We start from the raw sequence: 56730 nt of genomic DNA, 5'->3' as shown, positions 1-56730 counted from the left end.
ATTTCAATGCGCCAGCCCTGGTCATCGGTCAGGTGCCAGTGAAAGGTATTGAGCTTGTAGGCGGCCAGGAAGTCAATGTACTTCTTCACGAATTCAACCGGGAAGAAGTGTCGGCTCACGTCGAGCATGGCCCCGCGCCAGCGGAAGGCGGGCTCATCGTTGATGCGCACGTAGGGCACGCTGGCGGTGGCGGCCGGGCGGGCGGGCAGCAGCTGCAGAAAGGTCTGGGTGCCGTAGAACAGCCCCGGGCCACCGGCGGCCGTAATGCGCACACCGGTTTTATCTACATTCAGCTGGTAGCCCTCGGGCACGGGTCCGGGAGCCGTCGTGAGGACAATGTGCGCCCCTGCTCGGGTGGTGGTTAGCGTAACGGTTTTGCCCGTGGCGGTGAGCATATCTTTCAGCAAACCCGCCACGTTCAGCGCATCCTTGCCCGTTGCGTAGATGCTTACTTTCTGGGGCAGGCTGTAAGTGGCGGCGTAGGCTTTCACCTCGCGGGGCAAAGGCACCAGCCCCAGGCTTTGGGCCGGAACTTCCGCCAGCTGAGCCTGAACCGGGGCACCCAGGAAGATCTGAAGGGCCAGGATGCCGCCGAGCCAGCTGGTACAGGAAACGTTGAAGCGCATAAACGGTGGGTTGGATGTAAGAGGAAGCAAGTAAAGAAAAGTACGTGCGGTAAGTTATCATGCCGAGCACAGCCGGGTAGCGTTTCCTACGCCAGCCTCCGCAAAATCCCCATTTTGCGGAATGAGTACCCCTTACCTTACTGCCAGCCAGGAAACCCCGACTGCGCCCAGCATGAAAATCTTTGTTCTGCGCAGGAAGCTACGGTCACTCAGCCGCAGCGCCAAGCAGCGCCCCTGTTGCAGCAGGAACGCTGCTTGCCTGCATAGCTCAGAAAGCAGAACGGTTACTTATCCCACCACACGCGGCCGATCAGGTTGTCGCCCCCCGTCACGGCATCATGAGCAGCTTTGTAGTTATCGGGGTTGCTCGAAATTTCAGTAGTTGGGTACGGGAAGCGGCGCGGAATCTGGCCGTTGGTAGCGTTGTTGGGGTACACCACCGGCGTCAGCTCGGGGTAGCCGCTGCGGCGCCAGTTGGCCCACGACTCGTAGAAGTCGAGCATGGTATTCGTGTGCACCCAGTACTGCGTGTTAATCATTTCGAGCCCTTTGCCGGCCTCGTAGGGATGAGCCGTGAGGAAGGCGGCAGCATCAGCCGGAGCTACGGTCAGGGACGCGTCGTACTGCGAGAGGTAGGTAATGGCGGCCGTCACACCGGCGTTGTAGTGCTCTGCGGCACTACCCAGACCCCAGCGCTGGGCCGCTTCGGCCAACAGCAACTCCGACTCGGCATAGGTCAGCACAAACGTCGGGCCGTCGCGCTTGATCATGCCGGGGCTGGGCGAGGAGTAGTCCGTAAACTTGGTGAAGGTAGGGTCGGCCGATACGTCGTAGGCAGCCCGCCCGCTCAGGTCCTTGCCGTTGGGCATCCCCTTCTGCGCCGACGCGGTAGAAACGGCATCCGGGTTCTGGGCCTTGGTTACGTCGGTGAGGTAGAGCTGCGTCACAGCTATTTTGGATAGGCGTGGGTCGTTGGTGCTCTGCAGCTGGTCGATAAAGGTTTTCGACCATTTCACGTAGTAGTTTTCCTGGCCACCGTCGCCGAGCAGCACTTGGCTGTTGCGGTTTTGGGTTACGCGGGCACCACCCACATCATGCACCACGTAGGCATTGTCGGCGTTGCTCTGGAAGGTTTTGCCCTGCACCTTGGTGGCGTAGGCTTTGGCTTTCTCTGGGTCTACTTTGGTCAGGCGCATGGCTATGCGCAGCAACAGCGTATTGCCCAGGCGCTGCCACTGCGAAATATTGCCTTTGTAGAACACGTCGCCCGAGGGCACGTCGGCGCCGGGGTCCAGGGCAGCGGTGGCTTCCTCTACTTCCTTCAGCAGGTCATTATAAATATCCTGCTGCTTGTCGTATTTGGGCGTGATGATGTTTTTGTAGTAGCCCATGCCGGCCTCGGTGTAGGGCACGTCGCCGTAGAGGTCAGTGATGCGCTCCATAATGAGGGCGCGCATGATGCGGCCTATTTGGTGCAGGTTCTTGTACTTGTCCTTGCCGCGGGTCGACTCTACCAAGTCGGTAATGGGCTTCACCTGCTCTACGTAGGCCCCTACCGTGGTGCCGCCCCAATAGGCAGCCGTGTAGCCCTCATTGAGCAGGTACTTGTCGCCGGCCCAGTAGCTGACCACCGTGGAGAGGCCCTGCACCAGCGTAGAGGAGTAAATCAGGTTGGCCCGCCAGGTGTCGTAGGCAAAGTCGGCGCTGCCGGTATAGCCCAGCTGCGAGGTCGTGAGCAGGTAGTTGGGGTTGAAGTTGGCCTGGCTGTAGGTGGAAGGGTTGGTGTTGATGTCTGCGAAGTCGTCGGTACAGCTGGTAGCCAGCAGCAGAGCGAGGAAGCTTAAGCCAGAATATTTAGCGAGGGTGCTTTTCATGACGGACAGGTTGAAATAAACCAGGGGGAAATCCTTAGAATTTGGCGTTCAGGTTCAGGCCGAACGTCCGGACCGGCGGAATACCACCCAGCTCCAGCCCTTGGGTAAAGGCATTGTAGCTGCTTTCGGGGTCGATGTTGTCGGTTTTGCGCATCAGGATGGCCAGGTTGCGGGCCACCAGGCTCAACGTCAGGCGCTGCACTTTGCTGCCCAGCAGCTTGGTAGGGAAAGAATACCCTAGCGTCACTTGGCGCAGCTTGATAAAGCTGGCATCCTGCACAAACTCCTTGGACACGTTGTCGGCCAGGGTGCTGTAGTAGGTAGCCGCGTCGATGTTGTCGGAGCCGAAGGTGCCTTCGCGGTTTACCAGGGTTTCTTTGCGTAGCCCGAAGATGGTGCCGTAGTAGTCGGTGGCCGAGAAGATTTTGCCGCCGAACTTGCCGTCAACCAACACTCCTAGGTTGAAACCGCCGAAGGTGAAGTCGTTGCTCCAACCACCTGTCCAGGGATGGAAAGCAGTACCGTAGGCTTTCAGGTCGCCGCGGGCGGGTACGCCGTTGGGCGTCAGCTCAATGGTACCGTCGGCTTTATACTTGTTGTCGTAGGCCATTACCTGCCCGAAGGGCTTGTCTACGATCTGCCCCAGGAAGCCCACGCCGGCCCGGGAGGTGGCATACACCGACTGCTCCTGGCCGGCAGCCAGGGAAATTACCGTGTTTTTGTTGTAGGCCGCGTTGAAGGAAGACGTCCAGGAGAAGGCGGCCGTTTTCACCGGCTGCACTGTCAGCAACATTTCCACACCCTTGTTTTCCATCTTACCGGCGTTCAGCACAGCACCCTGGTAACCCGAGGTAATGGAAGCCGGGGTAAACACAATTTCCTTATCAGAATTCTTCTTGTAGAACGTCAGATCTAACCGTACACGGTTCTGGGCTACAGCCAGTTCGGTTCCGATTTCAAATTCTGTCGCATTAGAAGCTCTCAAATTGCTGTTCGGGATATTGACGTTTTCAATTGTACCCAACGGATTACCATTGAGGACTACGGGCATAAACGCGTAGTTCAATTGTGTCTGGTAAGGTAAAGTAGCTTGGCCCACACGCGAGTAGCCCGCCCGTAGCTTACCAAAGGTCAAGAAGTCAGGGCGCCACAGCTCCGAGAATACAAAGGATCCACTTACGCCTGGATAGGTAATACCCAATTCCTGGTCGGCCGTTGAGTTGGGGCCAGCTAGCGTCGAGAACCAGTCGCGACGCAACGTACCGGTCAGGAACAGATACTCCTTATAAGAAAGGTCCGCCGAACCGTACACGGACTGAATTTCCTGATCGGTCGGAAACATCTGGCTGGACTTGTTTTTAGCGTTGTTGAGGTTGTTAAGCCCAAATACAGCCAAGTCATTGCCTATATTCTGGAATGCTTCCGTTTTAATGCGGCGGTAGCTGGCCCCTAGATTGGGAGCAAACGTGAAGTCGGACCCGAACTCAAAGCTTTTTCCTACTAAGCCATCGGTATTCAAATCTGAGAACCGCGTGGTTACCTCCGTGACCCGTCCATTGGGCAGGTAAGCCGTACCCGAGGGTGTTACACTAGTGAAGCGGTTTGTATAACCATCGCGCCCAACACGACCTTGCAGAAATAGGCCGTTATCGAACGTGTAACGCGCATTCACTGATGAGAGCAGACGGTCCCGTTCCGTATCGTTCACGAAATTATTGGCAGCGAAGTAAGGGTTCGTGTTATAAGGATTGCCGGTGTTGTACATCAGCTCCGAGCCGTCGGGGTTGGTGCCGGCCGAGAGGGAGCGTACGTCCAGGCTGGTCGGCAGGAACAGCACGTTGAAGTTGGCGTTGCCAGCTCCGTCGGCCAGGATGGCGCGGTTTTTTGCCTGCTCTAGGATGTAGTTGGCGCGGGCATCAATCGTCAGCCGCTTGAAGGGCTCAAATGTGCCGACCAGGTTGAAGGTCTGCCGGTCGAGGCCGGAGTTGGGCACCACGCCTTTGTTGGTCAGGTTGCTGGCCGAAAGGCGCACCGAACCGCCCGTAAAGCTTTTGTTGAAAGCCAGGGTGTTGGTCCAGCTGCTGCCTGAGCGGTAAAAGTTCTTCACGTTGTCTTTCTGCGCCACGTAGGGCCGCGAGGTGCCATCGAACTGCACCACGCTGGAGCCATCGAGCTTTCCGCCCCAGCTGGAGTTGCCCACCTGCGCCGCACCCGTAGCCGTCGTAGGTTTCAGGTTGTTAGCACCCTGGCCGTACACGTACTGCCAGTCGGTGAGGGTGTACACTCTTTCGCTAACGAAGTTGCTGTTGAACTCCACCCCATCGTTGCCTTTGGCGCTTTTGGTGGTGATGAGAATAACCCCGGCTTTGGCGCGGTAGCCGTACAGGGCCGAAGCCGCGGCGCCTTTCAATACCGAAATGGATTCGATATCGTCGGGGTTGATGTTGGAAATGGCGTCGCCCAGGTCGGGGGAGTTGTCCCACCGGCTGCCGGTGTTGGCCGAGCTGGGCTGGCTTTCCACGGGTATGCCATTGATAACGTACAGGGGCTGGTTGGTCTGGCTCAGACTGGATACGCCCCGGATGACGACGTTGCTCGAAGAGCCCGCCCCGCCAGAGGTGGAGTTGACGTTCAGGCCGGCCACTTTACCTACCAGCGAGTTGGTTACGTTGGTTTCCCGGGCCTGCGTCAGCGAGTTACCCTGAATTTCCGTGACGGAGTAGCCGAGGGTTTTCCGTTCCCGGGCCACGTTTAGCGCCGTTACTACTACCTCGCCCAGGGCCTGCACGTTTTCGCTCAGGGTCACATCAATGGTAGTCCGGCCACGTACCGCAACGGTTTGCGGGTCGTAGCCAATAGAGGAGAATACCAGCGAGGTGGTATCGGGCACGGTCAGGAAATAGCCGCCGGATGCATTAGTACTGGTGCCCTGGCCCGTACCACGGGCTAGTACCGTTACGCCGGGCAGGGCGCTGCCCTTTGCGTCGGTTACCTTGCCGGTCACCGAAGTGGTTTGCGCGTATCCCAAGCCATGCAAGCTCAGTAGCAGCAAAAAAGTAAGCCAAGTAAATTTTTGCATAGCCTTCAATGGGGTTTGGTGAGGGAAAAAGTGAGAGAACAATGATGATTCTGCATTTCAGACACACGCCCAACCAGCATCAGCTACTGGCCAGCCCATTCTACCAGGTTCCGGATATACTCATCGGCAACCGCTGCCATACGCTTACAGCACATCTGGACAATGCCTGCTTTAGCTTTGCAACCGGCTTCTCTACCCGAGAAATATCCCAACTAAAGCCTAGATTATACCACGAACGATGCACCAGAAAATGGCACCCGCAACCTGGAAGGGAAGTATGAAATGGGAAATTTATAGTAGGGCCTAGGTGTTCAGGACTCTACTTAAAGGTGGCGCGACAACTGGAAGATCTACTATCCGAAGAGCCTGGGAAGGCCATTTCGTGCTCAAGTACTTTTATAGGATATGCCAAAGGATAAGCACAGTAATAAAAACCTGACTCAAATAATAAATAAGACTTTTTAAACAGACAATAATTCTATTAATCCAAACTTAACGCTCTATATCACACAAAGCAAGTGATGATGAAAAAAAATGTGTGCGCACACGCATTTTTTTTAAAGCTACGTGCCCGCACACGCAAAAATTTATTTCACAAATAGTACCACTTGAGCCAAAACCAACATTCTTCGGCTAACTCCTCTACTTCTTCCAGCCTCATCCTCCGGAGAATAGCAATTTCTCAGGATTGAATCTTGCGCTTCGCTAGCATTTCCCCGAGGCAACTGTCTAGCTTACCGCGTAAGCCACGCGTTTCGAACTTCTGGGCTGGTAGCTGTGGCCTTTCAGCCCAAAGAACAAGATGTAGCAGTAGCACGGAATCAGGATGAGGTAGGCATGCTGCAGCCCCAGCACCTCGCTGAGCTTGCCGTAGCAGTATGGCAGCACTGCTCCTCCCCCAATGCCCATGATCAGCAGCGCCGAGCCGCGCTCCGTCAGCGCCCCCAGCCCTTTGATGCCTAGGGGGAAAATAGCCGGCCACATAAGCGAGTTGGCCAGGCCCAGCAGGGCTACCAGCAGCACTGAGGTATAGCCGTGGGTAAACACGACACCCAGCGTGAATGCCACGCCCAGCAGGGCACAGAGGCTAAGGGCCGCCTGCTGGTTAAGCCAGCGCGGAATAAGCGCTACGCCAATGAAATACCCTACCAGCATGGCTATCAGGGTGAGCGAAGTAAAGTTGCGGGCCACATCCAGGCTGATGCCCTGGGCGCGGCCATACTGCGTAATGGTGTCGCCGGCAATAACTTCCACCCCCACGCAGCAGAAGATGGCCAGCACCCCCAGCAGCAGGTGCGGAAATTGCCAGATGCTTTGCCCTGGCTCTTCGGAGCTGACAGGGGTTTCCTCGGGCTGCAAATTGATTTCGGGCAGGCGGGACAGCCGGATCAGCACGGCCAGGACGACCAACGCGGCTGCCATGCTCAGGTACGGCACAATCACCCGGTTAGCCAGTTGCTGAAGCAGGACCTCTTTGGCGGCGGCCGAGGTGGTAGCAGCCAGCTGGTTTTCCAGCGCCGTAGCTCCTTTCAGCACCACGGCACCAATCACCACCGGGCTCAGAGCGCCGGCAATCTTGCTGCAGATACCCATGATGCTGATGCGCCGGGCCGCACTTTCCAGGGGCCCCAGGATGCTGGCGTAGGGATTGGAGGCAGTTTGCAGCAACGCCAGACCAGCGCCCTGCACGAATAGCCCGAGCAGAAAAAGGTTAAAGGAGCGGGCCTGCGCCGCCGGCACAAATACCAGTGCCCCGGCGGCCATCACTACCAGCCCCAGCGCCATACCGTTCCGGAAACCGGTTTTTTGCAGAATCAGCGCCGAGGGAAGGGCCAGAAAGACGTAGGCAATGTAAAAGGCAAAGGTCACCAGCAGGGCCTGCGCGTAGGTCAGCTCACAAGCCAGCTTCAGAAACGGAATAAGCGTGCCGTTGAGCCAGGTGATAAAGCCGAAAATAAAGAACAGCGCCCCTATAATGGCTAGCGGCGGCACTACGCTTCGTTGATTGTGTTGCATGAGAATCGGGAACTGAAGGGTGCGGCTGGGCAATACAAACCGGCGGCCGCTACCAGAGCAGCGACTAAGTATTTTTATCGAATTTATTTTCAGCTTGTTACCAGCTGCGTGGCAAGCCTAAAAGCAGGCGCGGAAGGGTTAAAACCGGTACCGCACGAAGGCTTCCATGGCTTCGTACTCGGCCAGGCCCAATTGGTCGTAGAGTTGGGCGGTGGTGTGGTTGCGGTCCTCGGAGCGCTGCCAGAACTCACGCTTGTCGTTGCCGGGAAACACGGCGCTGTCTTTCTGCGACTGGTGCTTGAAGATGGCTTTGCGCTTGCGCATCAGCTCCTCCGGGCTGATGGGCACGGCCATTTCAATTTCCTCCACGTCCCACTCCTGCCAGGCGCCGCGGTACAGCCAGAGGTGGCAGTCGTCTACCCAGGCTTCCTGGCCTTTCAGGCGGGCCAGGGCCGCAAAAATGGCATCCAGGCACACGCGGTGCGTGCCGTGCGGGTCGCGCAGGTCGCCGGCCGCGAAAATCTGGTGGGGCTGAATTTCCTGCAGAATATCTACTACGGCCTGAATATCGGCCTCGCCCAGGGGCTTCTTTTTCACCTGGCCGGTTTCGTAGAAGGGCATATTCATGAAGTGCACGTTCTGCTCCTTCACGCCGCAAAACCGGCAGGCCGCCGCAGCTTCCCCCTTGCGAATCAGCGCCTTGATGTCCTGCACCAGCGGGCTGTCTTCTTCGCCCAGCTTTTTGTGTCGGAGAAACTCCACTACCTCCGCGTGTTCCCGCCGGGTTTCAGCCACGCCTACGTTCATCTTCTCGGCAAAGTCCAGCGCGAAATCGGCAAAGCGGCGGGCGTCGTCGTCGAACACGGCAATGTTGCCGGAGGTCTGGTAAGCCACGTGCACATCGTGCCCCTGGTCAACCAGGCGCAGCAGGGTGCCGCCCATCGAAATAACATCATCGTCGGGGTGCGGGCTGAAAATCAGGGCGCGCTTAATAGCTGGCAGGGCGCGCTCGGGCCGCTGGGTGTCATTGGAGTTGGGTTTGCCACCCGGCCAGCCCGTGATAGTGCGCTGGATTGTGTTGAACACGCGCAGGTTCAGGTTATAGGCGCTGCCGGCTTCCACGAGCAGGTCGCTCAGGCTCCCATCTTTGTAGTCTTCGTCGGTCAGCTTCAGGATGGGCTTGCGCATACGCAAGCTCAGCCAGATAACGGCCCGACGAATCAGGCTTTCATCCCAGGCGCACATGCCTACGAGCCAGGGCGTTTTCACGCGCGTCAGCTCCATAGCCGCCCACTGGTCTACCACTACCGCTACCTGCGGGTGCAGCTGCAGAAAGGAGGCCGGCACCTCGTCCGAAACCCGCCCCTCCACCATTTCCTTCAGGATTTTGGCCTTGCCCTCACCCCAGGCCAGCAAAATAATTTTGCGGGCCTTCATAATGGTGCCCACGCCCATGGTAAGGGCCCGCAGCGGTACAAATTCTTCTTTGATAAAGTCCTTGGCCGCATCTGTAATTGTCAGCGGGTCGAGCTTTACCAACCGGGTAATAGAGTTGATAGACGAGCCGGGCTCGTTGAAGCCGATGTGGCCGGTGCGACCGATACCCAGCAGCTGCATATCCAGCCCGCCGCACTCCTCAATCTGCTTTTCGTAGTGCTGGCAGTACTCCTTCACCTTATCAATAGGCAGCGTGCCATCCGGGATATGGACGTTTTCGGGCAGGATGTCGATATGATTGAACAGCTGCTCGTGCATGAAGTAGACGTAGCTCTGCAGCTCGTCGGGCTCCATGGGATAGTATTCGTCGAGGTTGAACGTCACGACGTTGCGGAAGCTCAGGCCCTCTTCGCGGTGCAGGCGAATCAGCTCCTGGTACACGCCGATGGGCGATGAGCCAGTGGCCAGTCCAAGCACGGCCCGCTCGCCCTGCAGCTGCTTGCCGCGAATGAGCTCCGCAATTTCGCGGGCCACGCGAACTGCTCCTTCGCCAGCAGCTTCAAAGATGGTTACGGGCAGTTTTTCGAAGGCGGTTTCGGGGTAATCCAGGACTTCCATAGCTGGCTTTTCGAGGTTGAAGGTTAACAGGGCCTTTGGAACGCAACAAGTAGGTACGCTTAACCAGAAACTAGAAATTTCACATATACAGTTGAGCTAAAGGCGTACTTTCTATAAGCGGGAGGGCATAATTCTTCCCGGTCACCCTGCTACGACTAGCCGAATTGGCCAGAACAGAGTTAATATGATTTTAACCAGTAAGATTAGTTGGATTGTCTCAAACGTAAACAAGATAAATCATCAATGCAAACGTTTTAAGAAAAAAATGTGTGCGCACACGCACCTAAATTTATCATGTGTTTGCGCACACGCATTATAAATACAATAACATACCGTAACTTGTCTTTACAAAGGAACAATATGATGAAATCATCATCACAAAATCCTTCGCTAGCACCGTGGGGAAGGCGAGGATCCGGATTTACTGCTCTGCAGCCGATTGCTAGGCCGGTTCTGCCGTATTGTAGCTAAGACACTTTCGTTTCCCCGGTCTTGGCGGGGATGCTTGCCCCGCGCGTCAACCTTCCGTTTCGCCAACGGTGCAGTACGGGTACACCCTACCTAGTATCTTTGAAAAGTTTAAGAACGAGTAAAGTTGGGTTATGAAGAAAAACGTGGTGCGCATCAAGGACATAGCTGCCAGAGCCAATGTCTCGGTGGGAACCGTAGACCGGGTCCTGCACAATCGGGGCCGGGTAGCGGAGGAAGTGCGGCAGAAAGTGCTGTTGATGATGGAGGAGCTGGAGTATGAGCCCAACCTGATTGCGCGCACCCTGGGATCCAACAATACGTACCAGCTGGCCGTGCTGCAGCCCGATCATACGCTGGATCCTTACTGGGACGCGCCCTGGAATGGCATCCGCAAGGCCGGCAAGGAGCTCAAGCAATACGGGCTGGATATCACGGTGTATCCCTATAGCCTCACTGAGGTCGACTCCTTTCGGGAGCAGGCAGAGGCCGCTACCGAGGCCCGGCCCGATGGAATCCTCATTGCCCCGCTGTTTTACCGCGAGTCGCTGACGTTTTTTACGCAGTGGCACGAGCAGGGCATTCCCTACGTGCTGTTCAACACCTACATTGCCGAGCTGCAGTCGCTCAGCTACATCGGCCAGGATTCTTACCAGAGCGGATTTCTGGCCGGCAAGCTGGCTCAGTTTGGGCAAACCCAACCGGGCACGTTTCTTATTGCCCACATTGCCGAGGACATTGCCAACTCCGTGCACATCACGCAGAAAGAGCGGGGGTTCCGGGACTACTTCGCGCAGCTGCCCCCGGAGCCGGACAGCCTGAATCATGAGCGGCCCAAAAACGCCTACAAGATTCTCAGCATCGACTTGCCCCAGCCGGCCGACCCCTCGTTTGCCCGGCAGCTGAACCGGTTGCTGGATGAGGAGCAAAGCCAGCTTAAAGGTATTTTCGTGAGTACGTCCAAGGCCTTTGAAATTGCCCCGTATCTGCAGGCCAACCAACGCGAAGACGTCCGCCTGATTGGGTATGACCTGCTGGAGAGGAACATTCACTTCCTCAACGAAGGCATCATCGATTTTCTCATCAACCAGAACCCCAAGGAACAGGGCTACCGGGGCGTGTACGCGCTGGCCGATCTGCTCATCTTCAAGAAAGACGTGAAGCCGGTGAAGTACCTGCCCCTCGATATTATTACCAAGGAAAACCTGCAGTACTACCTGTAGAGTTGCGCGGAAGTAAAGCCGGAATCCGGGGTTCAAATCTTTCCGCACAAACTGGCTGCGCTAAGGCAGATTTTCGGCAAGTTAAAAGTGCCGCTTCCTGAGGTTGGAAGCGGCACTTTTCGTTTTCTTCGTAGCTATATGCTTCTTCTGTTTCCTTGCCGCCCTTGGTTGCGCGCCCTGCTGTTGGTGCTGGCTGTGCTGATGGGCACCAGCCCCATTCTGGCCCAGTCCCCTACGCCTTCCCTCCTGCTGCTTCGCCCAGCAGCCGTCTTCGATGGTGAAACCCTGCACCCGGGTTGGGCCGTTCTGATTGAGCACGAACATATAAAAGCCGTAGGCCCGGCTGCCCAGATAACCGCTCCGGCTGGCGCCCGCACCCTGGAGCTGCCGGGCATGACGCTGCTGCCCGGCCTTATCGAAGGCCACGCCCATCTGCTGCTGCACTCCTACAACGAAACTTCCTGGAACGACCAGGTCCTGACCGAATCGGTGGCGCTGCGGGTGGCCCGTGCCACGGTGCACGCCCGCCGCACACTCGAAGCCGGTTTTACCACGGTACGGGACCTGGGCTCAGAGGGCGCCGGCTACGCCGATGTGGGCCTCAGGCAAGCCATCGACCAGGGCATCATTCCCGGCCCGCGCCTGCTCATTGCTACCCGGGCGCTGGTGGCCAGCGGCTCCTACGGCCCCAAGCTCAACCCTGATCTTGATCTGCCCCAGGGTGCGCAGGAAGCGGATGGCTCAGAGGGCCTTGTGCGGGCCGTGCGCGAGCAAATCGGTAAGGGAGCCGACCTTATAAAGGTGTATGCCGATTACCGCTGGGGCCAGAATGAACCCGCCCGACCCACCTTCTCGCAGGAGGAGCTTACCCTGGCTGTGCAGACGGCTCGTGCCGCTGGCCGCCCAGTGGTAGCCCATGCCAGCACGCCCGAAGGCATGCGCCGCGCTACCCTGGCCGGGGTGCAGACCATTGAGCACGGCGACGGCGGCACCCTCGAAATCTTCAAGCTGATGAAGCAGCGTGGCGTGGCGCTTTGCCCTACCGTAGCCGCTGGTGATGCCGTTTCCCGGTACCGGGGCTGGCAAAAAGGCCAGCAGCCCGAGCCGGAGCGCCTGCGGCTAAAGCGCCTGAGCATGCAAGCGGCGCTTCAAAGCGGCGTCACGCTGGCTTTTGGCGGCGACGTAGGCGTATTCGCGCACGGCGACAACGTGCGCGAAGCCGAGCTGCTGGTGCAGGAATACGGACTCACGCCGCTGGCCGTAGTGCGGGGCTTCACCAGCCAGAACGCCCAGGTTTTTCAGCTCCCCGACCGAGGCCGCATCCAGCCCGGCCTGCTGGCCGACCTCGTGGCCGTAACCGGCGACCCTACCCAGGACGTTTCGGCCCTGCGCCGGGTACAGCTGGTCGTAAAAGGCGGGAAAATAGTCAAGGAATGAACCACGGATTCCGGCGAATTAATCGGGTTTCGCAGATTTTGTAGTTGGCACAGTCTTCAGCCAGGCCCACGTACAAAACAAAAGGCCTCTTTTTCACGAGGCCTTTTGTTTTGTTTTAATCGTCCACAAAATCCGCGAAATCCGATAAATCAGCCGGAATCCGTGGTTTCTACGGCCGCTCAATGCCCAGCTCCTGCAGCTGCCCGGCGTACTTATCGTAAATCATCTGCAAGTCGGCGCCGTGCTTGGCGGCATCCACCCCGATGCTCACGTTGGCCCGGTGAAAGCGGTGTAGGTGGCTGATGTGGGGACAGATGACCGGTAGGTGCCCGGCCAGCAGAAAGCGCACGTACAGATCCAGGTCTTCGGCCATGCGCAGCTCCTCGTCGTAGCCGCCTACTTCATCAAACAGCTGGCGCGAGTAGCACACGTTGCCCTGAATGAAGTGCTCGGCCCGGAAAATAGCGCGCAGCATATCGGTAGGCGAATCAAACTGCCAGGCGTAGTAGTCTTCGGAGGGCAGGTAGCGCCGCGCCTCATCTACGCGCAGGAAATCGGCTACCAGCCAGGGGCGGCCGGGGTTGGCCTGAATCTGGGCGGCATAGTGGTAGATGGCGCGCTGCAGCAGCAGGTCGTCGTCGTCGAGGGGCACCAACCAGGTTTCAGGCGCGGTAGCCCGGATCAGCAGGTTGCGGGCCGGACCGGGCAGCAGCTTGGTGGCGCTGCTCTGGTAATTCAGGCGGTCCTGCGGATGAGCCGCCAGCCAGGCCTGGGTGCCGTCGGTGCAGGCATTTTCGCAGATGAGGTGGTCGAAGGTGATGTCGAGCGGAGCCGTGACGGTGGCCTGCACGCTGGCAACGGCTTCTGGCAGGAACTGCTCGCGGTTGTGCGTAGGAGTAATAACGGTAAAATGCATGGCTTCTCTTTCGCAAAAAGCTTAAAAAAGTTGCTACCTCTGCCGCTAGCGCCTAACCTTCCGTTTCTTTCCGGCGTTACCGGGCCATAGCAGTCCGCTTTTCTATGGCCAGATTCGTCGTAACCGTGCGCCTTCCCGAGTATTTCGATGAAGCGTTTATGGCACTCATTCCTGCTCACCGTTCCTTTGTCAACCAGCTGATGGAGGAAGGCGCCGTGGAAGTGTACGCCATCAGCGCCGACCGCTCCCGCGGCTGGATTACCATGAATGGTGCTTCTAGTGAGGCCGTGCGGCTGGTGGTGGAGCAGTTGCCACTGTACCGTTTTTTCCGGGGCGTGGAAATCGACGAATTGTTTTTATTTGACAGCACGGCCTCGCGCTTTCCGCGCATCAGCCTGAACTAACCGGCTACGCACGTACCTTAGTCCGGCCCGATTTATGCAAGCCCGCGCCGTCGTATGTTGCCTACCTTCTTTATGAGTTCTTCTTTGCTTCGATTTACGGCGGGTTTCGCCTTGCTAGGTATTGCGCTGGGCGCCGCCCCTGCCGAGAAAATGACGACTGCCGTGCTGGTTTCCCGGCTCAGCTACTCCATCGACCACCTCAAAACCCTGCGATGCACGGTGAAGGCCCAGGAGCGCATCGACGGGACGTATCAGCAGGCCCGCACCCAGATGAAAATAGCCTACAGCCCGTTGCGGCTGTATTTGCGCAACCAAAAAGGCGTGGAAGTGCTGTACGTGGCGGGTCAGAACGACAACGAGGCCTACGTGTACCCCAACAGCTTCCCCTACGTCACCGTCAGCCTCGACCCCAACGGCACGCTGATGCGCCGCAACCAGCACCACAGCGTATTCCAAGCCGGCTTTGGCACCATTGCTGATTTGCTCCACGGCTCAGCCCAGCGCACCGACCACAGCTTTGAGCGGAGCTTCCGCTACGCCGGCGACACCACCGTGGCCGGCCGTCCCGGCTACATCCTCCGCTCCGATTTTCCGCAGTTCCGCTACGTCACCTACAAGCCCACCAAGGCCGAAACCGTAGCCCAGATTGCTGACAAGTTTGGCTGCGGCGAATACCGTATTCTGGAGCGCAACAGCCTCTCGCACGGGGCCACCGTACCAGCTGGCAAGGCCGTGCAGGTACCCAACTCCTACGGCCGCCGCACCATTGTGTGCGTGGACCAAGCCACGTTCCTGCCCACCTTGGTGCAGGTCCACGACGACAAAGGCCTGTTCGAGAAGTTCGAGTTTTCGGACGTCGTCGCCAACCAGCCCATTGCCCCCGCCGAGTTCCAGAAAGGCTACAAAGGGTATAAGATCTAAACCACGGATTGGCTACGCCGAACTTCGTTTCGCGCGGATTCCACGGATTCCACGGATTTTGTGGTCGATTAAAAAGGGCTTGCCAGAAGGCAAGCCCTTTTTGCTTTTCAAGCCAGGCGGATTTGCGCCAGCTGCAAAATCCGTGGAATCCGTGGAATCCGTGCGAAACGAAGTTCGGCGTAGCCAATCCGTGGTTATCGGCGCATGGTTTTTTCGATATGGTCCCACATATCGGAAGTGAGAAGCTCGAGCTTATTGAATTCGCCGGCACCGTTCAGCCACTCGCCCCCGTCCAGGGTTACTACTTCGCCGTTCATGTAAGCGGCAAAGTCCGAGACCATGTAGGCGGCCAGGTTGGCCAGCTCCTGGTGGTTGCCCACCCGCTTGAGCGGCACGTTGGCAGCAGGGTCGAGCTTGGAAGCCAGCGGCTCGGGAAACAGCCGGCTCCAGGCGCCTTCCGTCGGGAACGGGCCGGGGGCAATAGCATTGGAGCGGATGCCGTACTTGGCCCACTCCACGGCCAAGGACCGCGTCATGGCCAGCACGCCGGCTTTGGCAGCGGCCGAGGGCACCACAAAGGCAGAGCCCACGGAGGCGTAGGTGGTAACAATGTTGAGAATGGTGCCGGGCTTTTTCTCCGCAATCCAGCGCTTACCGAAAGCCAACGTGCAGTTGTAGGAGCCTTTCAGCACAATGTCCACAATCACATCAAACGCCTTATGGCTGAGGCGCTCGGTAGGGCTGATGAAGTTGCCGGCGGCATTATTGAGCAGCACATCCACGCCCCCGAACTGGTCGATGGTACGCTGGAGCATGGCCTCCACTTCATCGTACTTGCGCACGTCGCACTGCACGGCTAGCACGTTGGCATTGCCGGTCTGCTCGCGTAGCTCGGCGGCCGTTTTTTCCAGCACATCCAGCTTGCGCGAGCTGATGGTGACATTGGCACCCAACTGCAGGAAGTAGGTGGTCATGGCGCGGCCGAGGCCGGTGCCGCCGCCGGTTACCACAATGGTTTTACCCTGCAGGGCGTTGTCGCGCAGCATGGGCTGGGCGTAGGGCTGAGTAGCAGACATAGGGTGAGAAGGTTGAAGTGGGAAATGTAATGTCGATGATTAAGGCTTTGGCCGGGGCTCAAGCAAACCCGTCAGGCGGGTAACAGTGCCTTCGGCTACAATCCGGCTGCCCTCACAGTAGTAAAAGCTGGTACCGGAGCGAATCCTGGACTGGTGAAAGGCCCGCGCAGACTCGGAGAATACGCTAACCCGTGCGTGCAGCCACGCATCCACCGGCAAGGGTATTTCCCGCCATGAGTCGCCCGTAATTGGGTCGTAGAAGTCGGGGTACAGCATCATATGCAGCACCCCCGAGGTAACCGGAGCGTAGCTGAAGTCCCAGCGGATACCATTGTAGGGTGGCAGTTGCCGCCCGCCTTCATCCGGCCGCAGCACCCGCACGCGGGCCTCAAAGTCGATGGGAAAGTCAGGGTAAAGGCGGTAGGGAGAAGCCATAGGTAGTATGCTTGCATACTTGTTAGGTGCAAGGTAATGGTTTGCCAATTCTCGGCGGCTTGCCTTGCCCCGGAAAGATTTATGAACACCTTTGCCCTTCATGACCGATTCTGTTTCTTCCGCTACCATTGCCGTGCTGGGCTGCGGCTGGCTGGGTCTCCCGCTCGCCCGGGCCCTAGTGGCCGCCGGCTACGCAGTGTGTGGCTCCACTACCTCACCCGACAAGCTATCCACGCTGGCGGCGGCGGGCATTCAACCTACCCTCCTGCGCCTCACACCCGAGCTTTCCGCCGACGACCCGGCTCTTACCGCGCTGCTTCGCGGTGCCAAAACGCTGGTCCTGAACGTACCTCCGCGAGCTAGTTCTGGCATTCCTTATTTAGACTTGTTGCGGCCCCTAGCTGCGGCCGTGCAGCAGTATGGAGTGCGCCAGGTGCTATTCGTGAGTTCTACCGGTGTATATCCTGATATAAACCAGCCACAGACGGAAGCGGCTGCGCTGGCTACGGCCGATGCGGCTTCTCCCCTGCTTCAGGCAGAATATCTGTTTATGCAACTGCCCGGCATACGCACTACCGTAGTTCGGATGGCGGGCCTGATTGGTCCGGGCCGCGCGCCGGGCCGCTTTTTGGCAGGGCGCCAGGCGGTGGCCCAGGGCAGCGCGCCCGTCAACCTCATTCACCTCACCGACTGCGTAGGCGCATTGCTGTCCATTCTGCAGCAGCAGCTTTGGGACTACACCCTGAACGCTAGCGCCGCTCAGCACCCGTTGCGGCGCGAGTTTTACCCGGCCGCCGCACGTTCTTTGGGTCTGGAGCCACCTACGTTTCTGCCCGAAGAAGCCGGTGGCAAAACTATCGACAGCACTCAACTGCGGCAGCTCACGGGCTACTCCTTTCAGCACGACGACCTGCTGGCGGCTCTACCCTTTTGCTGAGCTGCCCGCGTTCAGTTGCCCGTTTCCAGTTGCCCAGCTGATAGATGAACTCGCCCGGCAACTGTCAACAGGTAACTGAACCCGCGCGGCGTATCTTTGCGGCGTGAATGATTTTTCTTCGACGGTGGCGGTGCTGGGTGGGGGCGCGGCGGGCTTTTTCGGGGCTATTGCCTGCGCCGAGGCCAATCCTAGCCTGACCGTTTACCTGCTCGAAAAAACGGGCAAGCTGCTGAGCAAAGTGCGCATTTCGGGAGGCGGCCGCTGCAACGTGACGCACGCCGCCGACACGCCCGCCCAGCTCGTGCAGCACTACCCACGCGGGGCTCGGCAGCTGAAGGAGCCGTTCAAGCAATTCGGGGCCGTAGATACGGTGCGCTGGTTTGAGCGGCGGGGCGTACGCCTCAAGACGGAAGCCGACGGCCGCATGTTCCCGACTACCGATTCGTCGGAAACTATTGCGCAGTGTTTGCTGGAGGCCGCCCGCAAAGCCGGCGTGCAGGTTCTCACGCACACGGCGGCCGAGCAGATTGCGCCGCTGCCCGAAGGTGGTTTCCAACTTATGCTTTCCAACCCGCAGTTACCCGAGCTGCAGGTAGCACGGCTCCTGATAGCCACCGGCGGTGCCCCAAAAAGCGCGCAGTACGACTGGCTGCGGCAGTTGGGGCACACCATTCAGGAGCCCGTGCCTAGCTTGTTCACCTTCAACGTACCCGACTCGCCCCTGCGGGAACTGCCGGGCGTGAGCGTGCCTCGCGCCCGGGTGCGCATTGCGGGCGAAAAGCTGGAATATGAAGGCCCGGTACTGGTCACGCACTGGGGCGTTAGCGGCCCCGCGGTGCTCAAGCTCTCAGCCTGGGGCGCCCGCCGCCTCCACGACCTCAAATACCAAAGCACGGCCCTCATCAACTGGATTCCGGATTTTACGGAAGAAACTCTACGCCAGCATCTGCAGGACTACCGGAACCTGCACGGCAAGAAAACGGTATTGACCAATCCGCTTTTTGGGCTGCCCCAGCGGCTGTGGCGTACCCTGGCGGAGCAGGCCGGCATTGGCGCAGATACGCGCTGGAACGAGCTACCTGCCAAGCTGCAGAACCGGCTCATCGAAAGCCTGTTGCGCACTTCACTCCCCATGCAAGGCAAAACCACCTACAAAGAGGAGTTTGTGACCTGCGGAGGTATCACCCTTAGCGAGGTGAACATGCAAACCATGGAAAGCCGCGTGGTGCCAGGCCTGCACTTCGCCGGCGAAGTGCTGGATATCGACGGCATCACCGGGGGCTTCAACTTCCAGGCCGCCTGGACGACCGGCTACCTGGCTGGCCGGGCTATGGGTGAGCGGGTGAAATAGGGAGATAGTGCGTTTACGAGGTGGATAAACACTGGCATGGCGAGCAACGCGAAGCCATCCGTCCTGTACAGCACCAGACTCGTTCTTCTACCACACAGTTCCTGAGGTCAGTACTAGCATCAGGGGTTTCACATGTCAGGGCTTTTTGCGTTACTCAGCCCGGATTGCTTCGCGTTGCTCGCAATGGTAACTCACTATCTCCCTATTTCACCAGCTCACCGCTCGCGCAACCCTGCGTAAGTTTTGGCAGTAAAGGAAGCTATAGTTTCTCTTTCCCACATCCAAAACTATTCTCAGATCATGGAAGCCAAAGTCACCCAAGCCCTCGTAAACGAACTGATTGAAACCCTGAAAGATGGGCAGAAAGGCTACGCCGAAGCTATGACCGACGTAGAAGATACCCAGCTGAAGGAAACCTTCAAAAAATACGCCGCGCAACGCTCCGAATTCATCACCGAGTTGGAAGACCAGATGTTCAAGCTCAACCTGAAGCCCGACGAAGAATCTTCGGTGACGGGTACAGTACACCGCGCCTGGATCAACCTAAAAGGGGCCCTCACCAGCAAAGACAACAAGAGCATTCTGAACGAGTGTGAGCGGGGCGAAGACTACGCCAAAGCGGCCTACAATAAAGCCGCCGAAGCCCAGGACCTGCCTGCCGACCTGAAATCGGTTATTCAGAAGCAGGCCAGCGGTATCCGCGAAGCCCACGACACTATCAAGGCACTGCGCGACTCGGCTAAGTAAGAACCACGGATTCGCCCGGATTTTTCGGATTCCACGGATTTTGTGGAAAACACATTCGGTAAACAAAAAGGCCTCGCATAGTGCGCGGCCTTTTTGTTTCTTGCTTACGCCCTTTCACTATCATCCTGGGCGTAGAGCCTTACCGTATCCTGTTCTCTGCTTAACAAGTTGTTGTAACGTAATCAGGTCCTTCGCGGCGCTCAGGTTGACATGTGCAACAAAACAAAAAAGCCTCGCAGTGTGCGAGGCTTTTTTGTTTAGAAGAATCGTCCACGAAATTCGTGGAATTCGAAAAATCCGGGCGAATCCGTGGTTCCGTCGTTCTACTCGTCGAAGTTGTTGTCTTCGCGCTTGCCTTTATAACCACCACTGTAGCTGCCGCCTCCGCGGTTGCCACCATAGGAGCTACCACCCTCCCGACGGTCACCGCCGTAAGAGCTGCCGCTGCGGTTGCCGCTATAAGAGCCACCTCCACGGTTGCCGCCAAAGGAGCTGCCGCCTTCGCGACGCTCACCGTAGGAGCCACCTCCGCGGTTGCCGCCGTAGCTTCCGCCTCCGCGGTTGCCACCGAAGCCGCCTTCACGACGCTCGCCACCGCCAAAGCCACCCGGGCCCCGACGAGGACGCTCACCGCCACCGAAGCCGCCGCGGTTGCCACCTTCCTGCTGCGCATCACCTTCCTGGCGGGGCGTAGCAATGTTGAAGGCTACCGGCCGGCCCTGAATGGTGCTACGGCCCAGCTGGCTGATAATTTCCTCTACGAATTCATTGGGCACTTCCACGAAGCTGAACTTGTCGTAGAGGGCAATGTCACCGACTTTACCGGCCGTGAGGCTGGTGTTTTCGGCAATCAGGTCCACGATGTCGCGGGGATGCAGGCGGTCTTTCTTGCCCATCGTGACGAAGAGGCGCGTGAAGCCTGGGCGGGCAGCACCCTGGGTGCGGCTGGCGTCGAGGCTCTCCTGGGCGCGCTTGTCTTCCTTCATCGTCATTTTCAGCAGGGCAGCAGCTACGTCCAAGGACGTAACACCGTCTTCCTGGTCCTGATCGATGAGGCGCTGCACGCGGGCTATGTATTTGTCCAGGTTACCCTTTTCAATTACCTCCTTGATGGAGTTGAGCATGAGCGTGGTTTTCACCTCCGACACATCTTCGAAGCTGGGCACGCGCTCCTGCTTGATGGTGGCCTTGGTGAAGCGCATGATGTCGCGCAACTTGTAGATGTCGCGGCCGCTCACGAAGGTGAAGGCCTTGCCGGTTTTGCCGGCGCGGCCCGTGCGGCCGATGCGGTGCACGTAGTATTCCTCGTCGGCGGGCAGGTCGTAGTTTACGACTACTTCCACGTTCTCCACGTCGATGCCGCGGGCGGCTACGTCGGTGGCTACGAGAATTTCCAGGGTGCCTTTGCGGAATTTGTCGAGGGTGTTCTGGCGCTGCTGCTGGCCCATGTCGCCGTGCAGCCCTTCGGCGAAGTAGCCTTTGGCTTGCAGGTCGCCCACAATCTCATCCACCATGCGCTTGGTGTTGGCGAAGACGATGCCCGACTTGATGTTATACATGTCGATGAGGCGCGTTAGCACGTCTTTCTTCTGGGGACCACGCACCTCGAAGTAGCTCTGCTCGATGTTGGTCACCGTCATTTCCTGATGGTTGACCTTCACGATCTGCGGATCCTTCTGGTAGCGCTTGGTCATCTCCATGATCGGCTTGCTCATGGTAGCCGAGAAGAACACCGTCTGGCGCTGCTCGGGCATTTTCTTGAGCACCGTCTCGATGTCGTCGCGGAATCCCATGTCGAGCATTTCGTCGGCTTCGTCGAGGATGATCATCTTACAGGCATCCAGCTTGAGGGTACCCCGCTCGATGTGGTCCATCACGCGGCCGGGCGTACCAATCACGATCTGCACACCGCGCTCCAGGGCGCGGAACTGCCGGTCGTAGGAGCTACCGCCGTAAATCGGCACTACGGCCAGGCCACGCTTGTATTTGCCCAGCTTCTGAATTTCGCCGGAAACCTGCACGGCCAGCTCGCGGGTGGGGCAGAGCACAATGGCCTGCACCTCGCGGGAGTCGGTGTCGACCAGCTCGATGGCGGGGATGGAGAAAGCGGCGGTTTTGCCGGTGCCCGTCTGGGCCTGCCCGATGACGTCGCGGCCCTGCAGCATCACGGGAATGGCGGCCTCCTGAATGGGGGAAGCTTCTTCGTACCCAACTTCAGCAATGGCGCGCTGCATTTCTTCAGAGAGGGTCAGCTCGCTGAATTTCATTTTTACCTTTTCTTGTTCCATGTCGGTGATAATGGAGTGGAGACTATAGCTCTGAAAACAGCGGATTCAGCGACGCTCTTCTCCCACTCTACACAACGACAAGTGACGGAAGCAACGGACGGAAGACAAAGCCGGCCCAACAGGTTTTTACGAGGCAGCTCACAAGCTGCGCGGAACGTGGCCGTTCTCAAATGCGGCTGCAAAGGTACGGATTATTTATGGCAATGGCTATCTAAGCCTGTATTTAATCTGGTTAGTTGTTGATTCCCTGAATATTGCACCGCTGGATGCAACCAACCACCTGAAGGATTGGCTACAGAGCCTAACGAAACCTGTTAGCTTTGGTCGCTCATCCTACTGCCTATGACTACCGCTCCCGAACCTTTCCGCTTTACGCACTTTATCACGGTACAGCCCGAGGATATCGACGCGCTGAACCACGCCAACAACGTGCGCTACGTGCAGTGGGTGCAGGACACGGCCGGGGCGCACTGGCTGACTGCTACGCCCGCCGAGGAGCAGCCCAACTACGTGTGGGTGGTGCGTGAACATCATATCCGCTACCTCGCCCCCGCCCTGCTCGGCGACGAGCTGCGCTGCACCACCTGGGTCTCAAAAATGGAAGGCGTGACCTCGCAACGGCACGTGCGCATTGAGCGGGCTGCGGATGGCAAGCTGCTCTGCGAGGCCGAAACCCAGTGGGTGCTCCTGGACCCGAAGACCATGCGGCCCATGCGCATCATGCCGGAGGTGGCGGCGCGGGTGTGGGAAGCGGTTTAGTATCAGTTAGTCCCGCAGGTTGAGATAGAAAAGTGCGCGAAAGGCTTTTGTTAGTAGCATATAACCAAGAATTGTGCAGGCATACCACAGGAAATCAGCTAACAGCAAAGTTTGACGTGAGGCATATTCTAAGTCATCAGGTGTATAATCACCAGTCAATATATTAAGTCCATATAGCAGTATATCGCCAAATATCATCCCGGTAAAAAAGGCAAAGGGTGCTAACACTATCGGTAGAACAAGCTTCTCAGCCAACGTAATGTGCTTAGCCTGACCCGGCAGCAAATAGCAGGCGAGGACAACCCCTGTAACTAAAATGTACTTGTTGTTCTCTTCCATCCCGCCCTTCTCAAACTGCGAATCCAGGGTGCAGGCTAACAGAAGCATGAATAGAAGAATCAGTAAGTAATTCCAATGCGGCTTGGCCGTGTGAATATAGCGTAGCATGAGGTGGAAGTAGCTTTTATCGTTTCAATTAACGCAATCCTGCGACCTTTACCAAGCCGCCCACCCGATTCCCAATGTCCGCTACCTTCCGCATCTATTCCGCTTCTGCCGGCTCCGGCAAAACCTACCAGCTTACCAAGGAATACCTGCGGCTGGCCCTGGGTGCCAACGAAGCGGGCTACTACAAAAGCATTCTGGCCATTACCTTCACCAACGCCGCCGCGGCCGAAATGAAGGAGCGCATTATTGGGGCCCTGCGCGGGTTTTCCAACCCCGGCGTTGACACCAAAGCCGACGCCTTGCTGGCCGAGTTGGCCGAGGAACTGTACGCCGACGGCCTGCTGCCCCGCACACTAGACACGCCCGAGCAGCGCCAGCAGCAGCTGCGCCGCCGGGCCCAGCAAACGTTCAAGCTGGTGCTCTACCACTACGCCGACTTCGCCGTGAGTACCATTGACTCGTTTGTGCAGCGGGTGGTGCAGGCTTTCACGCGGGAGCTGGGCTTGCCGGCTGCCTTCGAGGTGGAGCTGGACGACGAATCGGTGCTGCACGCGGCGGTGGCTTTGCTGCTGGATAAGGTAAACCGCGGGGAGGAGCACGCCCTGCTCACGCGCACCCTGCAGGAGTATGCCCTGAGCAAGGCCGAGGAAGGCCGCAGCTGGAACCAGCTGCCCGACGAGATGATGCGCTTCGGCAAGTTTCTGCTGAATGAGTCGGTGCACGAGGCCGTGGGCCAGCTGCAGCAGATGGAGCTGAAGGAGTTCCGCACCCTGCACAAAACGCTCAAGCAGCGCCGGGAGCAAATCCAGGCCGACATGCAGGCCCTTGGCGACCGGGCCGTGGCCACCCTGGCCCAGCACGGCTTGGTGCCCGATCAGCTGGCCGGCGGCAGCCGGGGCATCCATTCCCACTTCACCAAGCCCCTGCGCTGGCTCGAAGACCCCGCTGGGACACCCACCAGCACGGCCCGCAAGGCGGCGGAGACAGGCAAGTGGGGCAGCGCCGAGGCTATGAAAGGGCCCCTGAAACCCGCGCTGGAAGCCGTAGCCGGGGAGCTAACCGAGGTATTTCAGGAGCTGGAGCAGCGCCGCGACCAGTACCTGAGCCAGTACCTGCTGATTGAGGGCATGCTGCCACAGCTGTTTCATATTTCGCTGCTGAGTGAGTTGAGCAAGGCCGTGCAGCAGGTAAGCCAGGACCGCAACGTGGTGCTCATTGGCGAGTTCAACCGTCGGCTGGCCCAGATAGTGCTGCGCGAGCCAGTGCCGTTTCTATACGAGCGGCTGGGCGAGAAATACCAGCACCTGCTCATCGACGAGTTTCAGGACACCTCGGAGCTGCAGTGGAACAACCTGTTACCGCTGGTGGAAAACGCCGTGGCCGGTGGCAACCTGAGTCTGGCCGTGGGCGACGCCAAGCAGGCCATTTACCGCTGGCGCGGGGGCGAGATGGAGCAGATCCTGCGCCTTTACCAGGGTCACACGCTGCCGCTCATCAACCGTGCCCAGGACGAGGAAACCCGCGACATTCTGGAAGCGCGCTACTTCGGGCTGGAAGGTGCGCTGGAACCAGCCTCTCTGCAAACCAACTACCGCTCGGGCCCGCAGATCATCCAGTTCAACAACGACTTTTTCACCCACGTCTCGCAGAGCCACCCCCAGCTGGAGCTGGTGCAGCAGATCTACGACGAGCATTTCGGCCAGCAGGCCCCCGAATCTGCCAGCTCTACCTCGCCGGCCCACGTCGAAATCCTGCTTACGCAGCCCGATGCGCCCGCCCGCCTGTACCGCCCTGCCGAAGGCCGCTACACCGACGAGCCGCTGCCCGGTCACACCGGCGCTGAATCCCTTGACTACGACGAAAGCACGCTCTACCTCACCCTGGCCCTGGTAGAGCAGGCCCTGGCCGACGGCTTTCGGCTGGAAGACGTGGCCGTGCTGTGCCGCCGCCGCGACCAAAGCCGGCGGGTGGCCAAGTTCCTGAAGGAGCGCGGCTACGACATCATCTCGGCCGATTCGCTTTCCCTGGAGTTTGCCGAGGTGGTGAATTTGCTGGTGGCTATTCTGCGGGTGTTGCACCAGCCTGCCAACTCCCTAGCCCGGGTGGAAGCCCTGCTGCTGGTCGACAAAGTGGTGCGCGGTGTGCCACCCACTCCTACCCGCGCCCGGCGCATCGGCGAAATTGCCAAGGAGGAGCGCAGCAAGCCATTTTTCGATGAACTGCGCCGCCTGGGCTACGACGTGCAGGAAAAGCAAACCGGCAACCTGGACCTCTACGAGCTGAGTGAGAAGCTGATGGGCTTGTTTGGTCTGCTGCACCGGCGCGAGGAAAGCGAGTACCTGTTCCGCTTTCTGGATCTGACCCTGGAATACTCCCTGCGCTTCGGCAACAACCTGGGCAACTTCCTGGCTTACTGGGACCAGCGCAAAAGCAACCTGAGCATCAACGCCCCGGCCGGGCGCGGTGGGGCCGTCACCATCACCACGGTGCACAAGGCCAAGGGCCTGGCCTACGGCGTGGTCATCGTGCCCTGGGCCGATTGGAGCCTGGAGCCCAGCTCGGCTTTCGGGGGCTCCTACCTCTGGGGCCGGCTGGAAGCCGAGGACAAGCCCGTGGCCGAAATGCCGCCGGTGGCCGTAGTCAAGCAGCGTAAGGAGCTGGCCCAGACCGTGCTGGCGGACCAGTACGCTGAGGAGCGCGAAAAAACCTTCGTGGAGGCTTTGAACCTGCTCTACGTAGCCTTCACCCGCCCCCGCCACCGCTTGTACATCATCACTCGTAGACCTGACGCCGGTAAATCGGCGAAGGACGAAACCGCCCCGGCTACCAACATCGCCCAGCTGCTGCTCCGCTACCTCCAGAACCTGGGCCAGTGGAACGAGGAACAGCTTACCTACGTGCTCAGCCACGGCAGCCCGGCACCAGCCCAAACGAACAACGAACAACGAACTACTAACAACCAATTCGCCCTGACCAACCTGAGCACGGCCGACTGGGAGCAGCGCCTGCGGCTGCGGCGGCACGCCAGCACCGTGTTCGACTTCTCGGAGCAGCAACAGCAGCGCGAGTGGAGCCGCAAGCTGCACTTTGCCCTGCGCCGCGTCATCATGACCCCGGATGTGGAGCGGGTGGCGGGGCAGCTCACGGCCGAGGGGCTGGTAAGCCGCCGCGAGCAGCCCGAGTTGCTCCAGCGTCTGCGCCAGGTGGTGCAGCACCCGCAGCTGGCCCCGTATTTCCAGCCCGGGGTTATTGCCGAGACGGAGCGGGAAATTCTGGTGGGCGGCGCGCCCCGCGAAGACTATAAGCCCGACCGGGTGGTGTTTGAGCCCGGGCTGGGCCAGGGCCGGGGGCGCGTCACGCTCCTCGACTTCCGGGTGCCGCCGCCCGACGACCAGCACCAGCAGCTGGTGCGCCAGTACGGGCAGCTGTTCAAGCGCCTGGGCTTTACCGACGTACGCGGACTGCTGTACTACTTCGAGACGGAGGAAGTGGTGGAGTTTGGGTGCTGATTACTGTACGATTAGCCTGACATTACCTCATGGGAAGTTTGATGCCAAAACTACGCCTGATATTCCTGCCTTTTTTAGGGCTTTTGCTGGGGTTCCCTTTACTATATAGTGGCATAAGCTGGTGGGTAGTGTACCAACTGAAACTACTGGAGCCGCCGCAGGAGATTATGACTATCTGGGCGCCGGTGGCCCTGGGTGGGCTGCTGACCTTCTTTTTTCTGCGCCCCCGCTTCAAACTACTCATTCCAAACAAAAACGACAGTTGGGGCACGCTGTTTGGCATGATTGCCACCTTCGGCCTGGTAGCGCCCTGCCTCAACCTGCTGGAATATTTGGTAGCCAGTACCGGCCGCCTGGAGGCATTGTCGTCCGTTGAGCAGCTTCCCCGGCAGCCGGCGGCCCGCTATTATACCCTGGCCAGGTACCACATCAGCAAGCAGGGGGCCTGGGCTCACCCTTCAATAACGGTTTCGGGCAAGCATAACGAGCATCTGGACCTGGCCTTCTACGTGAGTTGCCCGATTCTGTCCTCGGTGGCCGATACGGCACAGGCGCGCCCTGTGGCCTGGCTAGGCACCGCCTTTCACCAACAAATCAGTAACCGCCTTAGCGCCGAAGAGAAAGAGCGGGAGTATCAGCGTTTTATTGAGCGTACCACGGCTGAATTTGACCGCCGGAACTTGCATGATTTCACCTATTTGCAGCAAACCGACAACGATGAGGCCCGCCGCGGCTATCGGGCAGCCATTGCGGAAAACCCACGCCGCCGCGGTGGACCGGAGCCGGTGGTGCTGCTGGCGGTACACGAGCCTTTTGCAAACCGCAGTGCGGACTCGTTGCGCTGGTATTGGATTTCTACCAGCATAGCGGCGGCCCTGTTTGGTTTCCTGCTCCTTTTTCCTTCTTTGAATACTGATGCAATACTGAGTTTCCGGGCGGGCGAGCGGGCTCCCGACGAAACCTGGCAACTATTGGCTGGCGGGTTGCTCCCGAGAAAGAGTTTTTGGGTAACCCCACTTCTGCTTGACAGCAATCTGCTTTTATATAGCATTATGGCGCTGAGCGGGCTGGGCGTGGTTTCTTTTCAGGGCTCGGACCTGCTGGCCTGGGGTGCCAGCTATGGGCCTGCCATACGCGCCGGGGAAAGCTGGCGCCTGCTCACGGGCGCCTTCCTGCACGGTGGCCTGATGCACCTTGCCAATAACGTGGTGGCGCTGGGCTTTGCCGGCTGGGTGCTGGAAAAAGCTATTGGCTCGGGTTGGCTGCTGGTTCTTTACCTACTGAGTGCGCTGGGCGCTAGCCTGGCCGGTGTGTGGTGGCACGAGGCAACCATTAGCATAGGGGCTTCGGGAGCTATTTTTGGACTGTACGGGTTTGGCTTGTGGCTCCTGCTCCGGCGCAGCGTGGCGGTAGAATTGCGCACGCTGCTCGTCGTTAATCTGTTTTTTATGCTTACCAGCCTGGTGTTGGGCTTCATTCTGCCGGGCGTCGATAATGCTGGCCACCTAGGCGGTTTGCTTACCGGGTTTCTCCTGGGCGTGGTGCTCTTTCCACTGTTGCGCCAGCGGCTCAGCACCTACCAGGAATAGCCGCCAGCAACCTGCGCAAACCCCTGTCGGCACCGGCAACGTGTGGTGCTTGGGCCACACGTTGCCAGTGTGCCCCGCGGTGGTGCTTTTGCCTAGTTACAGGATTGGTCTGTTTTGATTTTCATCCTGCAGCTGTACTGTCAGCGTGTCACCGTTTATTCGCCAGCCCTGCACCTGATTCGTGAGTGGCGGATTGACTTCTTGTAACGTGTACAGGCCGATTTCCCGCAGCTTGCGCCATGAAAGCGTGCGACCATCCACGTAGATCAGCCAGGACGTTACGCCCGCTTCGGAGCCGGGCGCGGCTTCCAGCAGCTGGAGCAACACACCATCAGCCCAGGAATGCACGAATTTTGTCCATACACCCCCGTACAAACCCATCAAAGCAGGTTGGATAGTTAGTTTCTGGTAGAAACAGTATTCGTGAGCAACTTCTGCATCCCAGGCATCCATTACGGGCGCATAGGATTCGTAAAACGTCTCATCTGCGTTAGTATCCTGCATCAAAACAGCTAACTGCCCGTTCTGCCAGACAACCACTGGCTCGCTAGGTGGCAGCGGTTCTGGAGTTAGCGCGGTGCCGCGCAGCTTATCCCACAGGTGCTGAAAGCCGAATACCAACGCAAGGCCCAGTAGAAACAACGGCAGTAACGGCAGCCAGATGGGTAGCAGTATTACCGCTACCACTTTCAGCAGCCCTAGCTTGAACTGGTTTTCTGGCTTGGCTGGCTGCTCTTGGATGGTGACAATGACGGACATAGCTAGCTTCTGACTAAGGCTGTATTCCTTTTCTGTTACTGCCGCACCCAGAGGCTACCGCCTACATATAGCCCCACTGGGCCCTGCGCCTTCGCCACGTACAGCGTTGTAAACTGATTTTTTGGATCCTTACAGCTTCTGCATTTAGAAGTCACCACGTCCGAAAACACTCTGCCATTGAGGGTAATACTGGGGTAAATGGCCGTTTCATAAAATTCTGCATTGGTACCTATTTGCTGCTTATCGGAGTGATAGTTGACAAATACTGACGCACTTTCCGATATCACATAGGTCCCGTTTATTATAGTTATGGTAATGGAATCAGGCCATGCGGCACTAGCCCAGCGCCCTCGAATCACTTCTTGCCGGCCTTCGGGACATTCATCACCCAGAAACTTCTCTTCTACTGAGTCTGTGTAGCTTGTCAACCTTAACGTTTGCTGTTCGCCGCTGGAATTTTGGAACACTGCTGTTTGGGCACCTGATCGTGGTAGCCAGGAACGGGCCGTATTCGTGAGTTCCACTAATTTCTGCTGTTCCTTAGCCCCTGGGCAGTAGCAACCACTCATCATACCCACCACGAAAAGCAATTGAAAAAAACGAGTTATATACATCTTGATCTTGATATGGCGTTTCCCTTGTCAAGGTAGAAAAATCCGTCGTGGCTGAATCCACCCTCCGTATCTTTACTCAGTATGACGCCCCGCCCTGCCCCTGCTGCCCTACCCCTTGCCGAACCTGCTGACCCTACCGCTGCCCTGCAACCCTTTCTGCGCCAGGCCGCCCAGGATCTGCTGAGCCGCTTTTCGGGCGCGGAGTTGTCGGACCTGGTGGTGGTGGTGCCTACGCGCCGGGCCGTGGTCTACCTGAAAAACGAGTTGGCCCTGGCCGCCCCCAAGGGCGAGGCCCTGTGGAGCCCGCGCGTGGCGGCCATGGAAGACTACATGGTGGAGTTGGCCGGCGTGCAGGTGGAAGAGCCCATTGCCCTGCAGCTGCTGCTCTTCGACATCCTGCGGGAAATCGACCCCAAGCTGGATTTTGACTTGTTCACCGGCTGGTCGCGCCTGCTGCTCGACGACTTTTCGGCCCTCGACCAGAACCTGGCCGACGCTAGCAACCTGTTTGAGTACCTGTCCGAAGCCAAGGCCCTGGAACGCTGGGACCTCAGCGACTCACCGGCCCCGGCCTCGGCCACAGCCGCCTGGTTTCGCTTCTGGGACGACCTGGAGAAAGTATACCGCCGCCTGCGCCGCCGCCTGAAGGAGCAGCACCTGGCCTACCCGGGCCTGGCCTACCGCCTGGCCGTGGATGCCCTGCAGAAGCGCCTGCAGGCCGCCCCCGAGCAAGTACCCCAGCACGTTTTCCTGGGCTTGGGCGTGCTGTCGAAGGCCGAGCGCCGCCTACTCAAGCTGCTGCTGAAGGAGCGCAAGGCTGAGGTGCGCTTCGACACCGACCGGTTCTACCTCGACGGCGACTCGCCCAACCGCGCCGGGCAGCCTTTCCGCCAGCTGGCAGACTCGCTGGATTTGCCGCCCACGGCATTTGGGTTTGGGGAAATGGGCGCTGAGGATCTGCTGCGCACCCTACCCCGCCGCGTCCGGTTTATAGGGGTGGCCAACAACTCCATGCAGGGCAAAGTGGCCGGGCAGCTGGTGATGGAAGGCCTGCACACCGCCCCCCGGGCCTCGGTGGCCGTGGTGCTGCCCGACGAAACCTTGCTCTTGCCGGTGCTGCACGGCCTGCCGCCCGAGCAGGTGCCCCAGTTCAACGTGACAATGGGCCTGAGCTTCCGCAGCACGCCCTTATTCAATCTGATTGATTTGCTGTTCGAGGTGCACCTGACCGGCATCCGGGAGGGCGAAACCAGCTCCGACTACGGCATCCGGCGCTACCACCACCTCACCGTCACGAAGCTGCTGGCCCACCCCTTCCTGCGCCGCTACGAAAACTGGCTCGACACCCAGCCCGAGCAAGCTGCGTTTCACGGCGTGCTGGACGACATCTGCCGGCAGATTGTGAAGCGCAACGCCGTGCTGCTCACCGAAGCCGAGCTGCGCGAGCTGGGCCGCCACCACCCGCTGGTAGAAGCCCTGTTCCGTCCCTGGCGCAACTGCGACGACGTGGTGCAAGCCTGCTACGAGGTGATTGAGCTGCTGCGCGACGTATACCAGCAGGAGCACACGGCCATCGAAGCCGAGTACCTCTACCTGTTCTACACCCTGGTGCGCCAGCTCGATTCGGCCTTCGACTGCCGCACCCAACGGCCCTCGGTGCGCTCTTTCCGGCGGTTTCTCTACGAGCAGATGACGCGCACCCGCCTGCCTTTTGCCGGGGAGCCGATTGCGCAGGTGCAGGTAATGGGCCTGCTGGAAACCCGCGCCCTCGACTTCGACCACATCATCATCCTGAGCTGCAACGAGCAGATTCTGCCCGCGCCCAAGCGCAACAACTCCCTGTTTCCCTACGATGTGCTTACCAAGTACGGCATGCCCACCTACGCCGAGCACGAGGCAGCTACCAGTCACCAGTTCTGGCGCTTGCTCCAGCGGGCCCGGCGGGTAGATCTGGTGTACATTCTGCCCGGCGCCGAGGGCGTGCAGGCCGGGGAAAGAAGCCGTTTTCTCCTGCAGATTCAGCACGACTTAGCTGCTCAGAACCCCGGCCTGGAGCTGCTCGACCTGACGGCTACCGCTACGGTACTACCCAGCGGGCAGCAGGTGGGAGGCGAAATTGCGCGCGGCTCGGAAGGCAACCAGAAATACGAGGGCGACCTGGTGCTGGAAAAGGACTACGAGATGCGCGGGGCCATCCGCGGGCTGTTGGAGCGGGGCTTGTCGGCCTCGGCGCTGAACGAGTTTCTGACCTGCTCGCTGCGGTTTTACTTCTCGCGCATTGCCAAGTTTCAGGAGCAGGAGGGCGTAGCCGAGGACCTGGGCGCCGACGTGTTCGGCACGGCCGTGCACTTCGTGCTGGAGCATCTGATGACCCCGTTCGTGGCGGAAAGCAAGCCGATAACGGCGGAAGACATTGCCAGCTGGAAGCCCCAGGTTGCCGAGCTGCTGGAGCGGGGCCTGGCCCTGGAAGATGGCGAGGAAGCCGCAGCCCCGCGCCAGCAGCTGCCCGACGAAGGCCTCAACCACGTGCTGCGCGGTGTGGGCGTGCATCTGGTAGACCGCTACCTCGACTCCCTGGCCCAGCAGATTGCCGAGGAAGGGCCCCTGCGGGTGGTGGGCCTGGAGCAGCAGCTTTTCGGAACGGTGTTCGTCGAAACCAGTGCCGGAGAGCAGGTAGCGGTGCGCCTAGTAGGCTATGCCGACCGAGTAGACGAACTGCCCAACGGTCAGCGCCGCATCATCGACTACAAAACCGGGGCCGTGCACGGCGGGGGCCTCAATCTGCTGGGCAGTGCCCGCAAAAAGTACACGCCCCAGGAAGCCCTGGAGCGGCTGGTAACGGAGGCCGGGGGCGGAGCTGAGAAAGTGCGGCAGCTCTGGCTTTACCGCCTTATGCTGGCGCAGCTGGGCTACCCGGCTGCCCAGGCCGCCATTGTGCCCCTGCGCAGCCCCGACCCCACCCCGCTCGAAGCCGACCTATCCTTTCTGACCACCGATGAGCTATCCTTCGAACAGTCCAGCAACGAGGCCATGCGCCGCCTGGTAGACCGCATGCTCGACCCCAAGGAGCATATCCGCAAGACCGACGACCTGGACGTGTGCCAGTGGTGCCCCTATAAGGGAATTTGCGCCCGATAACCTGCTGCTATGTTTGCCGGAATCACCATCCCTTTAGCTGTACTGTTTTTTGACAGTATTTTTCTGCTGTTGTTCAAGGGTATTTACCTGCTGCTCACTCGTTCCGCCCAGCGACCCGAGCCTTTTGGCTTTAAGAAGCAGCTGCTCGTAACTGCTGGGGTGCAGATGGGGCTGCTACTTTTGCTGCTAGCCCTCGAAATTATACTGAACCCGCGCGGCAAGAGCTGGGAGAATTTTGTATTGCGTATTGCCTTCACCAGCACCTTTGCTGTGCCGCTTCTCCTTTTAATTCGTCATCATTGGCGAACATCTGTTTAACCTTCTCATCCCCTTTTCTCATGGACGAATTCATGCAAGCTGCCATCGACGAAGCCCGGCTGGGCCGGTCCCAGGGCGGCATTCCGATTGGCTCAGTATTGGTGCGCGACGGTAAGCTGGTGGCCCGGGGCCACAACAAGCGCGTGCAGGAGCTGAACCCCATTCTGCACGGCGAAATGGACTGCCTCAACAACGCCGGCCGCCAGGCCGAGGGCTACCGCAACACCGTCATCTACAGCACCCTGATGCCCTGCTTTATGTGCGCCGGCACCATCGTACAGTTCAAGATTCCGAAAGTAGTGGTGGGCGAGTCGCGCACGTTCGACGGCGCCCGCGAGTTCATGGAAAGCCACGGCGTGGAAGTAGTGGACCTGGACCTGCCTGAGTGTGTGCAGATGATGGAGGAATTCATTGCCGCTGAGCCCGCCCTCTGGAACGAGGACATCATGGAGGAATAAGCAGGCGAAAAGTCACATCATTATGTAGGCCGATTAACCCGGGCAGCCGGCAATTGCCGCGTACTTTTGGGCCATGGATACTTCCTTGCTTTCCTCCTCCAAAAAATGCCCGCACTGCACCCACTGGTCGGCCTGGCGGCAGCAAAGCGACGACCGGTGCGAGCGGTGCGGGCAACTGCTGGACCCGCAGCTGCGGCGCAACGAGCAGGAGCGGGAAGAGCTGGTCAACGCTAAGATGTCCGCGGTGATGCTCATCGAGATAAAGCCCGAAGACAGCTCCTTCGTCCGGTTTTTCAAATACATCATCCGGGGCGGCCAACTGGCGTTTGCCGGCCTGCTTGCTTTCATTATATGGGTGGTAACGGCATTGGCTGGCTAAGACTTCCGCAGGAGCTGCGGAAGCCTTTGTTTTGGGTGGGCGCGGTGCTTTACCTCTTTTCCTGCATCAACCGCTATTGGGCGCCCTGGCCCCCGCTGCCGGCCTTCATCAACTCCCACCTGGGTGACCTGCTGACGCTGCCACTAGAGCTTACGCTGGTGCTGTGGATAATGCGCCGCTACTACTTCCGTCGCCCGGGCTTTGTGCTACCCTTATCCTGGATTATCAGCACCTGGGTGGTCATTGCCATCTGGTTTGAGCTGCTGCTGCCGCTTTTTAACCCCAGGGTTATTGCCGACCCCCTCGACGTGGTGGCGTATACCCTGGGCGGGCTTATTTTCTGGCGCTGGATGAATAAGCCTGCCCTGGAATAAGCCCGGCCCACCCCTGAATCTTGAACGAAGCTCCTTCCGTACAACGGCTCGTCTGCCTCGGCGCCCATGGGTAGCCGGGGCAGTTAAGCTTTACCCCCTTTGTACGTCTGCTATGCTACTTCACGACCTCTACGAGGTGCTCACTACTTACTGGGCGCATTTCCTGTTTTTGCTGCCGAAGCTGGCCGTAGCCCTGGTGTTGCTGGTTATTGCCGTATTTGTGGCGCAGCGGCTCAGCCGCCTGCTGGGCGGGCGCCTGCAGGCCCGCTCCCACGACCCGCTCCTGGCTGAGTTCCTGACCCGCCTGAGCAAGTGGGCCTTCATTGGCCTGGGGCTGCTGCTGGCCATGCAGGTGATAGGGGCCGCCGGCGTGGTGACGGGCGTGCTGGGTGCGGCCGGCCTTACTGCCTTTGTAGTGGGCTTTGCTCTCAAGGACATTGCCGAGAACTTTCTGGCCGGTGTGGTGCTGGCTTTCAACCGTCCTTTCCGCATTCACGACACCATTCAGATCCGCGACAACAAGGAGCTAATGGGCCGGGTTGAAGCCCTCAACCTGCGCACTACCCTTATCAAAACTTTCGACGGCAAGCACATCTACCTGCCCAACGCCCTGGTGCTGCGCGAGCCGCTCATCAACTACACCCGCGATGGGCACATCCGCCAGGACTTCCTGGTAGCTATTGATATTGAGCAGGACAAGCGCCCCAACAAGGTCCAGGAGCTCGTACTGGAATTCGTGCGCCAGTACCAGGATGTGGAAAATGAGGAGCCGCACACGCCCTACGTTATCGTGGAGAAAACCGACGGTACCGTAGCCACCCTGCACGTGTATTTCTGGACGTTCTCCGAAGATTACCGGCGCGGCACCCAGTTGCTGAAAAGTGAGCTGATGCAGGGAATCAGGGAATTACTGGCCGAGCAGGGCTATCCGCACCCGGCGGCGGTACAGTAATTCCATTTTTTTCGGCCGATTACAGCGTAAGTTTTCCATCTTGTCCGTTAGTGTGGCAGCGCGGCCGGGCGCTTGGCCGAACTTTCTGCCGTTCTGCTCCCGCTGGCTGCGCGCCTCCGTAGTGCCCATTCCCACCCCACGCCACCCCGCAGCCCACCACCAACTGCCGGCTTTTTCCGCTGCTATGCCCAAAAACGTTATCCACCGGCTGCTGGGCCCTTTGTTGCTGTGGCGGCTGCGCCACGTCAACGACCGGGTATACCTGATTCTGCTCAGCATTGTGGTGGGCTTGCTGGCGGGCCTGGCAGCGGTACTGCTCAAAAACTCCGTGCACGTCAGCCAGGGGCTCATTTTCGCCTGGGTGCCCGAGCAATACCGGGTGTTTGCGCTGTCGCTCTACCCCATTCTCGGCATTTCGCTGTCGGTGCTGTTTACGCGCTACGTCCTGGGCGGGCAGTTAAGCCGGGGGGTGGGGCCTATCGTGTACAACATTGCCCGCCAGGGCAGCATCGTGCCGCGCAGCAAGCTCTATTCCCAGATGGTCACCTCGTTTCTGACGGTCACGTTTGGAGGCTCGGCGGGGCTGGAAGCGCCTATTTCCGTCACGGGCTCGGCCATTGGCTCCAATGTGGGGCGCATCCTGCGGGTGGGCCGGCGCGAGCGGCGCCTGCTGGTAGGGTGTGGGGCGGCGGCGGGCGTGGCGGCCATCTTCAACTCACCCATTGCGGGGGTGCTGTTTGCGGTGGAGGCCATTCTCTCGGAGCTGTCGGCCCCGTTCTTTATTCCCCTGCTTATTTCCTCGGCCACGGCCACGGTGGTGTCCAAGCTGCTGTACGCCGGGCAGCCGTTCGTGCTTATTACCACTGCCTGGCCCGTGGAGGCCATTCCGTTTTACCTTATGCTGGCCATGTTCACGGCCTTGCTCTCGGTCTACATGATTCGGGTATACTTTCTGGCCGAGCGGCTGTATGAGCGGTGGCCCAACCCCTTCCATAAGATTGTGGCGGGCGGCATAGCGCTGGGGCTGCTGGTGTTTATCTTCCCGCCGCTCTACGGCGAGGGCTACGACATCGTGCAGCTGCTGCTGAGCGGGCAGTCGGAGCGGCTGGTGGATGGCTCCTTGTTTGCCGTGTACCGCGACGACAGCGTGCTGCTGGTACTGCTGGTGGCCATTGGTAGTATGCTGCTGAAAGTAGTGGCCACCACCATCACGGTGGGCTCGGGCGGCAACGGGGGCATGTTTGGGTCCTCTTTGTTTGTGGGGGCGCTGGCCGGTTTCGTGTACGCCCGCATCATCAACCTGAGTGGCATGACCCCGGTGCCGGAAGTGCATTTCATTGTGCTGGGTATGGCCGGGATGCTGGCCGGCGTGGTGCACGCCCCGCTCACGGCCATCTTCCTCATTGCCGAAATTACCGGCGGCTACGCGCTGTTCGTGCCTTTGATGGCCGTTACATCTTGCTCCTATCTGGTTACCAAGTATTTCGAGCCGTATTCAGTGTACACCCGTAAGCTGGCCAAGCAGGGCATCTACATGCACCAGGACCGCGACCGGGGCCTGCTTTCCCAGCTGGATCTGCACCATCTTATCCAGAACGACTTTGTGACGGTGCGGCCCGAAAATACGCTGGGCGAGCTGGTCGATATCTTCCGCCACGCCACGCGCAACCTGTTTCCAGTCGTAAACGAACGTGGAGAGTTACTAGGCATCGTGAGCCTGGACACCGTGCGCGACGCCCTCTTCGACGACGACCACTACACTACCACCCTCGTGGGCGACCTGATGACCCAGCCCCCCGCCATTGTGAACCCCGACGACACAATGCTGGATACCCTGCGCTGCATGGAGCAGGTGGGCGCCTGGGCCCTGCCCGTGGTAGAGGAAGGCCGCTACGCCGGGTTCCTGCTCAAATCCGCTATTCTGGCCGCCTACCGCCGCCAGCTCCTCAAAGAGTCGGACTAGCGGTGAGATGGTGAAATAGTGAGGGAATTAGCGAGTTGTCATTGCGAGGCAGAGCCGAAGCAATCCGCCCTGAGCAACGCACTAAGCCCTGAAATGTGAAAAGCCCCTGACGTCTTCGCTGGCGTCAGGGGCTTTCTGGTAAAAGAACGGGTCTGGTATTGTACAGGACGGATTGCTTCGCGCTGCTCGCAACGACAGAACAGAAAACTCACTAAGTCACTAACTCGCTAATACTCGCCCAGCTGCGGCTCCTTAGGGGCCAGCATCAGGCCGACCATCATCATGACGCCGGTGAGCAGGATGACGACGAAGAGGATGTTTTCGCTGATTTCGCCGATGAGGTGCTCCTGCGGAATGCTGTAGAAGAGCAGCACACTGATAAGTCCTTTGGGCGCAATAAACAGCTCAGGCACAAGGTCGGTGCGCGCCACGTAGCGCAGGTAGAAAAACCGGATGAGCGTGAGCACCGCCACAATCAGCACGCCTTGCAGCAGCAGGCCGCCGTTGAGCACGTTGCCGAGGGTGATGGAAAAGCCGAACAGCAGGAAGAAGAACGTGCGAATCAGGAAGGCCGACTCGGCGGTGATACTCTTGAGCTGGTGCAGTTCCTCGTGCAGACGCTCGGGCCGAAACCAGCGCGCCAGCGGGCCCTGCAGAAACAGCTTGGCATTGTTCACCACCAGCCCGAACACCAGCACCACAATCAGCGAGGACAGGTGCAGCTTCTTGGACAGCGAGTACACCAGCACCAGGAAGGCAATAATGAGGAAAAACTTGACGTGCAGCCGGATCCGGTCGAGCAGAAACGCCAGCGCGGCGGTACTGAGCACTGCCACCACCAGCACGGCCACTACGTCGCGGGCAAACGTGACGACCGACACGCCCTGGGCGAAGTTGTCCTGCACCGCGAAGTTGAAGAGCATGATGCCCAGGATGTCGGAAAACGTGCTTTCGTACACGATGAACTCCTGTTTTTCGCCGCCCAGGTTGGCCACGCTGGGAATGGCAATGGCCGAGCTGATAACGGCCAGCGGCACGGCATTGATCAGGCAGCTCTGAAACGAGGAGCCCACGTACAGGTGCAGCAGCCAGGCAATGGCCCCCGCCTGCACCACCAGAATGAGCAGGGCCGCCACGAAGGAGCGCCGGATAAGGGGAGCTTTTTCGTGGCGCAGCTCCAGGTCCAGGGCCCCTTCCAGCACAATCATAATCAGCCCGATGATGCCGAACAGCTCCAGCATCAGCTGCGGCACGCGCACGGCCACGTCGAAGTAATCGGCCGTCTGGCGCAGGGCAATGCCGGTGGCTAGCAGCATCAGCACCGACGGAATGCGGGTGGCGCGGGCCGCCAGATCAAACAGATACGAGAGAATAATGGCCAGGCTCAGCCCGATCAGAATGGAGTAAGGACCCATACGCAAGTCAGCAGGAATGAGCTTCGGATACGCAGGAAAGCGGCCTAAGGTCGGACTACCCTTACGCGCCGGTTCATTTCGTTTCTTACCCACGCACTCCTTCACCCCTGAAAACGGCTGCGTACTTTTGCCGGGTGCAACCCGCGTCTTCCCTTCCCGAAATAGCCATTATTGGTGGTGGCCCGGCGGCCCTGCTGGCGGCTCAGCGGCTGGCCGAGGCGGGCCGTCGAGTAGCCGTGTTTGAGGCGCAGAACACCGTGGGCCGCAAGTTTCTGGTGGCCGGGCACGGCGGCTTCAACCTCACCAACGCCGAGCCGGAGGATGTATTTGCCAGCCGCTACGGTCTTCATGCCACTGAGTTTGCGCGGTTTCTGGCGCACTTCTCTCCTACCGACCTGCGCGCCTGGGCGCTGGATCTGGGCATCAACACCTTTGTGGGCACCAGTGGGCGGGTATTTCCGCGGCCCGAGCACAAGCCCGCCGATTTGCTTCGCGCCTGGCTGCGCCGCCTGCACGAGCTTGGGGTGCAGGTGCATACCCGCCACCGCTGGCTGGGCTTTGCCGGGGCAACCGGGCTGCCTCTCCTAAACGAAGCTACCGGTACCGAACTCATCCTGCACCCGTCTGCTACGCTGCTTGCCCTCGGGGGAGCCAGCTGGCCCAAAACCGGCTCCGATGGCCGCTGGGTGCCACTGCTGGAAGAGCTGGGCATCCGGTGCGTGCCCTTCGCGGCCAGCAACTGCGGGGTCGAGGTAGACTGGTCAGACTTCTTCCGGGAGAAAGTGGGGCGGGCGCCTCTTAAGAACGTGGCCCTGAGTTGCCTCGGCCATCCCGTGCGCGGCGAAATTATGCTCACCGACTACGGGCTCGAAGGCACGCCGGTATATGCCCTCACGCCTCAGCTACGAGCTGCGCTGGCCAGCAGCGAGCCGGCCTATCTGCACCTTAATCTGAAGCCTGATGTGCCCCTGGCCCAACTGGCGGAAAAGCTGCGGCAGCGACGAGCAAGCCAATCGTGGCCGAAGTTCCTTGCCGAGACGCTGCGCCTTAAGCCACCAGTGCCTACGCTGCTACGGGAGCTGGTGCCCGAGCTACCCACCAACGCTGACGACTTGGCCCGGCTGCTGACCCAGCTACCCATTCCCGTGGCTGGGTTGCGCCCGCTCGAAGAGGCCATCAGCTCGGCCGGGGGCGTGGCGTGGCCGGAAGTCACCGATGAACTGATGCTGCGCCGGCGGCCGGGGACCTTCGTGGCCGGCGAAATGCTGGACTGGGAAGCGCCCACCGGCGGCTACCTGCTACAGGGCTGCTTCAGCACCGGGGCCTGGGTTGCCCGCGCTATGCTGGGGTATTTAAAGCAGGCCTGACGCCTTGTCACTGCTTCGGCCTCGCCTCGCAATAGCTCATTCTTCCTTCTTCATCAACTCTTCTTCCTCGGCGGTGGCCAGAATGGCTTTGGCTTCCAGCAGCAGCTGCTCACCGGGGTCGGCCAGCTGGCGGTAAAGCAGGGCCACGAGCACGAAAAAAGAACCTACAGGCAGCAGGCACCCCAGCGCAAACCATAGCCGGAACGACCGACCGTGCGTGTAGGCGCAATAGCCCGTCAGCAGGGGCAGCAGTACCACTGCGAGCAGGATCGAAAATCGTAGATCTACATACATAGCGGTGGGATAAAGCGGTAATACCAAGATACTAAAGCGGCTTCAGAAAGTTGCCAGCCGCAGTACCTTGCCGGGGGACAACCTGCGGGCCGAATGATAGTTGGCCTAAAACCAGCGCGCAGAGCCACCTTTTGCCCCCGAATTTGCGTACACGGGCTACCTGCCCCTTTAGTGCCGCTGCGCGGCTGCCCATCGTTGCCCATGTGGGATTCCCAGAAAAGCCTCTTCCGCGTTTCCGCCCAGCTGTTTGCCGAAGGAATTTTTAATTTACTTGACCGTAACCTGCGCCCCGAGGTTTTCCTGCTCGGGCTGGCCGCTGCCAAGGAAGCCAACGAGCCCGCGGCCGTGGTAATTGAGCCCCCCACGCACCGCTACCGGCCTGCCCAGTTTCAGGATGTTAAAACGCGGGCCATGCAGCTGGAGCCCGAAGGCCCCCGCGAGGTGGTGTATCACCTGCACCCCAACGACCACGACCGGTTTGAGAAGTTGCGCTGGTATAACCTGCTCCGCCGCGCCACCGAAGCCACCATTGCCGACCTAGAAGCCGCTACTCCGGCCGAGGCCCGGGTGTCGTTCTGCTCCCAGCCGGTGAGCGTAAACAACTACCAGATTCTGGTGGTGTTGCAGATGAACGCCGAGGCCTATCATAGCCACTACGCTTTGCCCTCGGCACCGCACGGCCGCGCCGGCTCCCTGCTGCAGGCCACGGTGCAGGAGTTTCTGCACGACTGCCTGCGGGCCCTGCGCGAGTCGGATCTGGATGAGGACCGTCCCATTCTCGACCGCGACTACAACGAGCTGCTGCGGGCCGCCGGCCGCCGCTTTATGCTGGCCGTCGGCAATGGCAACCACGGCCTCTACGATGCCTGCAACGGCATTGCTGCCTTGCGCCACGAGGGCGACGAAGGCGTGGGCCTGATGGCTTTATCACGCCGCAACCACCCGGCGGTGCGCCCTGTGCTGCTGCTGGAAACACCCATTGCCCTGCGCGACCATCGGTCGATGCGCAAGCTCCTGGAGCTGAGCGAGGAAAACGTGGCATTGATGAGCGACGCAGCTAACCTCTTTGGCCTGGGCGAGGTGGTAGAGCTGGACGACCCCAACTATGAGCCCCTGTTCATGGTGCACTTCACCAAGCACTACAGCTGGGACCTCAGCCACGCCGGGGAGGTGATGATGCGCGTGGTATCGAACACGCCGCGCCTGCCCCGCTCCCGGGTAGATGAGCGAAACTTCGAGCGGGCCATCCGCCGCAACTGGCCCGACATGGATGCCTCGGGGGTGGAGTATCTGTGGTCGTTGGCGCTAAGTGCCACCTCCCAGCCTACGGGTACCATCCTCCTGATTTCGGATGGTGCCGCCCAGGAAGCCCGCCGCCTGGCCACGCAGTGCTACCGCGTCACGCCCACGCGCATCACCCCGGCCATGGTGCGTTTGGTCACCAACATCGACGGGGCTGTGCTCATCGACCCCCAGGGCACCTGCTTCGGCATCGGCGCAATTCTGGATGGGCTGGCCACGGCCAAAGGCGACTCCTCGCGCGGGTCCCGCTTCAACTCCGCTGTGCGCTACGTGGAAACCAGCCGCTACCCCTGCCTGGCCATCGTGGTAAGCGAAGATGGCTGGATTGATTTGCTTCCGCCGCTGGGGAAATAAGGTGCTGCTTTCCGGTAAATGGTCATGCTTCGACAAGCTCAGTATGACCATGAGTTTCTACCCGTTCACCGATTTCATCATCTCGGCGGGGTAGCGTAAGCCGGCGGCCTGAGGCGCGAGTTCGTCTAGTAGTTGCAGCTCTTCGGCAGTGAGTGACACGTTGAGGGCACCCACATTTTCTTCCAGATACTTCACACGCTTCGTACCAGGAATGGGAGCCACGTCGGTACCCTGGGCCAGCACCCAGGCCAACGCCAGCTGGCCGGCCGTACAGTTTTTCTGCTCGGCCATTTCGCGGATGCGCGCTACTAGGTCCAGGTTTTTCTGGAAATTCTCCCCCTGAAAGCGCGGCGTGAAGCGGCGGTAGTCGTCGGCGGCCAAATCCTCAAACCGCTGAATCTGCCCCGTGAGGAAGCCCCGGCCCAGGGGCGAGTACGGCACAAACCCAATGCCCAGCTCGCGGCAGGTCTGCAGCACACCATCTTCCGGGTCACGGCTCCAGAGGGAGTACTCGCTTTGCAGGGCCGTGATGGGGTGCACGGCGTGGGCCCGCCGAATGGTGTCAGCCGAGGCTTCGGACAGGCCCAGGTAGCGCACTTTGCCCGCCTGCACCAGCTCGGCCATAGCCCCCACAGTTTCCTCAATGGGCGTATTGGGGTCCACGCGGTGCTGATAGTACAGGTCGATGTAGTCGGTACCAAGGCGGCGCAGGCTGCCTTCGCAGGCTTCACGCACGTATTCCGGCCGCCCGCTGATGCCGCGCCGCGTCGGGTCGTTGGGGTCGCGCTGAATGCCAAATTTGGTGGCTAGCACCACCTGCTGCCGCTGCTCGCGCAGGGCGCGGCCCACCAACTCCTCGTTGGTATAGGGCCCGTACATGTCGGCCGTGTCGAAAAACGTGATGCCCAGCTCCAGGGCGCGGTGCAGGGTGCGCGTGCTTTCGGCGTCGTCGCGGCCGGCGTAGAAGTCCGACATGCCCATGCAGCCCAGGCCCAGGGCCGATACCGTGAGGCCCTGCCGGCCCAGCGTGCGTTGTTCCATAGTGGTGATTGGTAAGTGTGTGATGGTTGATGATCAGATCGTCGGGGTATAACTGCTGCTCGGCGAAATAGGTTGGCTTATCATTTTCCGCGAAGTTGCGTTACAAGGCCATAACCTCTCCCCTTATGGCCTCCTCTCCTGTTTCCCCGGCTACCCCTACTTCCTTCGACCAGGATGAGCGCCTGCGCTGGGTTTCGCACATTTCCCGCCTCATGGACAGCCAGTTTCGCGTGCCCGGCACCACCTGGCGCTTCGGCCTCGACCCCATTATGGGCCTGATACCGGTAGTGGGCAACCTGCCGTCGATGGCCATTTCCGGGGTGCTGATCATGACCATGTTCCGCCACGGAGCCAGCGGCAGCCTGATTATGCGGATGGTTATCAACGTGGTGCTGGATTCGCTCATTGGCTCCATTCCCATCCTGGGCAATATTTTTGATTTTGCCTACAAAGCCAACGACCGGAACGTGCAGCTCCTGCGCCGCCACTACCAGGAAGGCCGCTACCAGGGCAGCGGCAAAGGCCTGATGGTGGTAGTGGTCCTGGTGCTGCTGCTGGGCTTTGGGCTGCTGCTCTGGGGCACCTGGACGCTGGCTGCGTGGCTCTGGCACTACGCCGAGCTGCATTCCAACTGGTAACCCGGCCAATGGACGAGCATGGTTGCCAATCGTGCTGTACCTTTGCCGCGTGCGTACGTTTTCGATTGTTGTTGCCCTCCTCATTGGCTTAAGTGCTCTGCTCCCCGCCTGCACTTCCTCGCCCAACCCCGCCGAGCAGGTAGCTGCCGCCGAGCAGCGCGTGCTGGCGTCCCACGACTCGCTGATGGCGCGGATGGACCAGCTCTATTCCCGCCGCCAGCAGCTGCAGGCCCTACCCGCCGCCGACTCCGCGGGCGTGGCAACCCGTAGGCGTGCCCTGCTGGCCGCCGAAAGCGCCATGATGGGCTGGATGCACCAGTACCGCAAGCCCGCCGATACCGTGGCGCCCGCCCGGCAGCTGGTCTACTTTGCCCGGCAGCAGCAGCGCATCGATTCCGTTGGCCTTCTCATGAACAGCAGCCTCGACTCCGCGCAGGCCCTATTGCCCGCGGCCCCGGCGGCCGCTTCTCCTTCTTCTCTATGACACGCTTTTTCATTCGCCAGGCTTTGCGCAGTAGCGCACTGGCTTGGTCGGCCGGCTTGCTGCTGGCTTCCTGCTCGCTTGATTCTGCTACCGATAAAGCGGCTACCCTGCCCTACATCGGAGAGCGGGAAGTAAAGCCCCGCGCCGACGGTGGCCCGGCCGATACGGTGTTTGCCGTGGTGCCCACGTTTCGCCTGACCAACCAACAGGGTCAGCCTGTTACCAAAGCTACGTTTGCCGGCAAGGTGTACGTGACGGACTTTTTCTTTGCTACCTGCCCCAGCATCTGCCCCAAAATGCAGAGCGAGCTGCTGCGGGTGTACGAGCGTTACAAAGGCAATCCGCGCGTGGCCTTCCTCTCCCACACCATCGACCCGGACCACGACTCCATCCTCGTTCTGCGCGACTACGCCGAGCGGCTGGGCGTGAAGGACGCCAGCCAGTGGCACTTCGCCACGGCCGCGCGCGACACCGTTTTTGGGCTGGCTCACGCCTACTTCACGGCAGCGCAGCCTGATAAGGAAGCGCCGGGCGGCGTAGCCCACAATGGCACCTTTGCGTTGGTCGACAGCAAAGGCCACGTGCGCGGCCTCTATGATGGAATGGTAAAAGCCGAGGTAGACCGTCTCATCCGGGAGCTGCCCGTGCTGCTGAAAGAGGAAGAGCAAACCGCGGCCACCGCAGCTAACTGATGCGCTGGCTGCGCACCAGCCTGCAGGCGGCCGCGGTCCTGGCGGTGGCTCTGAGCGTGGGCGGCTGCTTTTCCAACCGCCAGAACGAAGGCGCCAGGCTCTACCAGTCGCACTGCGCCAGCTGCCACGGCGAGCAGGGTGAAGGCCTGCGCCGCCTGATTCCGCCTGTCGCCGCCTCCGACTATGTAACGCGCCACCGCGCCACCCTGCCCTGTCTGGTGCGCAAGGGCCAGCGCGGACCGGTGGTCGTCAATGGGGTGGAGTACAACCAGGTGATGCCCGGCCACCCCGACCTCACCGACTCGCAGATTGCGAACCTGCTGAACTTTGTGCAGCAGAACTGGGGCAACCACAACGAGCCCTACACTATCCGGGAAGTTTCGGAGCTGCTGGCACCCTGCAACGGCTCCGACGGGCAATAAGCTTTTGCCTTAGAAAAACAAGAATTCCTGTCCTGCTTAATCTGGCGTCCGCGGAGTCGAAGCATCTCTACCGATTCGTTGAGTAGCAGGAAAGATATTTCGACTCCGCGGACGCCAGATTAAGCAGGACAACTATTAATACACACTTATTGCCTTAGCTACTTGCCGCTCGTGTGCGTCTTTAGCCAGGTTCCTATAGCCTCCAGAGCCGCCGGGGCGAAGGTTTCTTCTAGGCCCACGTACTCCTGGGGAGCTCCAGTGTCGGCAGTTTGAAAGAGGTGGTTGAGGCCGGGCAATGACCGCACCGTGACGTCGCGGTTACCGGCAGATTTCAGGCCCTGCTCAATGGCTTGCAGATTTTCTGCGGCGGCCACCTGGGTATCTTTGGCGCCGTTGAGCGCCAGCACGGGCACTTTTACTTTCTGCAGATAAGTGGCCACGTCCGTTGTGAGAAAATAGCGCATCCATGGGCCGGTGAGTTGGGCTACTCCCTGCTGGGCTTCCTCTGAGCTTACCTGTGGTTGCAGCTGTTGCACGCGAGCAACCAGCAGCTTGGTCAGCGCCTCGGTGCTGGTGCTGACCGGCTGGCGGCGCAGCTCGGCGAACAGCGCCCCGTTGACGCGTCGCATCTCACCCAGTGAGGCCGTGTCCATGCCTTGCGCCCGGCCAATGTCTTGTTGCTGGCGCAGCAGCACGGCGTCGCCGGCAAGGCCGGGGCCGGCCAGCGTCACCACCAGGTTGGGCCCGCCGGGCTGGGAGGCCGCTTGCCAGGCTATCAGCCCGCCTTCACTGTGGCCGATCAGCGCTACTTGGGCGGGCCTGATGTCGGGGCGGGTGCGCAGGTAAGCTAAGGCCGCCTGCGCATCGGTTGTGAAGTCGGCGGTGGTGGCGTCGGCAAACGTGCCCCCGGACTGAGCCGTGCCCCGGTCGTCGTAGCGCAGCACGGCAAAGCCTTGGCGGGTGAGGTAGTCGGCCAGCACGAGGAAGGGCTGGTGGCCGAGAATGGATTCGTTGCGGTCCTGGGGTCCGGAGCCGCTCACCAGCACCACCGCCGGAAAGGGGCCCTTGCCTTTCGGCAGAGTGAGCGTGCCAGCCAGGCTCAGCTTAGCTTTCGGGTTGGAGAAGCTTACGTCCTGGCTTTGGTAAGGAAGCGGACCTTTAGGCGTTTGGGGGCGGCGCAGGGCCGCCTTAGCGGGGGCCGCACCGTGCGTTAGCGTGAGGGGCATTTCGGCGCCGCCCTGCTGCCACAAGCCTGAAACCTGCTGCTGATCGGGCGAGAACCGACCGATAAACCGGGCTTCCAGGGGCGTGAGCGTCAGGTACAAACTATCGGCGCGCAGCACAGCCCGGGTGAGGGGCATGTCTTTCAGCCCCTGCTGGGGTACCGACAAGGTTCCGCTGAGCGCGGCCGTGGTGCCGGCCAGGGTGAACACCGTTTGCAGGTCCCCGGAAGGTAGCTTCAAGCTCCCCTGCCAGGTGCCGGCGGGACCATTAGCGGTTTGAGCAACAGCAGCCGTAGTGGTTAGCAGACCGCCGAGGGCAAGAGTAAGGAGGGAAGATGTTTTCATAGATCAGATTGGCGAACAAAAGGAAAGGCTTTTCTCAAAACCCACGCTGCACAACGCCGTTTCGATGCCCAAAACTGCCGGACCTATGGCAGGAATAAAAAACGGCCGGACCAACCCACCGGAAAAAAGGATGAACACCTTACCTGCCCGGATAACCCACGTTGGTCACGCGGGGTTGGCGGCCGCCGCCCTATCCTCTACTTTCGTCCTGAGCCTTGCTGGTTGGTAAGGCGCCGGCTACTATATGGCTACTTCTGTTCTTCCGGCTTCCCGCAAGGGGCTGCCCGCCTGGCTTCGGCTTACGCTCCGAGACGCGCTGGTGTGGTCGTCCATGCTTGCCCTGTCGGTGGTGGCCGACCGCCGCTTCCTGACCGGGGACTTTCCCTGGCACGTCTTTCGCGAGTTTCTGGTGTACCTGCTGCTGCCTACTGTGGGGGCAGTGTACCTGAACCACCTGGTGCTGGTGCCGCGCCTGCTCGACCAGGGCCGGTACTTTTTGTACCTAGCCGCGCTGCTGGCCTGGTCGCTGCTGCTGGGCGGGGTACTCAAGCTGGTGTTTGCCGGCTTCTATGCCCAGGATTCGTGGGGACACAGCAGCTTCAACGTACTGTTTGTGCAGCTGCTGGCCATGGGCGTGCTCATGGTGTGGCGCTCCATCACCCAGCGCCGCACCCGCCTGCGCACCCAGCTGCTGGAGCGCGACCAGCAGCTGCGCCTGCTCGAAGCCCAGGTGAACCCCCACTTCCTGTTTAATACCCTCAACAGCCTCTACGCCCTCAGCCTCACCCAAAGCTCCCAGACGCCCGACATGCTCCTGGCGCTTTCCGGACTCATGCGCTACCAGCTCGACAGCACCCAGCGCCCCCGCGTACCCTTGCAGGAAGAGCTGGACTACCTGCGCAGCTATACCGCCCTGCAGGCCCTGCGCCTGGGAGCCCGCTGCCCGCTGGTGGTAGAGCTACCCGCACCCGAGCAGGCCGCGGGCTTCGCGGTGCCGCCCCTGCTGTTTCTGGCCCTAATCGAAAATGCCTTCACCTACGGCACGCGCCGCGCACAGGGCTCTTTTGTGACGATAAAGCTGACGCTGGAAGCCGGACAGCTGCACCTGAGCTTGCGCAACGCCCTGCCCCCGGCCACCGATACCGGCGGTGGAGCGGGCACCGGCCTGGTCAACACCCGCCAGCGCCTGGCCCTTTTATACCCCGGCCGGCATACCTTGCGCGCCGAAGCCTCGGCCACCGAATTCTGCACCGACTTGCACCTGACCCTATGAACCCCGCTCCCCTGCGCGTGCTGATTGTAGACGATGAGCCCTTGGCGCATGAGGTGCTGCGCACGTACATTGGACGGGTGGCCCACCTCACCGTGGCCGGCCACTGCTACACCGCCGCCGAGGCCCTGGCGTTTCTGCACCAGCACCCCGTAGATGCCGTGCTGCTGGATATTCAGATGCCCGAAATGAGCGGACTGGAGCTGCTGCAGGCCCTGCCCCAGCGCCCGCCCGTTATTCTAACCACGGCCCACAGCGAGTTTGCCCTGGAAAGCTACGAACACGGCGTGATTGATTATCTGGTAAAGCCCGTGCCTTTCCCCAGGTTTCTGAAAGCCGTGGGCCGCCTGCGCCCTACCACGCCGGCAGCTGCTGCTAATTCAACTCCGGCACCTGGCCCGGCCACGGCACCCGAGGCTTCGGCCGCCCTGCTCCTGCGCGATGGGGCTACCACCCACCGGGTACCCCTGGCCGATATTCATCTGCTGGAAGCCTACGGCAACTACGTGAAGGTGCACACGGCGGGCGGCCGCTTAGTAGTGACGGATACACTGCGCCGCCTGCTCACGGAGCTGCCGGAAGCGGAGTTTGTGCGGGTGCATAAGTCCTACGTGGTGCCCCTGCGCCGGGTAGAGCGGCTGGAAAGCCAGCAGCTGACGGTGGCCGGGCAGGTGCTGCCCCTGGGCGCCGCCTTCCGCCAGGATTTTCTGCGGCGCTGGCAGCAAACGGCCCACTAGGCCTGTGGTTTTAGCGGCGGTGGCGGGGTGCATCTTCCCCAAAACCTCCTTAGCTTGCAGCTTCACCCCGAATCTGACTCCGCAATGGGACTATTTGATTTCCTGAAAAAGAAAAACGACAGTACGCCTACCCCCACGCCGGCCGCCCAACCCGCAGCACCGACTACGCCCGATGCCCCGGCGCCCACGACGGAGCGCAAAGGGCCGCGCTATTCGCGCCAGCAGTTCACTTCGCCCACGGCCACGCCGGTTCCGGTGATGCCGCCGATGCCCGTGCCGCCCATTCCCCCGATGCCGCCCCAGCCGGCATTTGTGCCCACCAATGCGCTGGAAGAAGCGTTGATGCGCGCCGCCAACGAGCCGGAATTTCGTCCCATCTTTTACCAGCAGCTGCTGAGCCACGAGCTGATTATCCTGCCGCTGCCCGCTGAAGGCCGCGACTCGGGCGAAATCACCATTGAGCCCGGCTCGGAAATACAGCTGCAGATGCTCAACGACAACAAGCTACCCATCTTCAGCTCCGTGGAGCGGGTGTTTGAGGGCGGTATCGTACCCGAGGGCATGCCCTACCTGCGCATGCGCGGCTTCGACTTCTTCAACATGGTGCGCGGGGCCGAGTGCGTGCTCAACCCGTTCTCACCCGTAGGCAAGCTACTCACGGCCCAGGAGCTGGAAGAGCTGCTCTCGGGCAACCTGATCGAAGACACGTCCCAGGAAGCGGCGCCCGAAACCCGGGTGCAGCTCGGTCAGCCCGCCGACTACCCCACCGCCCTGGCCGATTCCGTGCGCGAGTTCAGCCAGGCCCAGCCTTTGGTGAAAGCCGTGTACCTGGCGCAGCTGCAGGTGGAAGGCAGCCCCGAACCGCCACGCCTGCTGCTGGGCTTTGATATTGAGGGCGAAGACCCCGCTTTCCTCCAGGAAATGGGCCCGTTTGTGCAGCCCCACCTGCGGGAAGGCGAACTGGTAGATATGATGGTTATCAGCACGGCCGCCGATGATCCGCTGGCCGCCTACTTCCGCCAGACCGAGCCGGTATATCAGAAGGCGTAGTTCCCGCTGAATTGTTGGTTAGCCCCGGCTTCCGTCTTTCCTGACGGAAGCCGGCGTGTTTTTAGCGGGTCTGGTTTGCTGGGCGCGCTACTCCACGCGTGCCTGGGCCTGCCGGGCCAGCAGGCGGGCAAAAACCGGCTGCAGGGCCACGTACAGCACCGCCACTACCGGCACCGACGCGGCCGCCCACAGCAGCAGTGCGCCCAGCTCGGCCCGCCACAGCAAGCTCAGCCCCCCGGCCCAGTCGTGGTTGAAGTAATACTGTAGCCGGGCCAGGCTCAGGCTCTGGCCGGCTCCGCCCAGCAGCCGGGCACCCCACTGCAGCAGCGGAATCAGAGCCAGCAACTGCAGGGGGCTCATCAGGTGGCTTACCAGCAGCAGAGCGGCCACGTTCAGCCGCAGCCGCAAGCCCACGGCGGTGGCCATGAGCGTGGTGACGCCCAGCAGCGGCACCAGCCCGAAGCTGATGCCCAGCGCCACCGTGAGGGCCAGCTGCCGGGGTGTGAGACCCTGTTTCAGGATGTTCAGCAACGGCATAAGCAGCTTGCGCCGCAGCCAGCCAGGCGGGGCAGATTCGGGCACGGGCGCAGGCGGTATCGACACAGAAAGGAGCTGAAAGTACATGAAAAAGTGCTCCGGCGGCGCGTATCTTCGCACGGCGCACCTGCGGCCCTTCGCTCACCGGGTGGGTGAGGCAACTGATGACAAAAGTACGAGAGCCCGGCCAGCCCCGGCCCAAACTGTGGACGGATTTCTTTCTGCTGCTGCGCAAGGCGGCCCAGGAGCTGGGTGCCAATGACCCGCTACGCCTGGGCGCGGCCACGGCGTTTTTCACCTCGTTTGCCCTGCCGCCCATTCTCATCATCCTGGTGCAGCTGCTGGGTTCGTTGTATTCCGCTTCCATCGTGCGCGGGCTGCTGCTTACCAAGCTGGCCAACCTGCTGGGGGCGTCGGCGGCCGAGCTGGTGCAGCAGATTCTGGATAACGTAACCAACGTGGAGCGCAGCCGGCTGGTGTCGTGGCTGGGGTTTGGGTTTCTGCTTTTTATTGCCACCACGCTGTTTGTGGTCATTCAGAACTCGCTCAACCAGCTCTGGAATATCCGACCCCGGCGCACCACCCGCCAGCTCTCCAAGGTGCTGAAAGAGCGGGTTCGGTCCCTGGGCGCCCTGCTGGCTACGGCCCTGCTCACGGTGCTGGCCTTCACCTCCGATACCATTCTGGCCCTCTTTGCCGATTACATCAAGGACTTCGACGCCACCTTTGGCTACTTTCTGGTGCAAGTGCTCAATCAGACGGTTTCCCTGCTGATTCTGGCAGCCTGGTTTGCGGCCACGTTTCGCAACCTCAGCCTAGCGAAAGTGCCCTGGCGGGCCGTGCTGCGCGGGGCGGTTCTCACGGCTGTGTTCATTGACATCGGCGAGTATATTCTCGGGCATCTGCTGGTGCAGCGCAACCTGGGGCCGATTTACGGGCCGGCTTCCAGCCTGGTGCTGGTGCTGCTGTTCGTGTTCTACTCGGCCATGATTTTCTACTTTGGCGCCTGCTTCACCAAAGTCTACGCCCACTACATCGGCATCGATATCCGCCCCAAGAAGTCCGCGGTGCGCTACCGGCTGGTAGACGTGGAGGAGTAAATGGCAGAATGATTTTGTGGTTACCGGGCTGTTTTCGGGTTGCCTGCGGAGGCAGCCATTCCAAAACCCTATCCAGCCATTCAACAATACGTACCTTTGCCGGCTAATCCCGTGCACTGATGAGTACCCTTACCTTCGCCGACCTCGGCCTTGCCCCGACCTTGCTCCAGGCTCTCGAAGAGCTGACTTTTGCTGCCCCCACGCCCGTGCAGGAACAGGTAATTCCGATGGCGCTGGCCGGGCAGGACGTGGTAGGGCAGGCACCTACGGGCTCCGGTAAAACCGCCGCCTACGGCCTTTCGGTGCTGCAGCAGCTGGATGTGCAGGTGGATGCCGTTCAGGTGATTGTGCTGGTACCGGCCCGCGAACTAGCCCTGCAGGTGCGCGACGCTCTCAAGAAGCTCGGCAAATTCCTGCCCAACCTGCGGGTGGCGGCGTTCTACGGGGGCCACGCGTTCCGCGAAGAAACGGCCTCCCTCAAGCAGGCTCCGCACGTGGTGGTAGCCACACCCGGCCGCCTGCTCGACCACTTCGAGCGGCGCAGCATCATTCCCAACCAGTTGAAAGTGCTGGTGCTGGACGAGGCCGACAAGCTGCTGGAGCTGGGCTTCCAGGAAGAGCTGGTGGAGATTATCAAGCGCCTGCCGCGCCGCCGCCAGACCCTGCTGTTCTCGGCCACCATGTCGGACAAAGTGCTGGAGCTGATTCGCAAGAACCTAACGCGGCCCCGCGTGGTGAATGCCGGCGAAGACACGGACGAGCTGCCCGAAAACCTCACGCTGCTGGGCCACGTGGGCACGCTGGAGCAAAAGCCCGCCGCCCTGCTTCACCTGCTCAACCAGCCCGAAACCGGCCGCGCCCTCATTTTCTGCAACACCCGCGAGCGGTGCGCCGAGCTGGCGCGCTTCCTGCACGGGCGCGGGGTAGCGGCCGAAATGCTGCACGGCAAAATGCCCCAGCCCGAGCGCGACAAAGCCCTGATGAAGCTGCGCAACAACTCGGCTCAAGTGCTGGTAGCCACCGACGTAGCCGCCCGCGGCCTCGACGTGACTCTGCTCGATACCGTGGTGCAGTACGACGCCCCCGACAAGGCTGATGGGTTCCAGCACCGGGCCGGCCGCACGGCCCGCGCCGGCGCCGCCGGCACGGCCCACCTGCTGGCTACGCCCAAAGAGCAGGCCCATGTGCAGAAGTGGCCCATAGCCGAAGGCATCAAGTGGACGCTCATGCACGCGCCCAAGCTGCTGCCCGCCGCGCCCAAAGCCCCGCGCCCCGAAAACGTAACCCTGCACGTTTCGGCTGGCAAGAAGGATAAAGTAAGCGCCCACGACCTGGTGGGGGCCTTCGTGAACGTGGGCGGTGTGGGCCGCGACCAGGTAGGCCATATCGAAGTGTTCGACTACTACAGCTACGTGGCCGTGCCCCGCCAGATGGCCCCGGAAGTGGCCGAGCGCCTGATGGGTGCCAAGGTAAAAGGCAAGAAAGTGCGTGTGTCGGTGGTGGAGTAATTCGCTCCGGCTGCTTGGAATAGCTGCTAAAGCCAGCTTGCGGCAGTTAGTCCTTTAGGGGTTGGTGCGTAAGGCCGGTACCTGCAGCCGCTTGCCTTTCTCATCGAGTGGATACATGTGGGTGGAATCCGTCAAGATTTCCACTTTCAGCCGGAGCATTGGCCTGCCGGAGCCATTCGGTCCCCGCCGCAACACCTCTAGTAGTTCGCTTTGAACCTTAGCCGGTACCGGCGCATGGGGTGGCCTTGTGGCCAGGGGCAGGGCCAGCGCCAGAGTCCGCACGCTGCCGGCTGGTACCAACAGCCCCCTTCCTTGGTCGTGGTTTGATTCCGGCCAGGTGTAGCGCCCGAAGTCCATGCTCCCGTACGCCCGGCGCAGCGTAAAGTCCCGGTCATTGTCGTTGTGAATTTCCACCACCAGATGCAGCATCGGTGGTGTGGTGGGCGTGGCGGCCGACAGGCTGTCGGCCGCCACCACCCGGGCCGCATAGTGGGGCACTTGGAACAACGCCCCCATGAACGAGGCACATTGGCCCCAGAGCAACAGCGCCAATAACCCCACCAGTGCCAGTACAGCGGACGAAGGGCGCCGAACCCGAGCAGCTTTTTCCATGCGGCCCAACTTACCGAAAATGCCGTAATTGAGCCCAAGCTGCCTCCGCCGGTTTTGAGGGGCAGTGCTTACGCCGATTTTTCAGCCTCTGTTCTTGACGTATCCCGTCCAACTTACCCTCGGTCCGCTGGTGCTTCCCGTTCACCTCTTGTTTGAGGTGCTGGCTTACTCCGCGGGCTACCGGTTCTACCAGACGCTGCGCGCCCGCACCCTCGACCCGATTTCCGACGAGCACCGTCTCTGGATTTTTGTGGGCTGCGCGGCCGGGGCGCTGCTGGGCTCCCGGGCGTTGGGGCTGCTGGAGCACCCGGAGCTGCTAACTCACCCGCCCGGGGGCTGGCTGTACTACTTCACCAACAAAACCATTGTGGGCGGCCTGCTCGGCGGCCTTATTGGCGTGGAGTTGACCAAGAAGCGCCTCGGCGTAACGGCCTCCAGCGGCGACCTGATGGTGTACCCAATTTTGCTGGGCATGTGCCTGGGCCGCCTGGGCTGCCACTTCGCTGGCCTCACCGACGGCACCTTCGGCACGGCCACCACTCTGCCGTGGGGCATCGACTTCGGTGACGGAATCCCGCGCCACCCCACCAACCTCTACGAAATCGGCTGGCTGGCCTTGCTGGGCGCGGGCCTCTGGCTGGCGGAGCGCCGCCGGCCACTGCCTGCGGGCTGGCGGTTTCGGTTTTTTATGGTAGGTTACCTGCTGTTCCGCCTGCTGGTCGAGTTTCTCAAGCCCACGCCCGCCCCGAGCGGCTGGGGCCTCACCGCCATTCAGTGGGCCTGTGTGGCGGGGCTGGGGTATTATGGGTGGCTGTGGGGGCGAACATATCGTTTGAAATCAGCAGGTTCCACTAGCAAAAGCATAGCTTAACAAGCATGTCCCACCATACCGTCACACGTGTTGAGCGAATTAAGCTATTCCTCTGGGACTATTACTTCGGCAACTCTGCTTGGACTAACTCAGTGCGAATAATTGGAGGGCCACTAGTTATTGGCAGTGGAATGCGTCTGTATTCAGGTTCCACTCGGTTTGCGCTGGGTTATGGGGGATTTTGCTTGATCTACGGAACCTATTATCTTCTGAAGCCAGCAATAATCATCCTCACGCGGCCAGTTCTGTTTCAGACAACTGAATTTGATCTGCACATGGATGCGGAAAGCCTGACAATGCAAGAGTCAGGAGTTAAGGTGACAGTCCGATTTGACTCATTTAAGAGTGTCCGGCGACAATCCAAATACTACGCGGTGAAGCTGCCTGAAAAAATGACTATTCATTTCAAAAAAAGCCATCTAACCGAGCAGGAGAAAGATATTTTAAACCAGCATCTTACTGCCTGATTCCTTTCCCCTGCTTTCATGCCCGAACGTCCCTATACCTACTACGACTTCACCCTGAGCCTTTGCCCGCACTGCTTGCGGCGTGTGGAGGCCAAAATCGTCTTTGAGGACGGGCAGGTGTTCATGCTCAAGCGCTGCCCCACCCACGGCCGACAGAAGGTGCGCATTGCCACCGATGTGGAGTACTACAAGAGCATCCGCAACTACGTGAAGCCCAGCGAAACCCCGCGTCGCTTCAACACCGCCACCCACTACGGCTGCCCCTACGACTGCGGCCTCTGCACCGACCACGAACAGCACAGCTGCCTTACCGTCATTGAAATAACGGACCGCTGCAACCTGACCTGCCCTACCTGCTACGCCGAAAGCAGCCCCCACCACGGTCGGCACCGCACCCTGGAGGAAGTGGAGGCCATGATTGACGTGCTGGTGCTCAACGAAGGGGAGCCCGACGTAGTGCAGATTTCGGGCGGGGAGCCCACCCTGCACCCGCAGTTCTGGGAAATCCTCGACATGTGCAAGCGCAAGCCCATCAAGCACCTGATGGTGAACACCAACGGCGTGCGTCTGGCCAAGGATGAGGAGTTTGTGGCCCGGCTGGCTACCTACGCCGGGGCTTTCGAGGTATACCTGCAGTTCGACTCCTTCCGCGAAAACGTGCTGCTCACCATGCGCGGCCGCGACCTGCGCGAGGTCAGGATGAAAGCCCTGGAGCACCTGAACAAGTACAACCTGAGTACCACGCTCGTCGTGACCCTGCAAAAGGGCCTCAACGACGACGAAATGGGCGAAATCATCGACTTTGCCCTAAAGCAGCGGTGCGTGCGCGGGGTCACGTTTCAGCCCACCCAGGCGGCCGGGCGGCTAGAAAACTTCAACCCCGAAACCGACGCATTTTCCCTGACGGAAGTGCGCCAGGGCATCATCGACCAAAGCCCCGTGTTTACGGCCCAGGACCTGCTGCCCGTGCCCTGCAACCCCGACGCGCTGGCCATGGCCTACGCCCTCAAGCTGGAAGGCGAGGTCTACCCGCTCACCCGCTACATCGACCCGGCCGAGCTGCTCACCAACAGCAGCAACACCATCGTGTACGAGCGGGACCCGCGCCTCCGCCAGCACATGCTGCGCCTGTTCAGCACCGCCAACACCGTAGATACCGTGGTGCCCGAGCTGAACCAGCTGCTCTGCTGCCTACCCCAGGTGTCGGCGCCCAACCTGAGCTACGAGAACCTGTTCCGCGTCATCATCCTGCAGTTCATGGACGCCTGGAACTTCGACGTGCGGGCCGTGAAAAAGTCCTGCGTCCACATCGTTTCAAAGGACCTGAAAATCATTCCCTTCGAAACGATGAACATCTTCTACCGCGACCCGGAAAAGCTGGCCCGCCTGTCCGAGCTGCGCGAAGCCTCCGTTTTGTAGCCACCTGCCATGGAACAGCAAGAGCCACCTACACCACCCGAAAAGTCAACCAGCCAGTTGCTGGGCCTTGTGGTAGCCATAAATTTTGGAGCATTGCTAGTACTGGGTAGCCTGGGTGGAATAGTGGGCATGCTTGCGCTGCCCGTGCTCAATGTGCTGGTTGGTATCATCCTGTTGTTCGGCCCGCAAAAAAAGCTGGGGAAGGTGCTGCTGATTTCCGGCCTAGTGGTGGCGTTACTGGGCCTGGGTACGTGTGCCCTTATTCTCTCCAACCTGAATTTCAATGGCCATTAAATCCTGCACTGAGGCGCCATGCCAAAGTCCCCGAGTCCAACTGGGGACGGGCAACATGCACTAACTTTCTACGCTATGGAACCAGCCCCAACACCCCGCCCTAACCATGTGTTGCGCAACAACCTGCTGCTCGTGTTGGCCGCAGCCGTAATCCTGGGCTTGCTCGGGCGGTTTGT

At 60.3% G+C, this 56730-nt stretch carries 51 protein-coding genes (2 of these 51 running past the window's edge); 33 read left to right on the top strand and 18 right to left on the bottom strand.

The annotated features are described in order from the left end of the window. From I5L79_RS10235 to nagB, 5 genes are all read right to left on the bottom strand, one after another. Positions 1-626, bottom strand: the start of a protein-coding gene (locus I5L79_RS10235; protein WP_196954952.1) for a beta-N-acetylhexosaminidase. 1246 nt of this gene lie to the left of the window's left edge; only the first 626 of its 1872 coding nucleotides appear in the window; the start codon lies at positions 624-626; its stop codon lies off the left edge, out of view. Positions 627-910: 284 nt separating this feature from the next. Next, positions 911-2500: a SusD/RagB family nutrient-binding outer membrane lipoprotein gene (locus I5L79_RS10230; RefSeq protein ID WP_196954951.1), complete on the bottom strand. Its 1590-nt coding sequence runs from the start codon at positions 2498-2500 to the stop codon at positions 911-913. A gap of 34 nt (positions 2501-2534) precedes the next feature. Continuing rightward, positions 2535-5579, bottom strand: coding sequence for a SusC/RagA family TonB-linked outer membrane protein (locus I5L79_RS10225; protein WP_196954950.1), 3045 nt, complete (start codon positions 5577-5579; stop codon positions 2535-2537). 729 nt (positions 5580-6308) lie between these two features. Next, positions 6309-7595: a sugar MFS transporter gene (locus I5L79_RS10220; protein WP_196954949.1), complete on the bottom strand. Its 1287-nt coding sequence runs from the start codon at positions 7593-7595 to the stop codon at positions 6309-6311. A 138-nt stretch (positions 7596-7733) separates the two neighbouring features. Further along, entirely contained in the window at positions 7734-9650 is a 1917-nt protein-coding gene (nagB, locus tag I5L79_RS10215) for a glucosamine-6-phosphate deaminase (RefSeq protein WP_196954948.1), read from the bottom strand. A gap of 602 nt (positions 9651-10252) precedes the next feature. On the opposite strand from nagB, the gene I5L79_RS10210 reads away from it, so the two are divergent. Together I5L79_RS10210 and I5L79_RS10205 are read left to right on the top strand one after the other, a co-directional pair. Further along, entirely contained in the window at positions 10253-11341 is a 1089-nt protein-coding gene (locus tag I5L79_RS10210) for a substrate-binding domain-containing protein (RefSeq protein ID WP_196954947.1), read from the top strand. A 138-nt stretch (positions 11342-11479) separates the two neighbouring features. Continuing rightward, positions 11480-12778, top strand: coding sequence for a metal-dependent hydrolase family protein (locus I5L79_RS10205; RefSeq protein WP_196954946.1), 1299 nt, complete (start codon positions 11480-11482; stop codon positions 12776-12778). Positions 12779-12947: 169 nt separating this feature from the next. On the opposite strand, the gene I5L79_RS10200 is transcribed toward I5L79_RS10205, so the two are convergent. Next, on the bottom strand, positions 12948-13694 hold the full coding sequence (locus I5L79_RS10200) for a glycosyltransferase family 2 protein (RefSeq protein WP_196954945.1): 747 nt from the start codon (positions 13692-13694) through the stop codon (positions 12948-12950). A gap of 104 nt (positions 13695-13798) precedes the next feature. On the opposite strand from I5L79_RS10200, the gene I5L79_RS10195 reads away from it, so the two are divergent. Next, on the top strand, positions 13799-14098 hold the full coding sequence (locus tag I5L79_RS10195) for a hypothetical protein (protein ID WP_196954944.1): 300 nt from the start codon (positions 13799-13801) through the stop codon (positions 14096-14098). A gap of 72 nt (positions 14099-14170) precedes the next feature. Then, positions 14171-15019 (top strand): DUF1571 domain-containing protein, encoded by an 849-nt coding sequence (locus I5L79_RS10190; RefSeq protein WP_196954943.1) that lies wholly within the window; start codon positions 14171-14173, stop codon positions 15017-15019. 194 nt (positions 15020-15213) lie between these two features. Here the strand turns inward: I5L79_RS10190 and I5L79_RS10185 are convergent, their stop codons facing one another. Continuing rightward, positions 15214-16095, bottom strand: a complete 882-nt coding sequence (locus tag I5L79_RS10185; protein ID WP_196954942.1) for an SDR family oxidoreductase — start codon at positions 16093-16095, stop codon at positions 15214-15216. Between the two features lie 39 nt (positions 16096-16134). Then, the gene (locus I5L79_RS10180) at positions 16135-16530 is read right to left on the bottom strand and encodes a hypothetical protein (RefSeq protein ID WP_196954941.1); all 396 of its coding nucleotides are present in this window, start codon (positions 16528-16530) and stop codon (positions 16135-16137) included. Between the two features lie 100 nt (positions 16531-16630). On the opposite strand from I5L79_RS10180, the gene I5L79_RS10175 reads away from it, so the two are divergent. The 3 genes from I5L79_RS10175 (at position 16631) to I5L79_RS10165 (ending at position 19565) form a co-directional block, all read left to right on the top strand. Further along, complete coding sequence (locus I5L79_RS10175) at positions 16631-17467, top strand: NAD(P)H-binding protein (RefSeq protein WP_196954940.1); 837 nt, start codon at positions 16631-16633, stop codon at positions 17465-17467. Positions 17468-17570: 103 nt separating this feature from the next. Further along, positions 17571-18818 (top strand): BaiN/RdsA family NAD(P)/FAD-dependent oxidoreductase, encoded by a 1248-nt coding sequence (locus I5L79_RS10170; protein ID WP_317191375.1) that lies wholly within the window; start codon positions 17571-17573, stop codon positions 18816-18818. Between the two features lie 300 nt (positions 18819-19118). Continuing rightward, positions 19119-19565, top strand: coding sequence for a ferritin-like domain-containing protein (locus I5L79_RS10165; RefSeq protein WP_196954939.1), 447 nt, complete (start codon positions 19119-19121; stop codon positions 19563-19565). A gap of 323 nt (positions 19566-19888) precedes the next feature. Here the strand turns inward: I5L79_RS10165 and I5L79_RS10160 are convergent, their stop codons facing one another. Beyond that, positions 19889-21853 carry a DEAD/DEAH box helicase gene (locus I5L79_RS10160; protein ID WP_196954938.1) on the bottom strand — a complete coding sequence of 655 codons (1965 nt, stop codon included), beginning with the start codon at positions 21851-21853 and terminating at the stop codon, positions 19889-19891. A gap of 342 nt (positions 21854-22195) precedes the next feature. Between I5L79_RS10160 and I5L79_RS10155 the strand changes: the two genes are divergently transcribed. Then, positions 22196-22612 carry an acyl-CoA thioesterase gene (locus I5L79_RS10155; RefSeq protein WP_196954937.1) on the top strand — a complete coding sequence of 139 codons (417 nt, stop codon included), beginning with the start codon at positions 22196-22198 and terminating at the stop codon, positions 22610-22612. A 6-nt stretch (positions 22613-22618) separates the two neighbouring features. Here I5L79_RS10155 and I5L79_RS10150 read toward each other — a convergent pair whose 3' ends face one another. Next, positions 22619-22999: a hypothetical protein gene (locus I5L79_RS10150; protein WP_196954936.1), complete on the bottom strand. Its 381-nt coding sequence runs from the start codon at positions 22997-22999 to the stop codon at positions 22619-22621. A 134-nt stretch (positions 23000-23133) separates the two neighbouring features. On the opposite strand from I5L79_RS10150, the gene I5L79_RS10145 reads away from it, so the two are divergent. Both I5L79_RS10145 and I5L79_RS10140 read left to right on the top strand, forming a co-directional pair. Further along, entirely contained in the window at positions 23134-26568 is a 3435-nt protein-coding gene (locus tag I5L79_RS10145) for a UvrD-helicase domain-containing protein (RefSeq protein ID WP_196954935.1), read from the top strand. A gap of 128 nt (positions 26569-26696) precedes the next feature. Further along, the gene (locus I5L79_RS10140; protein WP_196954934.1) at positions 26697-28157 is read left to right on the top strand and encodes a rhomboid family intramembrane serine protease; all 1461 of its coding nucleotides are present in this window, start codon (positions 26697-26699) and stop codon (positions 28155-28157) included. Between the two features lie 96 nt (positions 28158-28253). Here the strand turns inward: I5L79_RS10140 and I5L79_RS10135 are convergent, their stop codons facing one another. After that, positions 28254-28916: a hypothetical protein gene (locus I5L79_RS10135; RefSeq protein WP_196954933.1), complete on the bottom strand. Its 663-nt coding sequence runs from the start codon at positions 28914-28916 to the stop codon at positions 28254-28256. 35 nt (positions 28917-28951) lie between these two features. Then, complete coding sequence (locus tag I5L79_RS10130) at positions 28952-29530, bottom strand: hypothetical protein (RefSeq protein WP_196954932.1); 579 nt, start codon at positions 29528-29530, stop codon at positions 28952-28954. Between the two features lie 81 nt (positions 29531-29611). On the opposite strand from I5L79_RS10130, the gene I5L79_RS10125 reads away from it, so the two are divergent. From I5L79_RS10125 to I5L79_RS10095, 7 genes are all read left to right on the top strand, one after another. Beyond that, positions 29612-32668: a PD-(D/E)XK nuclease family protein gene (locus I5L79_RS10125; RefSeq protein ID WP_196954931.1), complete on the top strand. Its 3057-nt coding sequence runs from the start codon at positions 29612-29614 to the stop codon at positions 32666-32668. 9 nt (positions 32669-32677) lie between these two features. Further along, on the top strand, positions 32678-32986 hold the full coding sequence (locus I5L79_RS10120) for a hypothetical protein (RefSeq protein WP_196954930.1): 309 nt from the start codon (positions 32678-32680) through the stop codon (positions 32984-32986). A gap of 20 nt (positions 32987-33006) precedes the next feature. Beyond that, on the top strand, positions 33007-33444 hold the full coding sequence (locus I5L79_RS10115) for a nucleoside deaminase (protein WP_149069321.1): 438 nt from the start codon (positions 33007-33009) through the stop codon (positions 33442-33444). A gap of 73 nt (positions 33445-33517) precedes the next feature. Continuing rightward, positions 33518-33823, top strand: a complete 306-nt coding sequence (locus I5L79_RS10110; protein ID WP_196954929.1) for a hypothetical protein — start codon at positions 33518-33520, stop codon at positions 33821-33823. Further along, positions 33796-34197: a hypothetical protein gene (locus tag I5L79_RS10105; protein WP_196954928.1), complete on the top strand. Its 402-nt coding sequence runs from the start codon at positions 33796-33798 to the stop codon at positions 34195-34197. Before I5L79_RS10110 ends, I5L79_RS10105 begins: the two co-directional genes overlap by 28 nt. A 112-nt stretch (positions 34198-34309) precedes the next feature. Next, positions 34310-35149, top strand: coding sequence for a mechanosensitive ion channel family protein (locus I5L79_RS10100; protein ID WP_196954927.1), 840 nt, complete (start codon positions 34310-34312; stop codon positions 35147-35149). 184 nt (positions 35150-35333) lie between these two features. Beyond that, entirely contained in the window at positions 35334-37112 is a 1779-nt protein-coding gene (locus tag I5L79_RS10095) for a chloride channel protein (RefSeq protein ID WP_231403032.1), read from the top strand. 227 nt (positions 37113-37339) lie between these two features. Here I5L79_RS10095 and I5L79_RS10090 read toward each other — a convergent pair whose 3' ends face one another. Next, complete coding sequence (locus I5L79_RS10090; protein ID WP_196954925.1) at positions 37340-38527, bottom strand: cation:proton antiporter domain-containing protein; 1188 nt, start codon at positions 38525-38527, stop codon at positions 37340-37342. Between the two features lie 134 nt (positions 38528-38661). Between I5L79_RS10090 and I5L79_RS10085 the strand changes: the two genes are divergently transcribed. Beyond that, positions 38662-39894, top strand: coding sequence for a TIGR03862 family flavoprotein (locus tag I5L79_RS10085; RefSeq protein WP_196954924.1), 1233 nt, complete (start codon positions 38662-38664; stop codon positions 39892-39894). Between the two features lie 36 nt (positions 39895-39930). Here the strand turns inward: I5L79_RS10085 and I5L79_RS10080 are convergent, their stop codons facing one another. Next, on the bottom strand, positions 39931-40188 hold the full coding sequence (locus I5L79_RS10080; RefSeq protein WP_196954923.1) for a hypothetical protein: 258 nt from the start codon (positions 40186-40188) through the stop codon (positions 39931-39933). Between the two features lie 201 nt (positions 40189-40389). Between I5L79_RS10080 and I5L79_RS10075 the strand changes: the two genes are divergently transcribed. Further along, on the top strand, positions 40390-41844 hold the full coding sequence (locus I5L79_RS10075; protein WP_196954922.1) for a diadenylate cyclase: 1455 nt from the start codon (positions 40390-40392) through the stop codon (positions 41842-41844). A gap of 57 nt (positions 41845-41901) precedes the next feature. On the opposite strand, the gene I5L79_RS10070 is transcribed toward I5L79_RS10075, so the two are convergent. Next, entirely contained in the window at positions 41902-42885 is a 984-nt protein-coding gene (locus tag I5L79_RS10070; RefSeq protein WP_196954921.1) for an aldo/keto reductase, read from the bottom strand. A 125-nt stretch (positions 42886-43010) separates the two neighbouring features. Between I5L79_RS10070 and I5L79_RS10065 the strand changes: the two genes are divergently transcribed. The 4 genes from I5L79_RS10065 to I5L79_RS10050 are packed head-to-tail and all read left to right on the top strand — an operon-like array spanning position 43011 to position 45121. Beyond that, a complete protein-coding gene (locus I5L79_RS10065; protein WP_196954920.1) occupies positions 43011-43523 on the top strand; it encodes a DUF4112 domain-containing protein in 513 nt (170 codons plus the stop codon). A 49-nt stretch (positions 43524-43572) separates the two neighbouring features. Next, positions 43573-44007 carry a hypothetical protein gene (locus tag I5L79_RS10060; RefSeq protein WP_196954919.1) on the top strand — a complete coding sequence of 145 codons (435 nt, stop codon included), beginning with the start codon at positions 43573-43575 and terminating at the stop codon, positions 44005-44007. After that, entirely contained in the window at positions 44004-44699 is a 696-nt protein-coding gene (locus I5L79_RS10055; RefSeq protein ID WP_196954918.1) for an SCO family protein, read from the top strand. Before I5L79_RS10060 ends, I5L79_RS10055 begins: the two co-directional genes overlap by 4 nt. After that, positions 44699-45121 carry a c-type cytochrome gene (locus I5L79_RS10050; RefSeq protein ID WP_196954917.1) on the top strand — a complete coding sequence of 141 codons (423 nt, stop codon included), beginning with the start codon at positions 44699-44701 and terminating at the stop codon, positions 45119-45121. Before I5L79_RS10055 ends, I5L79_RS10050 begins: the two co-directional genes overlap by 1 nt. 158 nt (positions 45122-45279) lie before the next feature. On the opposite strand, the gene I5L79_RS10045 is transcribed toward I5L79_RS10050, so the two are convergent. After that, positions 45280-46689, bottom strand: coding sequence for an alpha/beta hydrolase family protein (locus tag I5L79_RS10045; RefSeq protein ID WP_196954916.1), 1410 nt, complete (start codon positions 46687-46689; stop codon positions 45280-45282). Between the two features lie 244 nt (positions 46690-46933). Between I5L79_RS10045 and I5L79_RS10040 the strand changes: the two genes are divergently transcribed. From I5L79_RS10040 to I5L79_RS10030, 3 genes are all read left to right on the top strand, one after another. Next, complete coding sequence (locus tag I5L79_RS10040; RefSeq protein ID WP_196954915.1) at positions 46934-47962, top strand: sensor histidine kinase; 1029 nt, start codon at positions 46934-46936, stop codon at positions 47960-47962. Further along, positions 47959-48696, top strand: a complete 738-nt coding sequence (locus I5L79_RS10035; RefSeq protein ID WP_196954914.1) for a LytR/AlgR family response regulator transcription factor — start codon at positions 47959-47961, stop codon at positions 48694-48696. Before I5L79_RS10040 ends, I5L79_RS10035 begins: the two co-directional genes overlap by 4 nt. 84 nt (positions 48697-48780) lie before the next feature. Further along, entirely contained in the window at positions 48781-49746 is a 966-nt protein-coding gene (locus I5L79_RS10030; protein WP_196954913.1) for an enhanced serine sensitivity protein SseB C-terminal domain-containing protein, read from the top strand. An 87-nt stretch (positions 49747-49833) separates the two neighbouring features. Here I5L79_RS10030 and I5L79_RS10025 read toward each other — a convergent pair whose 3' ends face one another. Then, positions 49834-50349 (bottom strand): DUF2062 domain-containing protein, encoded by a 516-nt coding sequence (locus I5L79_RS10025; RefSeq protein ID WP_196954912.1) that lies wholly within the window; start codon positions 50347-50349, stop codon positions 49834-49836. A gap of 98 nt (positions 50350-50447) precedes the next feature. On the opposite strand from I5L79_RS10025, the gene I5L79_RS10020 reads away from it, so the two are divergent. Both I5L79_RS10020 and I5L79_RS10015 read left to right on the top strand, forming a co-directional pair. Beyond that, positions 50448-51383: a YihY/virulence factor BrkB family protein gene (locus tag I5L79_RS10020; protein WP_196954911.1), complete on the top strand. Its 936-nt coding sequence runs from the start codon at positions 50448-50450 to the stop codon at positions 51381-51383. Between the two features lie 119 nt (positions 51384-51502). Next, positions 51503-52891 (top strand): DEAD/DEAH box helicase, encoded by a 1389-nt coding sequence (locus I5L79_RS10015; RefSeq protein WP_196954910.1) that lies wholly within the window; start codon positions 51503-51505, stop codon positions 52889-52891. A 54-nt stretch (positions 52892-52945) separates the two neighbouring features. Here the strand turns inward: I5L79_RS10015 and I5L79_RS10010 are convergent, their stop codons facing one another. After that, entirely contained in the window at positions 52946-53503 is a 558-nt protein-coding gene (locus tag I5L79_RS10010; RefSeq protein ID WP_196954909.1) for a hypothetical protein, read from the bottom strand. A gap of 94 nt (positions 53504-53597) precedes the next feature. Between I5L79_RS10010 and I5L79_RS10005 the strand changes: the two genes are divergently transcribed. The 5 genes from I5L79_RS10005 to I5L79_RS09985 form a co-directional block, all read left to right on the top strand. Next, positions 53598-54374 carry a prolipoprotein diacylglyceryl transferase gene (locus I5L79_RS10005; protein ID WP_196954908.1) on the top strand — a complete coding sequence of 259 codons (777 nt, stop codon included), beginning with the start codon at positions 53598-53600 and terminating at the stop codon, positions 54372-54374. A gap of 5 nt (positions 54375-54379) precedes the next feature. Then, positions 54380-54841 carry a hypothetical protein gene (locus tag I5L79_RS10000; RefSeq protein ID WP_196954907.1) on the top strand — a complete coding sequence of 154 codons (462 nt, stop codon included), beginning with the start codon at positions 54380-54382 and terminating at the stop codon, positions 54839-54841. Between the two features lie 18 nt (positions 54842-54859). Further along, on the top strand, positions 54860-56260 hold the full coding sequence (locus tag I5L79_RS09995) for a radical SAM protein (RefSeq protein WP_196954906.1): 1401 nt from the start codon (positions 54860-54862) through the stop codon (positions 56258-56260). 9 nt (positions 56261-56269) lie between these two features. Next, a complete protein-coding gene (locus I5L79_RS09990) occupies positions 56270-56554 on the top strand; it encodes a hypothetical protein (protein WP_196954905.1) in 285 nt (94 codons plus the stop codon). A 75-nt stretch (positions 56555-56629) separates the two neighbouring features. Next, on the top strand, positions 56630-56730 hold the 5' end (the start) of the coding sequence (locus I5L79_RS09985) for a hypothetical protein (protein WP_196954904.1). Its footprint extends 202 nt past the window's final position; the window shows 101 of its 303 coding nt (coding positions 1-101); the start codon lies at positions 56630-56632; the stop codon falls past the right edge of the window.

The sequence above is a fragment of the Hymenobacter guriensis genome, from assembly GCF_015773195.1.
GTDB classification, from domain to species: Bacteria; Bacteroidota; Bacteroidia; order Cytophagales; family Hymenobacteraceae; genus Hymenobacter; species Hymenobacter guriensis.
Note: the sequence above shows the minus strand (reverse complement) of the source record. Positions and strands in the feature narration are given on the sequence as shown.

Excerpts from the sequence above, each read along its gene's own strand:
- I5L79_RS10130 (WP_196954932.1), bottom strand. The coding sequence starts at position 29,530 with ATGTATATAACTCGTTTTTTTCAATTGCTTTTCGTGGTGGGTATGATG.
- I5L79_RS10230 (WP_196954951.1), bottom strand. The coding sequence starts at position 2,500 with ATGAAAAGCACCCTCGCTAAATATTCTGGCTTAAGCTTCCTCGCTCTG.
- I5L79_RS10120 (WP_196954930.1), top strand. The coding sequence starts at position 32,678 with ATGTTTGCCGGAATCACCATCCCTTTAGCTGTACTGTTTTTTGACAGT.
- I5L79_RS10100 (WP_196954927.1), top strand. The coding sequence starts at position 34,310 with ATGCTACTTCACGACCTCTACGAGGTGCTCACTACTTACTGGGCGCAT.
- I5L79_RS10095 (WP_231403032.1), top strand. The coding sequence starts at position 35,334 with ATGCCCAAAAACGTTATCCACCGGCTGCTGGGCCCTTTGTTGCTGTGG.
- I5L79_RS10010 (WP_196954909.1), bottom strand. The coding sequence starts at position 53,503 with ATGGAAAAAGCTGCTCGGGTTCGGCGCCCTTCGTCCGCTGTACTGGCA.
- I5L79_RS10165 (WP_196954939.1), top strand. The coding sequence starts at position 19,119 with ATGGAAGCCAAAGTCACCCAAGCCCTCGTAAACGAACTGATTGAAACC.
- nagB (WP_196954948.1), bottom strand. The coding sequence starts at position 9,650 with ATGGAAGTCCTGGATTACCCCGAAACCGCCTTCGAAAAACTGCCCGTA.
- I5L79_RS10065 (WP_196954920.1), top strand. The coding sequence starts at position 43,011 with ATGGCCTCCTCTCCTGTTTCCCCGGCTACCCCTACTTCCTTCGACCAG.
- I5L79_RS10040 (WP_196954915.1), top strand. The coding sequence starts at position 46,934 with ATGGCTACTTCTGTTCTTCCGGCTTCCCGCAAGGGGCTGCCCGCCTGG.
- I5L79_RS10180 (WP_196954941.1), bottom strand. The coding sequence starts at position 16,530 with ATGGCTTCTCCCTACCGCCTTTACCCTGACTTTCCCATCGACTTTGAG.
- I5L79_RS10015 (WP_196954910.1), top strand. The coding sequence starts at position 51,503 with ATGAGTACCCTTACCTTCGCCGACCTCGGCCTTGCCCCGACCTTGCTC.
- I5L79_RS10135 (WP_196954933.1), bottom strand. The coding sequence starts at position 28,916 with ATGTCCGTCATTGTCACCATCCAAGAGCAGCCAGCCAAGCCAGAAAAC.
- I5L79_RS10000 (WP_196954907.1), top strand. The coding sequence starts at position 54,380 with ATGTCCCACCATACCGTCACACGTGTTGAGCGAATTAAGCTATTCCTC.
- I5L79_RS10175 (WP_196954940.1), top strand. The coding sequence starts at position 16,631 with ATGACCGATTCTGTTTCTTCCGCTACCATTGCCGTGCTGGGCTGCGGC.
- I5L79_RS10070 (WP_196954921.1), bottom strand. The coding sequence starts at position 42,885 with ATGGAACAACGCACGCTGGGCCGGCAGGGCCTCACGGTATCGGCCCTG.
- I5L79_RS10145 (WP_196954935.1), top strand. The coding sequence starts at position 23,134 with ATGTCCGCTACCTTCCGCATCTATTCCGCTTCTGCCGGCTCCGGCAAA.
- I5L79_RS10090 (WP_196954925.1), bottom strand. The coding sequence starts at position 38,527 with ATGGGTCCTTACTCCATTCTGATCGGGCTGAGCCTGGCCATTATTCTC.
- I5L79_RS10045 (WP_196954916.1), bottom strand. The coding sequence starts at position 46,689 with ATGAAAACATCTTCCCTCCTTACTCTTGCCCTCGGCGGTCTGCTAACC.
- I5L79_RS10150 (WP_196954936.1), bottom strand. The coding sequence starts at position 22,999 with ATGCTTCTGTTAGCCTGCACCCTGGATTCGCAGTTTGAGAAGGGCGGG.
- I5L79_RS10055 (WP_196954918.1), top strand. The coding sequence starts at position 44,004 with ATGACACGCTTTTTCATTCGCCAGGCTTTGCGCAGTAGCGCACTGGCT.
- I5L79_RS10205 (WP_196954946.1), top strand. The coding sequence starts at position 11,480 with ATGCTTCTTCTGTTTCCTTGCCGCCCTTGGTTGCGCGCCCTGCTGTTG.
- I5L79_RS10125 (WP_196954931.1), top strand. The coding sequence starts at position 29,612 with ATGACGCCCCGCCCTGCCCCTGCTGCCCTACCCCTTGCCGAACCTGCT.
- I5L79_RS10190 (WP_196954943.1), top strand. The coding sequence starts at position 14,171 with ATGAGTTCTTCTTTGCTTCGATTTACGGCGGGTTTCGCCTTGCTAGGT.
- I5L79_RS10080 (WP_196954923.1), bottom strand. The coding sequence starts at position 40,188 with ATGTATGTAGATCTACGATTTTCGATCCTGCTCGCAGTGGTACTGCTG.
- I5L79_RS10200 (WP_196954945.1), bottom strand. The coding sequence starts at position 13,694 with ATGCATTTTACCGTTATTACTCCTACGCACAACCGCGAGCAGTTCCTG.
- I5L79_RS10225 (WP_196954950.1), bottom strand. The coding sequence starts at position 5,579 with ATGCAAAAATTTACTTGGCTTACTTTTTTGCTGCTACTGAGCTTGCAT.
- I5L79_RS10195 (WP_196954944.1), top strand. The coding sequence starts at position 13,799 with ATGGCCAGATTCGTCGTAACCGTGCGCCTTCCCGAGTATTTCGATGAA.
- I5L79_RS09995 (WP_196954906.1), top strand. The coding sequence starts at position 54,860 with ATGCCCGAACGTCCCTATACCTACTACGACTTCACCCTGAGCCTTTGC.
- I5L79_RS10050 (WP_196954917.1), top strand. The coding sequence starts at position 44,699 with ATGCGCTGGCTGCGCACCAGCCTGCAGGCGGCCGCGGTCCTGGCGGTG.
- I5L79_RS10035 (WP_196954914.1), top strand. The coding sequence starts at position 47,959 with ATGAACCCCGCTCCCCTGCGCGTGCTGATTGTAGACGATGAGCCCTTG.
- I5L79_RS10160 (WP_196954938.1), bottom strand. The coding sequence starts at position 21,853 with ATGGAACAAGAAAAGGTAAAAATGAAATTCAGCGAGCTGACCCTCTCT.
- I5L79_RS10110 (WP_196954929.1), top strand. The coding sequence starts at position 33,518 with ATGGATACTTCCTTGCTTTCCTCCTCCAAAAAATGCCCGCACTGCACC.
- I5L79_RS09990 (WP_196954905.1), top strand. The coding sequence starts at position 56,270 with ATGGAACAGCAAGAGCCACCTACACCACCCGAAAAGTCAACCAGCCAG.
- I5L79_RS10020 (WP_196954911.1), top strand. The coding sequence starts at position 50,448 with ATGACAAAAGTACGAGAGCCCGGCCAGCCCCGGCCCAAACTGTGGACG.
- I5L79_RS10155 (WP_196954937.1), top strand. The coding sequence starts at position 22,196 with ATGACTACCGCTCCCGAACCTTTCCGCTTTACGCACTTTATCACGGTA.
- I5L79_RS10210 (WP_196954947.1), top strand. The coding sequence starts at position 10,253 with ATGAAGAAAAACGTGGTGCGCATCAAGGACATAGCTGCCAGAGCCAAT.
- I5L79_RS10105 (WP_196954928.1), top strand. The coding sequence starts at position 33,796 with ATGGGTGGTAACGGCATTGGCTGGCTAAGACTTCCGCAGGAGCTGCGG.
- I5L79_RS10075 (WP_196954922.1), top strand. The coding sequence starts at position 40,390 with ATGTGGGATTCCCAGAAAAGCCTCTTCCGCGTTTCCGCCCAGCTGTTT.
- I5L79_RS10185 (WP_196954942.1), bottom strand. The coding sequence starts at position 16,095 with ATGTCTGCTACTCAGCCCTACGCCCAGCCCATGCTGCGCGACAACGCC.
- I5L79_RS10220 (WP_196954949.1), bottom strand. The coding sequence starts at position 7,595 with ATGCAACACAATCAACGAAGCGTAGTGCCGCCGCTAGCCATTATAGGG.
- I5L79_RS10030 (WP_196954913.1), top strand. The coding sequence starts at position 48,781 with ATGGGACTATTTGATTTCCTGAAAAAGAAAAACGACAGTACGCCTACC.
- I5L79_RS10115 (WP_149069321.1), top strand. The coding sequence starts at position 33,007 with ATGGACGAATTCATGCAAGCTGCCATCGACGAAGCCCGGCTGGGCCGG.